The 57,671-nt window shown below is 73.8% G+C and carries 45 protein-coding genes and 4 pseudogenes (1 of these 49 running past the window's edge); 25 read left to right on the top strand and 24 right to left on the bottom strand.

Going from position 1 to position 57,671, the window contains the following annotated elements; all coding sequences use genetic code 11:
* Window positions 1-2,725 carry the 3' portion of a beta-L-arabinofuranosidase domain-containing protein gene (locus AB0M97_RS25770; RefSeq protein WP_365963349.1) on the top strand. 95 nt of this gene lie to the left of the window's left edge, so the window shows 2,725 of its 2,820 coding nt (coding positions 96-2,820); its start codon lies off the left edge, out of view; its stop codon occupies window positions 2,723-2,725.
* A gap of 210 nt (window positions 2,726-2,935) precedes the next feature.
* A complete protein-coding gene (locus AB0M97_RS25765) occupies window positions 2,936-3,988 on the top strand; it encodes a helix-turn-helix domain-containing protein (RefSeq protein ID WP_365963348.1) in 1,053 nt (350 codons plus the stop codon).
* Window positions 3,989-4,061: 73 nt separating this feature from the next.
* On the opposite strand, the gene AB0M97_RS25760 is transcribed toward AB0M97_RS25765, so the two are convergent.
* Window positions 4,062-4,832: a LysR substrate-binding domain-containing protein gene (locus tag AB0M97_RS25760; RefSeq protein ID WP_365963347.1), complete on the bottom strand. Its 771-nt coding sequence runs from the start codon at window positions 4,830-4,832 to the stop codon at window positions 4,062-4,064.
* A 58-nt stretch (window positions 4,833-4,890) separates the two neighbouring features.
* Between AB0M97_RS25760 and AB0M97_RS25755 the strand changes: the two genes are divergently transcribed.
* The 3 genes and pseudogenes from AB0M97_RS25755 to AB0M97_RS25745 all read left to right on the top strand — a co-directional run bounded on the left by AB0M97_RS25755 (window position 4,891) and on the right by AB0M97_RS25745 (window position 6,022).
* On the top strand, window positions 4,891-5,274 hold the full coding sequence (locus AB0M97_RS25755; RefSeq protein ID WP_365963346.1) for a DUF5997 family protein: 384 nt from the start codon (window positions 4,891-4,893) through the stop codon (window positions 5,272-5,274).
* 107 nt (window positions 5,275-5,381) lie between these two features.
* Window positions 5,382-5,564, top strand: a pseudogene (locus tag AB0M97_RS25750) (TetR/AcrR family transcriptional regulator); the annotation flags it as partial.
* 53 nt (window positions 5,565-5,617) lie between these two features.
* Complete coding sequence (locus tag AB0M97_RS25745; protein WP_365963345.1) at window positions 5,618-6,022, top strand: (2Fe-2S) ferredoxin domain-containing protein; 405 nt, start codon at window positions 5,618-5,620, stop codon at window positions 6,020-6,022.
* Window positions 6,023-6,097: 75 nt separating this feature from the next.
* On the opposite strand, the gene AB0M97_RS25740 is transcribed toward AB0M97_RS25745, so the two are convergent.
* The 11 genes and pseudogenes from AB0M97_RS25740 to AB0M97_RS25690 form a co-directional block, all read right to left on the bottom strand.
* A complete protein-coding gene (locus tag AB0M97_RS25740; RefSeq protein WP_365963344.1) occupies window positions 6,098-7,843 on the bottom strand; it encodes an ABC transporter ATP-binding protein in 1,746 nt (581 codons plus the stop codon).
* On the bottom strand, window positions 7,840-9,585 hold the full coding sequence (locus tag AB0M97_RS25735; RefSeq protein ID WP_365963343.1) for an ATP-binding cassette domain-containing protein: 1,746 nt from the start codon (window positions 9,583-9,585) through the stop codon (window positions 7,840-7,842). The genes AB0M97_RS25740 and AB0M97_RS25735 overlap by 4 nt, the downstream gene beginning before the upstream one ends.
* A complete protein-coding gene (locus AB0M97_RS25730) occupies window positions 9,582-10,781 on the bottom strand; it encodes a SagB/ThcOx family dehydrogenase (RefSeq protein ID WP_365963342.1) in 1,200 nt (399 codons plus the stop codon). The genes AB0M97_RS25735 and AB0M97_RS25730 overlap by 4 nt, the downstream gene beginning before the upstream one ends.
* A gap of 8 nt (window positions 10,782-10,789) precedes the next feature.
* Window positions 10,790-12,169 (bottom strand): YcaO-like family protein, encoded by a 1,380-nt coding sequence (locus AB0M97_RS25725; RefSeq protein WP_365963341.1) that lies wholly within the window; start codon window positions 12,167-12,169, stop codon window positions 10,790-10,792.
* Window positions 12,166-13,650, bottom strand: coding sequence for a CocE/NonD family hydrolase (locus tag AB0M97_RS25720; RefSeq protein WP_365963340.1), 1,485 nt, complete (start codon window positions 13,648-13,650; stop codon window positions 12,166-12,168). Before AB0M97_RS25720 ends, AB0M97_RS25725 begins: the two co-directional genes overlap by 4 nt.
* Complete coding sequence (locus AB0M97_RS25715) at window positions 13,647-14,468, bottom strand: hypothetical protein (RefSeq protein WP_365963339.1); 822 nt, start codon at window positions 14,466-14,468, stop codon at window positions 13,647-13,649. The genes AB0M97_RS25720 and AB0M97_RS25715 overlap by 4 nt, the downstream gene beginning before the upstream one ends.
* Window positions 14,469-14,565: 97 nt before the next feature.
* Complete coding sequence (gene amiA / locus AB0M97_RS25710) at window positions 14,566-14,679, bottom strand: streptamidine family RiPP (protein WP_279547552.1); 114 nt, start codon at window positions 14,677-14,679, stop codon at window positions 14,566-14,568.
* Window positions 14,680-14,740: 61 nt separating this feature from the next.
* A pseudogene (locus AB0M97_RS25705) lies at window positions 14,741-15,557 on the bottom strand (ABC transporter ATP-binding protein); the annotation flags it as partial.
* Window positions 15,558-15,576: 19 nt separating this feature from the next.
* Complete coding sequence (locus tag AB0M97_RS25700; protein WP_365963338.1) at window positions 15,577-16,584, bottom strand: iron ABC transporter permease; 1,008 nt, start codon at window positions 16,582-16,584, stop codon at window positions 15,577-15,579.
* A gap of 277 nt (window positions 16,585-16,861) precedes the next feature.
* The gene (locus AB0M97_RS25695) at window positions 16,862-17,848 is read right to left on the bottom strand and encodes an iron ABC transporter permease (RefSeq protein ID WP_365963365.1); all 987 of its coding nucleotides are present in this window, start codon (window positions 17,846-17,848) and stop codon (window positions 16,862-16,864) included.
* Between the two features lie 89 nt (window positions 17,849-17,937).
* Window positions 17,938-18,924: an ABC transporter substrate-binding protein gene (locus tag AB0M97_RS25690; protein WP_365963364.1), complete on the bottom strand. Its 987-nt coding sequence runs from the start codon at window positions 18,922-18,924 to the stop codon at window positions 17,938-17,940.
* Window positions 18,925-19,094: 170 nt separating this feature from the next.
* Here AB0M97_RS25690 and AB0M97_RS25685 point away from each other — a divergent pair, with 170 nt between their 5' ends.
* Window positions 19,095-20,372: a hypothetical protein gene (locus AB0M97_RS25685; protein WP_365963337.1), complete on the top strand. Its 1,278-nt coding sequence runs from the start codon at window positions 19,095-19,097 to the stop codon at window positions 20,370-20,372.
* Between the two features lie 211 nt (window positions 20,373-20,583).
* Here AB0M97_RS25685 and AB0M97_RS25680 read toward each other — a convergent pair whose 3' ends face one another.
* A complete protein-coding gene (locus tag AB0M97_RS25680; protein ID WP_365963336.1) occupies window positions 20,584-21,006 on the bottom strand; it encodes a secondary thiamine-phosphate synthase enzyme YjbQ in 423 nt (140 codons plus the stop codon).
* A gap of 333 nt (window positions 21,007-21,339) precedes the next feature.
* Here AB0M97_RS25680 and AB0M97_RS25675 point away from each other — a divergent pair, with 333 nt between their 5' ends.
* A complete protein-coding gene (locus tag AB0M97_RS25675; RefSeq protein WP_365963335.1) occupies window positions 21,340-22,422 on the top strand; it encodes an NAD(P)-binding domain-containing protein in 1,083 nt (360 codons plus the stop codon).
* 13 nt (window positions 22,423-22,435) lie between these two features.
* Here AB0M97_RS25675 and mltG read toward each other — a convergent pair whose 3' ends face one another.
* Both mltG and AB0M97_RS25665 read right to left on the bottom strand, forming a co-directional pair.
* On the bottom strand, window positions 22,436-23,275 hold the full coding sequence (gene mltG, locus AB0M97_RS25670) for an endolytic transglycosylase MltG (protein ID WP_365963334.1): 840 nt from the start codon (window positions 23,273-23,275) through the stop codon (window positions 22,436-22,438).
* Window positions 23,276-23,318: 43 nt separating this feature from the next.
* Complete coding sequence (locus AB0M97_RS25665; protein WP_365963333.1) at window positions 23,319-25,121, bottom strand: ABC transporter ATP-binding protein; 1,803 nt, start codon at window positions 25,119-25,121, stop codon at window positions 23,319-23,321.
* A gap of 290 nt (window positions 25,122-25,411) precedes the next feature.
* Between AB0M97_RS25665 and AB0M97_RS25660 the strand changes: the two genes are divergently transcribed.
* The 5 genes from AB0M97_RS25660 (at window position 25,412) to AB0M97_RS25640 (ending at window position 30,787) form a co-directional block, all read left to right on the top strand.
* A complete protein-coding gene (locus AB0M97_RS25660; RefSeq protein WP_365963332.1) occupies window positions 25,412-25,891 on the top strand; it encodes a MarR family transcriptional regulator in 480 nt (159 codons plus the stop codon).
* Window positions 25,892-26,122: 231 nt separating this feature from the next.
* On the top strand, window positions 26,123-27,943 hold the full coding sequence (locus tag AB0M97_RS25655) for an ABC transporter ATP-binding protein (protein WP_365963331.1): 1,821 nt from the start codon (window positions 26,123-26,125) through the stop codon (window positions 27,941-27,943).
* On the top strand, window positions 27,940-29,721 hold the full coding sequence (locus AB0M97_RS25650; RefSeq protein ID WP_365963330.1) for an ABC transporter ATP-binding protein: 1,782 nt from the start codon (window positions 27,940-27,942) through the stop codon (window positions 29,719-29,721). Before AB0M97_RS25655 ends, AB0M97_RS25650 begins: the two co-directional genes overlap by 4 nt.
* A 268-nt stretch (window positions 29,722-29,989) precedes the next feature.
* Window positions 29,990-30,460: a DUF5709 domain-containing protein gene (locus tag AB0M97_RS25645; RefSeq protein WP_365963329.1), complete on the top strand. Its 471-nt coding sequence runs from the start codon at window positions 29,990-29,992 to the stop codon at window positions 30,458-30,460.
* A 60-nt stretch (window positions 30,461-30,520) separates the two neighbouring features.
* Window positions 30,521-30,787, top strand: a complete 267-nt coding sequence (locus AB0M97_RS25640; RefSeq protein ID WP_365963328.1) for a type B 50S ribosomal protein L31 — start codon at window positions 30,521-30,523, stop codon at window positions 30,785-30,787.
* 242 nt (window positions 30,788-31,029) lie between these two features.
* Here AB0M97_RS25640 and AB0M97_RS25635 read toward each other — a convergent pair whose 3' ends face one another.
* Window positions 31,030-31,824, bottom strand: coding sequence for a metal-dependent hydrolase (locus AB0M97_RS25635; protein WP_365963327.1), 795 nt, complete (start codon window positions 31,822-31,824; stop codon window positions 31,030-31,032).
* 145 nt (window positions 31,825-31,969) lie between these two features.
* Between AB0M97_RS25635 and AB0M97_RS25630 the strand changes: the two genes are divergently transcribed.
* Both AB0M97_RS25630 and AB0M97_RS25625 read left to right on the top strand, forming a co-directional pair.
* Entirely contained in the window at window positions 31,970-34,483 is a 2,514-nt protein-coding gene (locus AB0M97_RS25630; RefSeq protein ID WP_365963326.1) for a DUF3516 domain-containing protein, read from the top strand.
* Between the two features lie 19 nt (window positions 34,484-34,502).
* Window positions 34,503-35,369, top strand: a complete 867-nt coding sequence (locus AB0M97_RS25625) for an acyl-CoA thioesterase II (RefSeq protein ID WP_365963325.1) — start codon at window positions 34,503-34,505, stop codon at window positions 35,367-35,369.
* On the opposite strand, the gene AB0M97_RS25620 is transcribed toward AB0M97_RS25625, so the two are convergent.
* Both AB0M97_RS25620 and AB0M97_RS25615 read right to left on the bottom strand, forming a co-directional pair.
* On the bottom strand, window positions 35,356-36,312 hold the full coding sequence (locus tag AB0M97_RS25620; RefSeq protein ID WP_365963324.1) for a DUF6397 family protein: 957 nt from the start codon (window positions 36,310-36,312) through the stop codon (window positions 35,356-35,358). The two genes, AB0M97_RS25625 and AB0M97_RS25620, sit on opposite strands and share 14 nt — an antisense overlap.
* 126 nt (window positions 36,313-36,438) lie before the next feature.
* A complete protein-coding gene (locus AB0M97_RS25615; RefSeq protein ID WP_365963363.1) occupies window positions 36,439-36,852 on the bottom strand; it encodes a roadblock/LC7 domain-containing protein in 414 nt (137 codons plus the stop codon).
* A gap of 106 nt (window positions 36,853-36,958) precedes the next feature.
* On the opposite strand from AB0M97_RS25615, the gene AB0M97_RS25610 reads away from it, so the two are divergent.
* Window positions 36,959-37,387: a PPOX class F420-dependent oxidoreductase gene (locus AB0M97_RS25610; protein ID WP_365963362.1), complete on the top strand. Its 429-nt coding sequence runs from the start codon at window positions 36,959-36,961 to the stop codon at window positions 37,385-37,387.
* 326 nt (window positions 37,388-37,713) lie between these two features.
* Here the strand turns inward: AB0M97_RS25610 and AB0M97_RS25605 are convergent.
* Window positions 37,714-38,002, bottom strand: a pseudogene (locus AB0M97_RS25605) (MHYT domain-containing protein); the annotation flags it as partial.
* Between the two features lie 88 nt (window positions 38,003-38,090).
* Here AB0M97_RS25605 and AB0M97_RS25600 point away from each other — a divergent pair.
* Complete coding sequence (locus tag AB0M97_RS25600) at window positions 38,091-38,690, top strand: class I SAM-dependent methyltransferase (protein ID WP_365963323.1); 600 nt, start codon at window positions 38,091-38,093, stop codon at window positions 38,688-38,690.
* Window positions 38,691-38,741: 51 nt separating this feature from the next.
* Here the strand turns inward: AB0M97_RS25600 and AB0M97_RS25595 are convergent, their stop codons facing one another.
* On the bottom strand, window positions 38,742-39,638 hold the full coding sequence (locus AB0M97_RS25595) for an oxygenase MpaB family protein (protein ID WP_365963322.1): 897 nt from the start codon (window positions 39,636-39,638) through the stop codon (window positions 38,742-38,744).
* A 101-nt stretch (window positions 39,639-39,739) separates the two neighbouring features.
* Here AB0M97_RS25595 and AB0M97_RS25590 point away from each other — a divergent pair, with 101 nt between their 5' ends.
* A complete protein-coding gene (locus AB0M97_RS25590) occupies window positions 39,740-40,036 on the top strand; it encodes a hypothetical protein (RefSeq protein ID WP_365963321.1) in 297 nt (98 codons plus the stop codon).
* A gap of 137 nt (window positions 40,037-40,173) precedes the next feature.
* A complete protein-coding gene (locus tag AB0M97_RS25585) occupies window positions 40,174-41,151 on the top strand; it encodes a hypothetical protein (RefSeq protein ID WP_365963320.1) in 978 nt (325 codons plus the stop codon).
* Window positions 41,152-41,281: 130 nt separating this feature from the next.
* Here the strand turns inward: AB0M97_RS25585 and AB0M97_RS25580 are convergent, their stop codons facing one another.
* Window positions 41,282-44,677, bottom strand: coding sequence for a hypothetical protein (locus AB0M97_RS25580; RefSeq protein WP_365963319.1), 3,396 nt, complete (start codon window positions 44,675-44,677; stop codon window positions 41,282-41,284).
* A 341-nt stretch (window positions 44,678-45,018) separates the two neighbouring features.
* Here AB0M97_RS25580 and AB0M97_RS25575 point away from each other — a divergent pair, with 341 nt between their 5' ends.
* Window positions 45,019-46,404 (top strand): tannase/feruloyl esterase family alpha/beta hydrolase, encoded by a 1,386-nt coding sequence (locus tag AB0M97_RS25575; protein ID WP_365963318.1) that lies wholly within the window; start codon window positions 45,019-45,021, stop codon window positions 46,402-46,404.
* Window positions 46,405-46,408: 4 nt separating this feature from the next.
* Here the strand turns inward: AB0M97_RS25575 and AB0M97_RS25570 are convergent, their stop codons facing one another.
* Window positions 46,409-46,591 (bottom strand): hypothetical protein, encoded by a 183-nt coding sequence (locus AB0M97_RS25570; RefSeq protein WP_365963317.1) that lies wholly within the window; start codon window positions 46,589-46,591, stop codon window positions 46,409-46,411.
* A 233-nt stretch (window positions 46,592-46,824) separates the two neighbouring features.
* Here AB0M97_RS25570 and AB0M97_RS25565 point away from each other — a divergent pair, with 233 nt between their 5' ends.
* Complete coding sequence (locus AB0M97_RS25565) at window positions 46,825-49,683, top strand: DEAD/DEAH box helicase (protein ID WP_365963316.1); 2,859 nt, start codon at window positions 46,825-46,827, stop codon at window positions 49,681-49,683.
* A complete protein-coding gene (locus AB0M97_RS25560) occupies window positions 49,680-50,933 on the top strand; it encodes an SWF or SNF family helicase (protein WP_365963315.1) in 1,254 nt (417 codons plus the stop codon). Before AB0M97_RS25565 ends, AB0M97_RS25560 begins: the two co-directional genes overlap by 4 nt.
* Before the next feature lie 248 nt (window positions 50,934-51,181).
* Here the strand turns inward: AB0M97_RS25560 and xylA are convergent, their stop codons facing one another.
* Window positions 51,182-52,345 carry a xylose isomerase gene (xylA, locus tag AB0M97_RS25555; RefSeq protein ID WP_365963314.1) on the bottom strand — a complete coding sequence of 388 codons (1,164 nt, stop codon included), beginning with the start codon at window positions 52,343-52,345 and terminating at the stop codon, window positions 51,182-51,184.
* A 181-nt stretch (window positions 52,346-52,526) separates the two neighbouring features.
* On the opposite strand from xylA, the gene xylB reads away from it, so the two are divergent.
* The 4 genes and pseudogenes from xylB to AB0M97_RS25535 all read left to right on the top strand — a co-directional run.
* On the top strand, window positions 52,527-53,966 hold the full coding sequence (xylB, locus tag AB0M97_RS25550; protein WP_365963313.1) for a xylulokinase: 1,440 nt from the start codon (window positions 52,527-52,529) through the stop codon (window positions 53,964-53,966).
* 14 nt (window positions 53,967-53,980) lie between these two features.
* The gene (locus AB0M97_RS25545) at window positions 53,981-55,189 is read left to right on the top strand and encodes an ROK family transcriptional regulator (RefSeq protein ID WP_365963312.1); all 1,209 of its coding nucleotides are present in this window, start codon (window positions 53,981-53,983) and stop codon (window positions 55,187-55,189) included.
* A gap of 215 nt (window positions 55,190-55,404) precedes the next feature.
* Window positions 55,405-56,418 (top strand): acetamidase/formamidase family protein, encoded by a 1,014-nt coding sequence (locus AB0M97_RS25540; RefSeq protein WP_365963311.1) that lies wholly within the window; start codon window positions 55,405-55,407, stop codon window positions 56,416-56,418.
* 319 nt (window positions 56,419-56,737) lie between these two features.
* A pseudogene (locus AB0M97_RS25535) lies at window positions 56,738-57,012 on the top strand (transcriptional regulator); the annotation flags it as partial.
* A 126-nt stretch (window positions 57,013-57,138) separates the two neighbouring features.
* Here the strand turns inward: AB0M97_RS25535 and AB0M97_RS25530 are convergent.
* Window positions 57,139-57,671, bottom strand: a 533-nt coding sequence (locus AB0M97_RS25530) for a ricin-type beta-trefoil lectin domain protein (protein ID WP_365963310.1), incomplete at its 5' end; no start/stop codon positions are given.

Raw genomic sequence — 57,671 nt, 5'->3', positions numbered from 1 at the left:
CGCCGCGTCCGGAGGCGGCGCGGCGTCCGGGGCGCCCGCCGCCTGGACCGTGCGGCCGTTCGCCCTGGAGGACGTCACGCTCCGGCCCGGCCTGTTCGCCGCCAAACGCGAGCTGATGCTGGAGCACGCCCGCGGCTACGACGTGAACCGGCTGGTCCAGGTGTTCCGCGCCAACGCGGGCCTGCCCACCGGGGACGCGGTGGCCCCCGGCGGCTGGGAGGGCCTGGACGGCGAGGCCAACGGCAACCTGCGCGGGCACTACACCGGCCACTTCCTCACCATGCTCGCCCAGGCCCACCGGAGCACCGGGGAGCGGGTGTTCGCCGACAAGACGGACACCGTCGTCACGGCGCTGACCGAGGTGCGCGAGGCGCTGCGCCGCGACCCGGCCGTGCTGAGCACCCGCGGCCGGTTCGGCACCGCCGTGGAGAACGTCCGCGGCTCCTGCCAGTACGTCGACCTGCCCGCCGGAGTCCTCGGCAATGCTTCCGCGATCACCCTGTCCGCGTGGGTGCGCCCCGCGCACGCCGGGAACTGGGCCCGCGTCCTCGACTGCGGCGACGGCACGACCCGCTACCTGTACCTCGCCGCCCGCAACGGCAACGGCGTGCCCCGCTTCGCCATCACCGCCTCCGGGCCCGGCGGCGAGCAGGGCCTGAACGGCACGGCACCCCTGCCGCTCGACGCGTGGAGCCACCTGGCCGTGACCCTCGCGGACGGCACCGGCACGCTCTACGTCAACGGCACCGCCGTCGCCCGCGACACGGCGATGACGCTGACCCCGGCGGCCCTCGGCACGCTCACGCACCACTGGCTCGGCCGCTCCGCCTTCCCCGCCGACCCGGTGTTCGCGGGCGCCTTCGAGGAGTTCCACGTCTGGTCACGGGCCCTGACCGCCACCGAGATCGGCCAGTTGCAGAGGGCCCCGGCGGCCGACACCCCGGCCGGACGCGGCGACCTCGCCTCCTACGGCTTCGGCGAGACGGCCGGGAGCACCTTCGCGGACGCCTCCGGCCGGGACCTGACCGCCACCCTGCGCCGCACCTGGGGCGGGCCGAGCCATCCCGGCTTCCTCGCGGCGTACCCCGAGACGCAGTTCATCGACCTGGAGTCGATGACCGGCAGCGACTACACGAAGGTGTGGGCGCCGTACTACACCGCGCACAAGATCCTGCGCGGGCTGCTCGACGCCCGTCTCGCCACCGGCGACGAGCGGGCGCTGGACCTGGCGTCCGGCATGGCCGACTGGATGCACTCCCGGCTGTCGAAACTGCCCGCGGCCACCCTGCAGCGCATGTGGGGGATCTTCTCCAGCGGCGAGTTCGGCGGCATCGTGGAGGCCCTGTGCGACCTGCACACGATCACAGGGAAGGCCGAACACCTCGCGCTTGCCCGCCTGTTCGACCTGGACCGGCTCATCGACGCGTGCGCCGGCGACCGCGACGTCCTCGACGGCCTGCACGCCAACCAGCACATACCGATCTTCACCGGGTACGTGCGGCTGTACGACGAGACGGGTGAGGAGCGCTACCTCACGGCCGCGAGGAACTTCTGGGACATGGTCGTACCGGGCCGCATGTACGGCATCGGCGGCACCAGCACCGGCGAGTTCTGGAAGGCCCCCGGAATCGTCGCGGGCACGATCGGCGCGACGACCGCCGAGACGTGCTGCGCGTACAACATGCTCAAGCTGAGCCGGACGCTGTTCTTCCACGAGCAGGACCCGAAGTACATGGAGTACTACGAGCGGGCCCTCTACAACCAGGTGCTCGGCTCCAAGCAGGACCGGCCCGACGCGGAGAAGCCGCTCGTCACCTACTTCATCGGCCTCACGCCCGGCCATGTCCGGGACTACACGCCCAAGCAGGGCACCACCTGCTGCGAGGGCACCGGCATGGAGAGCGCCACCAAGTACCAGGACTCGGTGTACTTCGCGCGGGCCGACGGCAGCGCCCTGTACGTCAACCTCTACAGCCCCTCCACGCTGACATGGGCCGAGAAGGGCGTCACCGTCACGCAGACCACCGACTACCCCAGGGAGCAGGGCAGCACGCTCGCCATCGGGGGCGGCGGCGCCTCCTTCGAACTGCGGCTGCGCGTGCCGGCCTGGGCGGACGCCGGATTCCGGGTGACGGTCAACGGCCGCGCCGTGCCCGGGAACCCGGTGCCCGGCAGCTACTTCGGCGTGTCCCGGAACTGGCGCGGCGGCGACACCGTACGGGTGTCCGTGCCGTTCCGGCTGCGGGTGGAGAAAGCCCTCGACGACCCGACGCTGCAGACCCTCTTCCTCGGGCCGGTCAACCTCGTCGCCCGCGACCCGGCGACCGCGCACCTGAAGGTCGGCCTCTACCGCAACGCGGGCCTCTCCGGCGATCTGCTGCCGAGCCTCACCCCCGTGCCCGGCACGCCGCTGCACTTCACGCTGGACGGCGTCGAGTGGGCGCCGTTCCATGAGGGCACCGAGGACCCGACACACGCGTACGTCCGCCGGTCCGAGCCGCGCGTGGTGTTCGGCGGCATCGACGCCGGCGTCGCCAACCCGGCGAAGGCCGACGGCACCACACTGCTGGACGAGATCTGGGCCGGGGCACCGTTCGCCGGCAAGGGGGCGCTCATGGCGCGGGTGCGGTCCACCGTGGCGGCCTGGGTCTCCGCCGGGCTGCTCGCGGAGGCCGACGGCGCACAGGTGGTGAGCACGGCACGGCGGGCCACGTACGCGCCCTGAGGACGGTGCGGGACGGGGACGTGCAGGGCACCCGGCGCGGACCGCCGTCCCGGGCCGTCCGCGCCGGGGGCCCTGCGGCTCCCCACCGGCATCCTGCACTCGCCGGGCCCCGCCGCGCATTGCCGTGTTCCGGCAATGTTGACTAGCCTCCCCGTGCCGGACGCCGTCAACCAGGCGTCCACGGCGTCAAGGACACAGCAAGGGGGACACGTGGGCGGGCCCGCGCGGGACCATCTGGAGGGCTACGCCGAGATCCTGGCCGAGGTGTCGGCGACCGGGCGCCGGCTCACCCGGGACGAACTCCAGGCCCGCCGCGCCCTCGGGGAGCGCGCGGCGGACGAGGGGCTGAGCCTGCGCGCGCTCGTCCGGCAGCACCTGGAGGCCACCCGGGAGTGCTGGCCCGGCGGCGCCGGTTCGGCGGACCACGTGCTCGCCGCCGTCTCCCAGGCCGTCGACGCGTTCGCCGAGGGCTACGAGCGGGCCCAGCGGCTCGCCGTACGGCAGGAGGAGGCCGCGCGCCGGGAGTTCATCGACGACCTGCTGTACGGCCGCAGCGACCTGGGGCGGCTCGCCGAACGCGCCGAGCGGTTCGGGCTCGTGCTGTCCCGGGCGCACGCGGTCGCGGTCGCCCGGGGCCCGGAGACCTACGACGACACCGCCCCCGTCACCCGTCGGGTCGAGGCCGCGCTCAACGCCCGCTTCGGCGACCGGCGCACCCTGCTCACCACCAAGAACGGGCTGCTGATCTGCGTCGCGCCCGGCGAACAGGACGAGGTGCTGACGTACTTCGCGAAGCAGGCGCACGCGGCCACCGGCTTCAGCCGGGTGGCCATCGGGCGCCCACAGCCCGGCGCGGGCGGCGTGGTGCACTCGTACGAGGAGGCGCTGAGCACCCTCGACCTCGCCGAGCGCCTGGAGTTGGACGAGCCGGTGCTGCGCGCCGCGGACCTGCTGGTCTACCCGGTGCTCACCCGGGACCGGCAGGCGATGGCCGACCTGGTGCTGAGCGCGCTGGGGCCGCTGCGGGAGGCCCGGGGCGGCGCCGAGCCGCTGCTGCGCACGCTGGAGGTGTACTTCGAGTCGGGCTGCACCGCCGCCGAGGCCGCCCGCCGCCTCAGCCTGAGCGTGCGCGCCCTGACCTACCGGCTGGAACGCATCCGCGGCCTCACGGGCGCCGACCCGTCCGACCCGGTGCACCGCTACACGCTCCAGACGGCCGTGATCGGCGCCCGCCTGCTGGGCTGGCCCGCGAACGACCTCTGAGGCCGCCGCGGGGACGGGACGGCGCGGCGACCGCCGGGAGGCGCCGCGTGCCCTGGCCGGTGCGGTGCCGTGGCTACGAGCGCCCGCGGGGCTTGCCTCGGCGGGCGCCCTTCGGCGCGCCGGACGCGCGGCGGGCACCGGCACCCTTGGCTCCTGCCTTGCCCGTTCCTGCCTTGCCGGTGCCGGTCTTGCGTCCGGTCGGTTTTTCGCGGGTGCCCGCCTGGGATTGCGCCCGGCCGCGGGTGCTGTTGACCGTGCGGCCCCGGACGATGCCGATGAAGTCCTCCACGTGGTCGGTGGTCGCCGCCTCCGGCCACGACAGCGCGACCCGCGACTCGGGGGCATCCTTCAGCGGCCGGTGGGTGAGGTCCTTGCGGTGGTGCAGCCGGGCCAGTGACAGCGGCACGACGAGCACGCCGATACCGGCCGCGACCAGCTCGATCGCGTCCGCGGTGGTCGCGGGCCGCTCCAGCGCGGGCCGGCCGGGCAGCCCCCGCTCCCAGTCCAGGACGTCGTCGAGGGGGTGCAGCACGATGTCGTCGGCCAGGTCCTGCGGGCACACCTCGTCCACCGCCGTCACGAGGTGGTCCTTGGGCACCACGACGACCGTCTGCTCCGTGTAGAGCGGGATCGCGCTGAGGACCGCGCGGTCCACCGGCAGCCGGACCAGACCCGCGTCCGCGCCGCCGCCGGCCAGCAGGTCCCGCGCCTCGGCGGCGGGTGCCTGGAGCAGCGTCAGCGGGGTGTCACGGTGCCGCTCGTTCCACACGCGCAACCACTTGTCGGGCGTCACACCGGGGACGTACACGAGCCGGAACGAGGGGGTTTCTGCCGGGCCTGTCACCGGGCCAGGCTACCGGGCGCGGTCGGGAACCGGTCACGCGCTCGATACCCTGGTCGGCATGAAGTCGCACCAGAGCACCCAGACGATGAAGCCCGCGACCGCGGCGAAGAAACTGGGTGTGTACCTCGAGGCCACCCCCGCCGAGTTCCGTGAGGGTGTCGTCTCACGCGCCGAGCTGAACGCCCTGCAGGCCGATCCGCCCGAGTGGCTGCGGGAGCTGCGGCGCACCGGCCCGCATCCCCGGCCGGTGGTGGCGGCGAAGCTGGGCGTGTCGATCTCCGGGCTCGCGCGCGGCGGCGTCACCGAGCCGCTGACCACCGAGCAGATCGAGGCCCTGAAGGAGGAGCGTCCCAAGTGGCTGGAGCGGGAGCGCGCCACGCAGGCCGAGGTCCGCAAGGAGGCGGCGCGCCTGAAGGAGCAGCAGTCCGAGCGGGCCGAATAATCCGGTCGGCCGGACCCGCGTCACTCGCCGTGCCCCTCGCCGGTGCCGTGCCGGAGAGGGGCACGCGTGTGGTCACGTGCGCCGGGCGGGCACCTTCAGCCGGTCCGCTCCGCGCCAACGAGAAGGCCGGCACCGTCCGGCCCGCAGTGACCGCGGACGACCTCGTACTCGCCATCGCCGGCCTCTGGCAGATCGACCCGCGCAGCGACTGCCGGCCCCGCGCCGCCCGCCTGCTGGACCTCGTGATGGACGGCCCGCGGGCCGGGGCACGCGGGCCGGCGGCCGGGTGAGACACGGCCCCGCCTCCCGCGCCCCCGTCCGGCCCGCCCCCTTCGGAGACCCCGTGAGCCACGCCGCCGTCCGCGCCGCGCACCGGCCCTGCACGATCGTCGTGTGCCGGGGCTGCTGCTGCGGCAATCCCCGCAAGCACCCCGGCACCGACCACGCCTGGCAGCTGGACCGGCTCCGGGCCGGCGCGGCCGGTTCCGGCGGCCGGTTCGCGGTACGCACGACGGACTGCCTCGGCCCCTGCGACCGGGCCAACGTCGTCGTCGTGCAACCCTCCACCGCGGGGCGGCTGGCCGGGGGCCGTGCCGTCTGGGTCGGTTTCGCCATGGACGACGACTGCACGGACGACCTGCTGAACTGGGCCACGGCAGGCGGCCCGGGCATCACCGAGCCACCGGCCACACTGCGCCTGCAGTTCATTCCTGCGCCGCGGGAGGCGCGGGTGCGCGTGCGGCGGTGAGGCCTTCCGCCGGTGGTTTCGCCGTACGCCGGTGAGGGCTGCCGCCGACGGGTGAGGTACGGGACGTTCCCCGGATCAGACCGGTGCGACGGCCAGCACCCGGTTGAGCGCGCTGCCGGGACGGGCCGTCAGCTCGTTCCACGTGCCCTCCTCCGCGACGCGGCCGTGCTCCAGGACCGCGATGCGGTCGGCGCGGCGGACGGTGGCCGGGCGGTGGGCGATGACGATCGTCGTGCGCTCGCCCGTGTCGAGGGCGGCGGCGAGCCGGGCGTCACCCGCGTTGTCCAGGTGGGCGGTCGTCTCGTCCAGGACGAGGACCCGGGGGCGCGCCAGCAGGGCCCGGGCGAGGGCGATGCGGGCGCGCTGGCCGCCGGACAGCGTGCCGCCGCGCTCCCCGACGAGGGAGTCCAGCGGGGCGATCCGGTCGACGCCGCACAGCCGGGCCGTCTCGGCGAGCAGTGCGTCGTCGGCGTCCGGCGCGGACAGACGCAGGTTCTCCGCGAGGGTGCCGTGGAAGAGGGGCGTGTCCTGACCCACCAGGGCGACGGCGCGGCGCAGTTCGGCGTCGGCCAGGTCGCGCAGGTCGACGGGGGCGCCGTCCGCGGGCAGCAGCAGGACGGCGCCCGTGGCGGGGTCCCAGAACCGGGCCAGCAGGTGGGCACAGGTCGACTTGCCGGCACCCGAGGCGCCGACCAGGGCGAGGGTCTGCCCGGCGGGAACCGTCAGCTCCACCCCGTCCAGCACCGGCCGCCCGCCGTAGTCGAAGCTCACGCCGCGCAGTGCGACGCCCAGCGGCCCGGGGGGCAGCGGGCGGGGCGTGGCGGGCGGCGGGGCGAGGGCGGGCGCGTCGAGGGCCGCGCGGACCCGTGCCGCGGCGGCGCGCAGCGCCACGGCCTGGCTCAGCGCCCTCGCCGACTCGGCGACCGGGCCCAGTACCGACAGGGCGAGCGCCATCGCGGCGGGGGCCCACGCGCCGTGCAGCCGCCCGGCCGTCACGGACTGCGCGGCGGCGGCCACCACGCCGAGGACCGCGAGGACGATGAGCAGGTCCCGCGCCGCCGCGGCCGTCGCCTCCCGGCCGGCCTCCGCCCGCTGGGCGTCGCCGACCCGGCGGCCCTGTTCGGCGAGTCGCTGCCGCCGTTCGGCGAGCCGTCCGAACGTGAGCAGTTCGCGCAGCCCGTCGACGGTCTCCACGGTGTCGGCGGAGAGCTTCGTCGCGGCCTCCCGGGTGCGCGCGCCGCGCGCCGCCCGCCCGCGCGCGTCGGCGAAGGGCGCCACGGCGAGCAGCACGGCGACCGGCAGCACGGCCGCCAGCAGCCACGGCTCGACCACCGCCAGCAGCACCGCCCCACCCGTGAACACCACGCCGGAGGCGAGGAGTTGGGCAGTGGTGTGGGCGTAGAAGAACTCCAGCGCCTCCACGTCGGCCATCGCGGTGGCGGCGAGGTCCCCGCTGCGCCGGCCGGCGACCCGGGCGGGCGCGCTGCGCGCGAGCCCGTCGAAGACGCGTACGCGCAGCCCGGCCAGCACCCGGTAGGCCAGGTCGTGCGAGAGGTCCATCTCGTGCCAGGTGGTCAGGGCGCGCACGAGGGCGAGGACGACGAGCGCGGTGACCATGCCGCCCGAGAGGGCGCGGTCCTCGATGACGGCGGTGCCGACGGTGTGCGCGGCCAGCGTCAGCAGGGCGACCAGGCTGGCCTGTTCGACGAGCGCGGCGAGGCACGTGCGGGCCATCATGGCGCGGTGCCCGGCGAGGGCGGGCAGCAGGGCACGCAGGGATCCGCGGTCGGTCGGGGCGGCGGCCGTGGTGGGGCTGCTCATGCGGCGAGCTCTCCTTCATGGGTGCGGCCCGCCGTGACGAGCTCGGTGTAGACGCCTCCGGCCCGTACGAGGTCGTCGTGGGTGCCGACGGCGTCCACCCGGCCGCCGTCGAGCACCACGATGCGGTCGGCGTGCCGGACGGCGGCGAGCCGGTGCGCGACGACCAGGACGGTGCGCCCGCCGGCCGCGTTCAGCAGTTCGCGGACGATGTCCGCCTCACGGCGTTCGTCCACGGCGCTGGTGGCCTCGTCGAGGACGAGCACGGGCGCGTCGGCCAGCAGGGCGCGGGCGAGGGCGAGGCGCTGGCGCTGTCCGCCGGACAGGGTGGCGCCGCGTTCGCCGAGGACGGTCGCGTAGCCGTCGGGGAGCGCGTCGATCTCGTCGTGGATGCCGGCGGTCCGTGCGGCGCGGACCAGTTCGTCGTCGGTGGCGTCCGGCCGGGCCAGGCGCAGGTTGTCGGATATGGAGGCGTGGAACAGGTACGTCTCCTGGGAGACGACGGCGATGCCGCGGCGCAGGGAGTCGAGCGTGTAGTCGGCCACGTCCCGGCCGGCGACGGTGATCCGGCCGTGCCGCGGGGCGCGGTGGCGCAGCAGCAGGGCGAGCAGGGTGGACTTGCCCGCGCCCGAGGGGCCGACGAGTGCGGTGGTGCGCCCGGCCTCGGCGGTGAAGGTGACGCCGTGCACGGCCGGGGCGGCATCCGCGCCGTCTCCGTAGGTGAACTCCACGTCCTCAAAGCGCACTTCGGGCGGCTGCGGCCACCGTGCCCGCACGGTCCCGGTGTCGGGGACGGCCGGCTCGGCGGTGCGCAGGGCGGCGAGCCCGTCCGCCGCGGAGACCCCCAGGTACCCGGCGTGCCACTCACGGGACAGGTCGCGCACCGGACGGAAGCACTCGGAGGACAGCAGCAGCACCAGATAGGTGCCCGTCGCCGTGGTGGACCCGGTGACGGCCGACCAGCAGGCGAGCAGCGCCGCGGCCGCGGTGCCGCCCTGGATGGCCAGATCGGTGATGCCGGTGTCGACGAGGGAGACGCGGAGCTTGGCGACGGTGGCCCGGTGCAGTGCCGCCGAGCGTTCCTCCAGCCGCTGCCGGGTACGGCCTACGGCACCGGCGGCGCGCAGCGCGGGCATGCCCTGGAGGGCCTCCAGATAGTCGGCGCCGAGACCTTCGTAGGTGTCCCAGTGTTCCTTGCCGCGCTCGGCGAGCAGCCGGTCCCAGGCGCGCGGCCCGGCGAGGGCGAGCAGCAGCGCGGGCACGAGGCCGAGCAGCGCGGCCGGTTCGACGACGGCCAGCCCGGCGAGCAGCAGCGGCGGCACGGCGAGGGTGACGATGAGCTGGGGCAGGTAGCGGGAGACGTAGGCGTCGACGCCCTCCACCCCGTCGACCAGGGTGGTGCGGACGGCGCCCGCGCGGGCGGTCGTCAGATGGGCGGCGCCGAGCCGTCCGAGGTGGGCGACGAGTTCGTCGCGCAGCCGCACCCGGACCCGGGCCCCGGCGCGGGTGGCGGTGCGCCGCTGCCAGGACGCGAGTACGGCGCGGGCGAGGACGACGCCGAGGACCGCGCCGAGCAGCGGCGGCAGCCGGTCGGTCTCACCGCGGGCCAGTGCGGCCAGGGCGACGGCGAGCAGTACGGCCTGGGCGAGGTGGGTGAGGGTGACGGCGCCCTGCAACAGGGTGGCCGTGAGCAGGGGACGGCGGGCGTGCCGTGCGGCGCGGCGCAGCTCGGGGTGGACGATCAAGGGGTTCTCTCCTCGGGGTGAACGGTGCCCAGGACCAGGCCGTGCACGACCCAGTCCCGTCCCGGCGCGGCGCCCAGCGCGGCGCCGAGGTCCGCCTGCTGCCAGGAGCCGACGGGCCGGGCCGCCAGGCCCCGTCGTACGGCGGTCAGATGAGCGATGTGGACGGCGAACCCGGCGTGCAGGTGGGCGCGCAGGATGTGCCGGGTGTCGGCGTCGGCGGGGCACCCGCGGGCGAGCAGCACGGCGCCCGCGTCCGCGATCCAGGCCTGCCCGGCGGCCCAGGCGGCCAGCGTGGGCCGGGCGTCCCCGGCGGCGAACCGCCGCAGGCCGCCGTCCTCGGCCAGCTCGACCAGCCCCGGCCGGGGTCCGCCGACGGCGACGCACCACCCGACCTCACCGGCGGCCGCGGCGGTGGCGGCGGCCAGGACGTCGCGCAGGGTGTCGGCAGGCGGGGTGCCGGGCAGGGGCGGCGGGGCGCTGCGGCGTGCCGGGAGGTCGCCGGGGAGCGGTGCCCACTCGGGTGCCGGGGACACCTCCACCGGCCGCCGCCCTTGCGGCACGGGCACGTGCACGGCGGCCAGAGGCGCCCCCTCCCCGGGTCCGCACCCCTCTCCGAGCCCACTGCCCTCCCCCGGCCCGTTCCCGCTCGTGAACCCGCTCCCCTCCCCGAGTCCTCTCCCGCTCCCGTCCCGGTCTCCGCTCCCGTCCAGGCGAAGCCCCGCCTCCGCCGTCCCCACGGCCCACGCCCCCGCCCACACCGCCGCCGCGGCGTGGCCGGTGTCCAGCAGGAGCAGCGGCCAGGCGCGGTGCCCGTAGTGGGAGACGGTGCGTTGCGGGGTGACCCGCAGCTCCACGGTCGCCCCGGGCGGCGCGTCGGCGGGCCCGAGGTGGTGGACGCGGTGCGCCACGGGGTCGTAGCCGTAACGCCCGGGCGGCAGGGGGCAGCGCGGGCCGACGACGAGTTCGGCGTCCACGGGGTGCAGGGCGCCGGCCGATGCGGCCGGGCGGAGCCGTCCGGCGCGGTCGGAGGCCGCGAGGGACAGGCGCAGCAGCCGCTCCAGCGGGAGTTCCCCGGGGCGGCTGTCCGGGACGGGGCGCGGCGGGCCGGGCCAGGCGCGGACGGGGGCCCCGGCGGGCGTGTCGGGGCCGGGCACCTCGGGGGAACGGGCGCGGGCGAGGGCGGTGACGAGATCCACGGGCGGCCTCACATGTGCGGCGGAGGGGCCAGCGTGAAGTCCTCCGGCGCGGTCGGCGCGGTCGTCCGCCAGCCCCGGCCGGCGGCGGCTTCGGCGAACCGCGGGCTGCCGAAGTAGCCGAACGCGGCGGGGGCGTTGGGTATCAGCCCGGACACCAGGACGCGGGCGACCCGCAGTGGTGTCTCGGCGACGTCCTCGGTGGTCAGGTCGAACGTCATGACGCGGTGGCCGGCGTCGTGCAGCGCCCGCTCCAGCCGGTCGCGGCTGCCGGGCTCGACCGCGTCGATTGGTACGACTCCCCCGGCGGGTTCGGTGAACCGGCGGGCCTCGGGCGCCATCCGCTCGTCCAGCCACACCTGGACGTGCGCGCCGAGGTCCCGCACGTGCTCGAAGTGCGGGCCGCACGCGTCGAGGTAGCGGCCGTCGGCGCGGTGGTCCAGGTAGAGGCCGCGGGCGAGCAGTCCGGCCTCGACGGCCTGGAACACCCACCCGTCGGGGCCGGTGAGCCCCTGGGTGAAGACCCAGGTGTGGACGGCTTCGAGGACGGCCTTGCGGGCGGCCTCGGCCGGGTCGTACTTGCAGGCGAACCCGGCGGCGTACAGCCCGAGGCGGGGGTCGTGGACGAGCGCCGCCATGCAGGGCGCGAACTCCGACGGCATCTCCACGAGCCGCACGTCGAGCGCGGATCCGGCGAGGTCGTCGGTGAGGCCGGGGACGCTGGCCGGGTCGATGCCGCGGGCCGGGCCGTCGAGGTGCCACCACAGTTCGAGGGCGTCCCGTTCGACGATCTCCAGCAGGCCGCGTTCGACCGCGTCGTCCAGGCCCTGTCCGGTGGCTATGCCCGCGTAGTTGAGGTGGTGGGTGCGGGGCAGTGAACGCAGTTCGCCCTGGCGCCAGTTGAGGTGGGTGAGCGCGACGGGCGCCCAGACCTCGGCGCGTTCCCCGCCGGGCAGCCGTTCGGTGCCGCGGGTCCACAGGGCGGGCGTGTCCGGGGTGAGCGGGCGGTACGGGAACGCCTCCCGGCCGTACTGCCAGTCGGCGTAGGCGGGCAGTTCGTCCGGCCCGTACAGCCGCAGGCCCCGGCCGGTGAGTTCGGCGGCGGTGGCGCGCAGCGGCGCGTCGGGGTGGCCGGGCGGCGGGACGCGGTTGCCGCAGTAGCGTTCGACGCCTTCCGCGAGCGCGGCGATCCGGGCGCCCTCGGGGTCGCCGAACGTGGTGCCGAGCGACACGCGGTCGGCGGGCCACAGGCCCAGCCGGCGCGCGTCGGAGATCTCGGCGGTGAGCGCGGTGTAGCGGGGCGGCGCGCCCGCGGGGTGCTCGACGGGCTTGATCTTGCGGACGACTCCGCAGAGCGGGTCGACCAGGGCTTCCAGCGGCAGCGCCGTCATCGCAGGATCTCCTGTACGGGGTCGGTGGGGGTGGGACGGGACCGGAGCACGCGCAGCCGCAGCGCCACCCGCCCGGTGTCGACCTCGCGGTGGGAGGCGAGCAGCCGGGTGGCCGTGACCGGGTCGTCGCCGGTGTGCGGGTTGCGGGCGTGGGCCGGGAAGTGGTGCCCGGTGATCTCCAGGCGCAGCCGGGTTCCGGCCGTCAGCCGCCGGGCGGGTGTGCCGAGCGGCACCGTGAACTCGGCGGCCCGTCCCGGCCGGTCGGCGCGCCGTGCGGCGCCGACGGCGAGCCGCTCGGCCATGCCGCCGGGGCCGACGGCGACGAGCCGCGCGAACCAGTCGGCGCCGGCGGTGTCGGCGGTGGCGCGCAGCCGCACCTCGGCGGGCCCGAGGAGGTCCAGCGGGCGCGGCAGCGGCGGCGTGACCAGGAGGCAGCGGTCGGGTGTGCCGTGGGCGGGGACGGTGAGGTCGTCGGACGGTACGGGCCGGTCCGGGTCGGCGGTGAAGGAGGCGCCGCGCAGCACCCTGAGGACCGGGGCGTACGGCTCGCCCTCCGTGCCGGCGGGCACCCACAGCGTGCTGCCGCCGAGCGCGAGGGCGCCGTGGTGCCCGTCCGTGAGCCGGCCGGCGAGGGCGAGGCGGGCCCAGCCGGCGTAGAGCTCGCCGAGGCGGACCCGGTGTTCGGGCCGGGCGTCGGAGCCGGGTTCGGCGACGAGTCCGTGTCCCCAGGGGCCCATGAGCAGGCGGGCGGAGGGGCCGCCCCAGCGGCGCCACAGGTGGAGGGTGTCCTCGGCGAAGTGGTCGTGGTGGCCGCCCACCGCGAGCAGCGGCATCCGGGCACCGGCCGCGAGTGCGGCGAGCCGGCCGCGGTCGCGGTGCCGCCACAGTCCCGGCCAGGACGGCAGGTCGCGGCCGAGCCGTGCCGGGAGGCCGGTGAGCGGCAGGTGCGTGAGCAGGTCGGGGTCGGACGCGAGGGCCTTGCCCAGGGCGTGTTCGTCGGAGTCGTGCCGGTCGCCGTGTGCGGCCCACCATCCGGCGCGGGTGGCGAGCCGTTCCACGCCGGAGGGTTCGCGGGCGGTGTCGGCGGCGCCCGGTGCGGGCACGGCGGCGATGACGGCGTCGGGCCGGGCGTCCCCGGGCGCGTCGAGTGCGAGGGTCAGGGCGCAGTATCCGGCGTAGGAGGCGCCCGCGGTGATGATCCGCCCGTCGCTCCAGGGCTGCCGGCGGATCCAGCGGGCGGTGGCGGTCCCGTCGGTGGTCTCGGCGGCGTAGGGCTGCCACTGCCCCGGCGAGGCGTGCCGGCCGCGTACGTCCTGGGCGAGTGCGGCGAAACCGCGCCGGGCCCAGCCGCCCAGCTCGGCGCGGTGGCGCCGCCGGTCGTAGGGGGTGCGGACGAGGACGGCGGGGAAGGGGCCGTCGCCGTCGGGGAGGTGCAGGTCGGTGGCGAGCCCGTCGACGTCCACGGTTCGGGGTGTGGTCATCCGGCCCTCTTCGGCATCGGGGCCACGGCGGGGACGGGCAGCACGGGGTGTTCGGTGACGGTCAGCGTGCGCAGGTCGACGCGCCGAAGGCGGCGCCTGGCGGGCAGTTGACCGGTGCCGGGCGTGCCGGTGGCCCAGCGGGTGAGGTCGTCGGCGAGGAGCGCGGCGATCAGTCCGGCAGCGGGCGGGGTGAGCCGGAAGGGCGCGCCGGAGGTGCGGGGTCCGCTCCAGTAGGCGTCCAGTTCGCGGTGTGCGGGGGTGGCGGCGAGGCGGCGGGCGCGGACATGGGCCGAGGTGACGTCCCCGGGGGCGGCGGCGAGGGGTTCGACGTAGGCCTGCCAGCCCTCGCGGTGGCAGCGCAGCCAGGCCGTGCCGCGTTCGGGCAGCCGGTCGGCGGCGTCCCACAGTCCGTCCGGGACGGGCCCGTTGAGGCACCACACGAGCGCGGCGGGCGTGCCGTCGAGGGCGTGGCCGGGTGACACGGACCGTGGCTCGGCACCTGCCGTGCGCAGGTGGGCGGCGAGCGGTTCGGTCAGTTCGGGGTCGCCCACCAGCCGGACGTCGCGGCGCTCGGCGGGCCAGTCGTCCGTCTGCGGCTCCTCCGTGAGGTACCCGGAGTCCGCGAAGGCCCGGACCAGCCGGTCGACTTCGGCGTCGGCGGCGCCGGTCGCGGTTCCGGAGAGCCGGGCGAGGAGCGCGGCCTGGTCGGTGTCGCCGGTGCGCACGCCGAGGAACTCCCCGTCCGCGGTGCGGACGGCAAGGCCCCGTCCGGGTACGGCGACGACCTCTACGCCGGGTGCGAGCTGACTGGGCGACACGTCGTTTCTCCTGTCGGGAAGGGCCTGGAAGGAGGGCGTGGGCCCGCCCGGAAGGCATCGGGCGGGCCCACAGTCGGTGAGGGTGGTGTCCCTCAGGTCACTCCTCGGTGTCGTCGAAGGGGTTCTCGACGAGGGCGTTGGAGTGGGAGGCCGAGTCGTGGGCCAGCTGGCCGGGGTCCGCGATCGGCGTGAAGATCTGCTCGTTGTCCATGAACTCTCCTTGGAATTAAGGGAGATGCGGCGTTCGGTCGAGCACCGCGCAGCTCACAGTAATGAATATGATTATCATTTACTAGTGGGGAGAGGGTGATCCGGGTAACACACCGGCCAGCCGCCCTCGGGGTCCGCGCCCACCCGGCCCGCCACCTGCAGGACGTCCGCCAGCAGCGCGGGCGTGACGACCTCCTTGGGCGCCCCGTCGGCCACCACGCGCCCGTCCCGCAGCGCGACGATCCGCTCGGCGAACCGGGCCGCGTGCCCCAGGTCGTGCAGCACCATCACGACGGTGAGAGCGCGCTCCTCACGCAGCCGCACCACGGTGCGCAGCACGTCGAGCTGGTGGTGCAGGTCCAGGTAGGTGGTCGGCTCGTCGAGCAGCAGGACGCGGGTGTCCTGGGCGAGCGCCATGGCGAGTCTGACCCGCTGCCGCTCACCGCCGGACAGCGCGTCCACGGGCCGCTCGGCCCACTGCTCCACACCCACGTCGCGCAGCGCCCGCCGTACGACCGGGTCGTCGCCCTCGCGCAGCATTCCGAGCGGGCCGCGTGCCGCGTACCGCCCCTGCCGCACCAGTTGACGCACCGTCATGCCGGGCACGGCCGGCGCCGACTGGTGCAGCAGCGCGACACGCCGGGCCGTGGCCCGCCGGGAGAGCCGGGCGAGGTCGTCGCCGCCGAGCAGGACGCGCCCCTCGTCGGGGCGCAGCAGTCCGGCGGCGAGCCTGAGGAGCGTCGACTTGCCGCAGCCGTTGAGACCGATGAGGGCGGTCAACTCGCCCGGTTCGACGGTCATGTCGACGCCGCGCAGCACGGGTCTGCCGGGGTAGCCGAAGCGGGCTCCCTCGACACGGATTCCCACGGATTCGGTCATGGTCTGTCCTCCGTCGACGTCAGAAGGTCCGGCCGGGCGCGCGGCGCACGACGATCAGCAGCAGCGCGGCACCGATGCAGGTGGTGAGCGCCCCGACGGGCACCGTGAACCGTCCGGTGTCCAGCGCCACCACCAGCAGCCGTGACACGAGCTGCGCCGCCGCGTCCGCCCCGCACACCACGGCCGCCCCGGTGAGGGCGGCGCCGGGCAGCGCCACGCGCAGGTCGGCGCCGAAGACGCTCACGGCGACGTGCGGCACGAGGAGCCCGACGAAGCCGAGCGCGCCGACCGCGGCCACCGCTCCGGCCGTCAGCGCCACCGCGCACAGCAGGGCGGCGGTCCGGGCGCGAGCCGCGGACAGCCCGGCCGCACGGGCGAGTTCGTCCCCGCAGCGCAGCAGGGTCAGCGGGCCGGACAGCAGCCAGGCCACGGCGCCCCAGAGCAACGCCCAGGGCCACAGCAGGTGCCAGTGCTGCCACACCCGGCCCTCCGTGGTGCCGACGAGCCACTGGACGACGCTGCCCAGTTCGCCCGGCGCGACCAGCAGCACCATGGCGGTGAGTCCGCCGAGCACCGCCGACACGAGCACCCCGTGCACGGCGGTCTGTGCCGGGTCGCCCGTGCCGCGCCCGGCGAGCAGCCACAGCAGCGCGGCCCCGGTGCAGCCGCCCACGCACGCGGCGACGACCACGGCGAGGGGCGACTCCCAGCCCGCGAGTCCGAGGCCGGTCGCGGTGACGGCCCCGAGCACCGCGCCCGGCGTCACGCCCGTGACCTCCGGTCCGGCGAGCGGATTGCGCAGCGCGGACTGCAGAACGAGCCCGGCGATCCCCAGGCAGGCTCCGGCTCCGAGGGCCACCAGCAGCCTGGGCAGCCGGAGCTGGAAGAAGATGTGCCGCTCGGTCGGGTCACCGCCTCCGCCGAGTACGTCCCAGGCCACGGCCGGGGACATGCCCCGCCCGGCGAGCAACTCGACGCAGGCACACACGAGGACGAGAGCCGCGAGCGCGGTGAAACGCCGGATCACCGCAGCGCCCCCTTCCGGACCGCCGCACAGGGCCTCGATGCGCGCTTCGGCGGACGCGCCCGCAACGCCGGGGACATCCCCCGCCCGACAATCGATTCGCCGTAGACGCACACGACAACGAGCACAGGGAAACGCCGGATCACCGCAGCGCCCCCCTTCCGGACCGCCGCACGGGCATGGGATGCGCGCTTCGGACCACCCGAACGCAGCGCCGGGGACCGCCCGACGAGCACCTCGCCGCAGTCACACTCGGGGGCGCGCACAGAGGAACACGGGATCACCGCAGCGCCCCCTTCCGGACCGCCACACGCGCCTTGGCAACACGCTTCGGACCGCCCGACCGCAGCAACGCGACCCCGGCCGGCACCCCGAGCAGTGCCGTCCAGGCGCCGGCGGGTGTCTCGACGGGGGCGAGTGCGAGGCGGGCCGGGACATCGGCGACGGCCACCACGACCGCGCCCCACGCCGCCGACCACGGCAGCCAGCGCACCGCGTCGGCGGCGGGCGCGAGCCGGCGCGCCAGATGCGGGGCGAGGAACCCGACCCAGGCCACCGGCCCGCACACGGCCGTCACGGGGGCGATCAGCACGATCGCGATGGCCAGCGCGGCGAACCGGGCGCGCTGCGCCCGCACACCCAGCGCCTCGGCGTCCTCGTCGCCGAGCCGCAGCACCGACAGCACCGGCGCGCACAGCACCAGCGCCGGAACGGCCACCAGCAGCCACGGCCACAGCCCCGTGACGTCCTCCCAGGTGCGACCGGAGAGCGAACCGAGCAGATAGCGGTAGATGAGCTGGAGGTCGAGCTGGTCGGCCATCACCATGAGGACCAGCAGCGCGGCCTGCAACGCGGCGGCGACGGCGGCCCCGGTCAGCAGGACCGCCGACGGGCTGCGCCCCAGACCGGCCGCGAGCAGCGTGAGTCCGCCGCCCAGCACGGCCCCGCCGATGGCGAGCAGCGGCTGGACGGCGGCGGGCAGGGACACGGCCAGCACGAGCGGCGCGGCGACGCCCAGCGCGGCACCCGAGGAGACGCCCAGCATCTCGGGCACGGCCAGCGGATTGCGCAGCGCCTCCTGGAGCACGAGGCCCGCCGCGCCCAGGCAGGCACCGGCCACGAGCGCCAGTACCAGCCGGGGCAGGCGCAGTTCGCCGACGACGATCCCGGCGAGTGAGGCGTCCCCCTCCAGCAGCGCACCGGGCAGCCGGTGCGGCGCGACCCAGGGCGTGCCCAGAGTCAGCGCGCAGCCGGACGCGACGAGCAGCAGCCCGAGCACGGCGGCCAGTTGCCACCGCCCTCGGGTGCGCGCGGCCGGTCCGGCGACGACTTGGTCCGGGTGGGCGGCGGGCGCACTCACCGCAGCGCGGCCGTGGCCTCGTCCAACACGATCCCCAGCGAACGGGTGCCGCGCCCCTTGGCCCACACCTCGGAGTCGACCTCGTGCACGTCCCCGTTCCGCACGGCGGGGATCTTCCCCCACAGGGGGTTCTTGGCCAGCTTCTCCGACAGCTTGCCGTCCGGCTCGCCGAAGGAGATCGTCTCGACGAACATCACGTCGACGTCCCGCGCGAGGATCTCCTCAAGGCTGTAACTGCCCTCCACGCCCCGCGACTTCCACGGGTAGTGGGCGATCTTCGGGAAGAGACTGGCGGCCACGTCCCCTTCCGGGGTGGCGACACCGAAATTCTCGTCGCTGCCGTAGATGATGAGCGCGGTCTTGTCGCTCTTGGCCGCCTCGGCCTTGGCGAGCTTGGCACGGAAGGCCTTCTCGGCCTTCTCGCCCTCGGCGGTACGGCCGGTCAGCGCGGCGGCGTCGCGCAGGTAACCCACGCTGTCCTGCCAGGTCTCGGGCTGCATCGGCCAGAACGTGGTGGCGTCCTTGAGCGCCGGGGCCAGCTTGCCGTGGGTGTCCTTGAGGCCGATCACGAGGTCGGGCTTGTGGGAGAGGATCGCCTCCACCTCGGGCGCGATGAAACCGCCCGGCACGATGTCGACCTGCTTCGCCTTCTCCTTGCCGAGGAAGTCGGGGTGGGCGAGCAGCGCGTTGTTCGTGGCCGTCGGGACGATGCCCAGCTCGGTCAGGATGTCGTCGCAGAGCGCGAACAGGCAGACGATGCGCCGTGGTTCCTTCTTCAGGGAGATCTTCACGCCGCCGGTGTCGGTGAGCGTGCGCGTGGCCTTGATGGGTTCCACGGTGACGTCCGTCGTCGCGCCGGCCGCAGCGCGGTCGCCCGCGGCGGGCTTGGCGGATTCGGAGCCGGAGCTGCCGCATCCGGCCAGGACGGAGCCAACTATCGCGGCGGTGAGCCAGTTTCGGACGAATCTCGACGGTGCGCGCAGCACGATGCCCTCGCTTCTTCTCTTCTCGGGGTCTGCTTCGGGTCTTCTTCGGGGACCGGAACGCGACGACAATACATGATAATCGTTTTCATTCTCAGGTTCGTTTCCTGGTTGGTGCCCGGCCGGCTCATGGCTGGCTCCTGGCCGGTTCCTGCCTCCGCCCGCTACCGATGGAGATCCCCGTGTCCGCCGATCCCTTGCTGCTCGTCTCCGACCATCTGGCCGGATGCGTCTACGTGTTGACCGTGCCGGACGGCACGGAGGCAGGCCGTCTCGACGGCCGCCATCTGTCCGAGCACGCGGGGTTCCTGGCCCTGCCGGGCGGGCGGGTGGCGTGCGTGGACGACCGCAGGGGCGAATTGCTGGTGCTCGATCCGTACGGCCCCGAACTGGTGGCGGCCGCGATACCGGTGGCGGTGCCGGCCGAGCATTTCTCCGTCGACCCCTCGGGGCGGTGGGCGGCCGTCACGACGGGACTCGGCAAGAACGCCGAGCCGTGGTCGGACCTGCTGACGGTCGCCGACCTGGAGACGGGGCGCGCGACGCGGGTCCGCACGCGCGTGGGCGAACCCGGCGTGACGGTGCTGGGCGGTGGGGACGGCGGGTTCCTGGGGAGCGACGCCGGGAGCGGCGAGTCCCCGGGGAGCGACATCGGGGAGGGCGGCGGCCCGCTCGTCGTCCTGCGGCACCGCGAGCCCGGCGCCCTGGCCGTCCACCGGTTCGCCGACCTGCTGGCCGCCCCGCCCGGCTGCCCGCGCGTCACCCCCGCGGCACTGCTCCCACTGCCCGACGACGGCCATGGCGACGCCCAACTCCCCGCGCAAGGACTGGTGTTCGCGGCCACGGGAGAGGGCGTCCACCGGGCGCGCCGCACGGGCGAGGACCTGGTTCCGCAGCCGGTGATTCCGTGGGGCGCGCACGCCCGGGGCTGGTATCTGCGCCTCGACACGCGCCGGCCGGCCTTGTGGTCGACGCTGCGAGGCGGTCCCGCGGACCCGCTCCGGTGGCCGGAGTGGACCAATCAGGCCTGGCGCCACGACCTGATGACGGACGTGACGACCCTGACCGACCTCGGCCCCGGCCTGGTCTTCCGGCTGACCCTGGCCAGGGACCACACCGCGTTCACCCGCGTCCACCCGGACGGCGACGAACTGGTCCTGCTCGCCGCCGACAACACCGACCGCCGCGTCACCCTCCCGGCCATGGACGGTGCCCCGCGACGCGGCGGCACACCCTGGGAGGGCGTCCAGCGCCGGGCGGTGGCCGCGTCACCCGGCTCGCACTGGGTCGCCGTCACCCGCGGCGGCCACGGCGAGGTCCACCTGGTCGACGCGCGGACGGGCGACGAGGCGGCCCGCCTGAAGCTGCCGACGCCCCTGGACCACGGAGGCCACGCGACGCTCCGCACGCGGTCGGACGGCGCCGAAGGGGACCCCGTGGGGCGGTGAGGTCTCCGGGCCACCCCTCGTCGCGCGCCGAGAGGCCGGGGGACGCGACGCGGGGTGCCTCGGCAGGCGTACGGGAGACGGCACGCGGCCGGAGGCCGGGCACCTCGGGGAACGGGCGGCAGACGGCACGCGACCGGACGCCAGGCACCTCGGGGAACGGGCGGCAGACGGCCGGAGGCGGACCGCCGCGCGGCGCCGGAACCGCCCGGCGTCAGCCGAGGAACGACAGCCGCACCTTGCGTTCATGGTTGTCGATGTTCGTGTCCACCAGGCACACCGACTGCCACGTGCCCAGCTCCAGGCGCCCGCCGATCACCGGCAGCGTCGCGTGCGGCGGGACGATGGCCGGCAGGACGTGGTCGCGGCCGTGGCCCCGGCTGCCGTGGCTGTGCTGCCAGCGGTCGTCCGCCGGGAGCAGGGTGTGCAGGGCGGCGAGGAGGTCGTCGTCGCTGCCGGCTCCCGTCTCGATGACGGCGATCCCGGCCGTGGCGTGCGGGACGAAGACGTTGAGGAGGCCGTCACGGCCGCCCGCCGCCTCCCGCAGGAAGGCCTCGCAGTCACGGGTCAGATCGACGACCCGCTCCCGGGACCCGGTGGAAACGGTCAGAACTCGGGTGGTGAACGCATCGGACATGCCCCCATCCTGACGCAAACGGGTCGGTGGGCGCCCCCGGTCGACCGGACGCTGATACCGGAGATCCACTTCCGAGACACCGTTGACCGTGCGCACGACTCCAAGACCGTCGCGCCGGTGACACCACCAAGCCGCCGAAACCCCGGCCCCCGGTCCCGGTCCCGGCCCCGTTCCCCTCGTCCCCGCCTCCTCCCGCCGCGCCTGCGTCCCCCGCTGAGGACGGCGGGAGGAGGCGGGGCCGGTGCGGGTGCGCCGCCGCTGCTGGTGGCGGGCGGACGTTGAGGCCCGGGACCGGCCGGGAAGACCGGCGCCCCCTCCCCTGTTGGTAGAAGCGTGAACAACATGCGTGAGGTGGACGTGGTCGTGGTGGGCGCCGGGCAGGCGGGTCTGGCCGGCGCCCACCACCTGCGGCGCACCGGTTTCCGGCCGGACCGGGACTTCGTGGTGCTCGACCACTCCCCCGGTCCGGGCGGCGCCTGGCAGTTCCGGTGGCCGTCGCTGACGTACGGCAAGGTGCACGGCATGCACTCCCTGCCCGGCATGGAACTCACCGACGCGGACCCCGCACGGCCGTCGTCGCAGGTCGTCACCGAGTACTTCGCCACGTACGAGCGGACCTTCGACCTGCGGGTACGGCGTCCCGTCGACGTCCGCGCGGTACGGGAGGCCGACGAGGGGCGGCTGCTGGTCGAGACCTCGGACGGGAACTGGGTGACACGGGCGCTGATCAACGCGACCGGCACCTGGGATCGGCCGTTCTGGCCGCGTTACCCCGGCCAGGAGACCTTCCGGGGGCGGCAGCTGCACACCGCGCAGTACCCGGGGCCCGAGGCGTTCGCCGGGCAGCGGGTCGTCGTGGTGGGCGGCGGCGCGTCCGGCACGCAGCACCTGCTGGAGATCGCCCCGCTCGCGGCCTCCACCACGTGGGTGACCCGGCGCCCGCCCGTTTTCCTGGAGGGCCCCTTCGACGAGGAGGCGGGCCGGGCCGCGGTCGCGCTGGTCGAGGAGCGGGTACGGCAGGGGCTGCCGCCCAGAAGCGTCGTCTCGGTGACCGGCCTGCCGCTCACCGACGCGATCCGGCAGGGGCTGCGGGAGGGTGTGCTGGACCGGCAGCCCGTGTTCGACCGGATCACGCCGGACGGCGTGGCGTGGGACGACGGCCGGCGGGTGGCTGCCGACGTCATCCTGTGGGCGACCGGTTTCCGCCCCGCCGTCGACCATCTCGCGCCCCTGCGGCTGCGCGAACCCGGCGGCGGGATCCGCGTCGAGGGCACCCGCGCAGTCGCCGACCCGCGCGTCCACCTCGTCGGCTACGGCCCGTCGGCCAGCACCATCGGCGCCAACCGCGCGGGACGCGCGGCCGTGCGGGACATCAGGCGGCTGCTGGCCGGTGAGCCCGTGCCGGTGGCAGCGTGACCTCCCGCACGGCTCATCCGGGGGCGGGTGACTTCTTCTGGTTGCGGTTGAACTCGGCGACGTTGCGCCGGTGTTCGGCGTAGTCGGCGGTGAAGCGGGTGTCGCCGGGCTTGACGGTGACGAAGTACAGCCAGTTCCCCGGCGTCGGGTTGATCGCCGCACGCATCGCCTCCTCGCCCGGATTGTCGATCGGCGTGGGCGGCAGGCCCATGCGCTGGTACGAGTTGTAGGGGCTGTCGAGCCGGGTGTCCTTCGCGGTCGTCCTCAGCGTGGACCGGCCCAGCGCGTAGTTGATGGTGGAGTCCATCTGGAGCGGCATGCCGCGCTCCAGCCGGTTGAAGATGACCCGGGCCACCTTGCCCATGTCCTGCTTGGTGGCCGCCTCCGCCTGCACGATGCTCGCGATGGTGACCGCCTGGTAGACGTTCATCGCGTTGCGCTCCGCACCGGCCGCGATCGGGGCGCCGTCGAACTTCTTGTGGGCCGTGTCCGCCATCGCCCTCAGGAGCTGTTCCGGTGTCGACTTCTCGTCCAGCGGGTACGTCGCCGGGAAGAGGTAGCCCTCGGGGTTGCCCTCGGCGTCGTTCGGCAGCCTCAGGTCGGTCTTGGCCAACGACTTCTTGGTCGTGCCCGCGGGCAGGGCGAGGGCCTTGTCGACGGCCTCGTAGACCTGGTTCGCGCGCCAGCCCTCGGGGATCACCAGGGAGGTGGGCCGGGTGTCCTCGTCGCCGCCCATGGTCAGCAGCGGCACCGCCACGGCGGTGCCGGCCACGACGGCTCCGGTCGCGATGAGGGCGAGACGGCCCCGGCGCGTCAGTCGAATCGTGCTCCGTGGCGGAGTGTTCATCTGCATGCGGGCACGGTAACCCGCTAAACGTCATAAAACCGGCATATCGTCATTTTGTCAGCTCCAGTCGGGCGTCCCTGCGGACCAGTGCCGCGTATGTGCCGTTGCGCTCCAGCAGCTCCTCGTGCGTGCCGTGTTCGGCGACCCGGCCCGCGTCGAGGACCACGATCTGGTCGGCACCCCGAATGGTGGACAGGCGGTGCGCGATGGTGAGCGTGGTGCGGTTGGCCGACAGCGCGTCGACGGCCGCCTGCACGGCATGCTCGGTGCGGGTGTCCAGCGCGCTGGTCGCCTCGTCGAGGATGAGGACCGGCGGGTCGCGCAGGATGGTGCGGGCGATGGCCAGGCGCTGCTTCTCACCGCCGGAGAAGCGGTGCCCGCGCTCGCCCACGACAGTGTCGTAGCCGTCGGGCAGGCCGGCGATGTGGTCGTGGATCTGCGCGGCCTTCGCCGCCGCGTGCAGTTCCTCGTCAGTGGCGTCCGGCTTGGCGAAGCGCAGGTTGTCGGCGACGGAGGCGTGGAAGAGGTACGTCTCCTGGGAGACGACGCCGATCGCGCGCGCGAGGGTGTCGAAGTCGAGGTCGCGCACGTCGACCCCGTCGAGGGTGACCCGGCCGCCCGTGACGTCGTACAGCCGCGGGACCAGGTGGCCCAGCGTGGACTTGCCGGCCCCGGTAGGGCCGACGACGGCGAGGCTGCTGCCCGCGGGGACGGCGATGTCGATGTCACGGAGGACCGGGTCGCCCTTGTCGTCGTAGCGGAACTCGACGTTCTCGAAGCGGATCTCCCCCCTGATCCGGTCGAGGTGGATCGGGTTCTCGCGCTCGGTGATGTCGATGGGCAGGTCCAGGTACTCGAAGATGCGCTGGAACAGCGCGAGCGAGGTCTGGATCTGCACACCGGTCGACAGCAGGCTGACGGCCGGACGGAACAGGCCCTGCTGGAGCGAGACGAAGGCCACGATCGTGCCGATGGAGACCTGCGGGCCGCCCAACTGGAGCGCCATGCCGGCGGTCCAGTAGATGACGGCGGGCATGGCGGCCATGACGATCGTGATCACGGCCATGCGCCAGCGCCCGGCCATGTTCGACCGCACCTCCAGGTCGACCAGGCGCTCGGACTCGTCGGCGAAGGCGCTGGTGAGCGAGTCGGAGCGGCCCATCGTGCGGCCCAGCAGAATGCCGCTCACGGACAGCGACTCGGTGACCGTGGCGGCCATCGCGGCCATCTGCTTCTGCTTGCGGGTGGTGATCTTCTTGCGTTCGTTGCCGACTCTCCGGCTGATCCAGACGAACACCGGCAGCAACAGCAGCGAGACGACGGTCAGCCGCCAGTCGAGGGCGAGCATCGCGACGATCGTGGCCACGACGGTGGTGAGGTTGGAGACCAGCGACGTCGCCGTGGAGGTGACGGTGGCCTGCATGCCGCCGATGTCATTGGCGATCCGGGACTGCACCTCGCCGGTGCGGGTGCGGGTGAAGAAGGCGAGCGACATGCGCTGGAGCCGGTCGTAGACGGCGGTGCGCAGATCGTGCATGACGCGCTGGCCGACAGTCGTGGAGATCAGGGTCTGCAGCACGCCGAAGACGCTGGTGAGGACGGCGCTGAGGATCATGCCGAGGGCGAGCAGGCTGAGCAGCCCCGTGCGCCCCTCGGGGATCGCGACGTCGAGCGTCTCCTTCAGCAGGAAGGGTGTGGCGACCGAGACCAGCGACGCGGCCCCGACCAGCAGACCGACGATCGCGAGACGGCCCCGGTAGGGGCGGAAGAGCTTCAGGATGCGGCGGACCTGCCGCGGCTGCTCCTCGGAGTCGGCCGACGGGGTCCAGGCGGGTTCGTGATCGGGGTGCATGGGCTCCTACGGAGATGACGGGGGCGGCGCCGCGACGTCCGGCGACGAGTGGGCGGTGAAGCGCGCCGAGTGGTTGACGGATGGGGGCGGGGTGTCGGCTCGGGCCGGGATGGGACGGGGTGGCGGAGGTGGGGCGGGCGGCCGGTCCGCCGACGTGGTCAGTGGTGCGGTCCGTGGCGGGTTCACGGCACGACCGTGAGGGGCCCGCGACGCGGTTCGCGCTACTCGAAGGAGCCTAACTCATTGTTACCTATACTCACAATGAACAATGTCCTGGTACTGTTCCCCGCATGACCACCGCCGACTCCGACGGCCCCCTCGCCGAACAACTGCTGCGCCTCACCCGCCGGATGCACCGCATCCAGAAGCGCCATTTCCAGCAGGGCGGCCTGGGTATCACGCCGGCGCAGGCCCGGCTGCTGCGCACGCTGGCGCACTACCCCTCGCCGCCCCGCATGGCCGACCTGGCCGAGCGCCTTGAGGTGGTCCCCCGCGCGGTGACGACGCTCGTCGACGGACTCGAGGCGAGCGGCACGGTGCGCCGGGTTCCGGACCCGACGAACCGCCGGGTGATCCGGATCGAGCTCACGGCCCACGGACACCGGGCCGTGGCCGAACTGCACGGCGCGCGCCGGGCCGCGGCGGAGGAAATCCTCGCGCCCCTGACGGCGGAGCAGCGGAAGGTGCTCGGAGGTCTCCTCGACACCTTGGTGGACGGCACGCCCGAGGAGCACCGGCACGGCCCTGACGAGGAACAGCGCACCTGCTGAACCCCACCGGGACTCACGTGACAGGCACAGCCGCGGCCTGGGCAACGGCCGGATCACCGTGCCCGCCGCCGCGGGCCGGCGGCATACGCGGGGCCGGGGCCGGGGCCGCCCGTCGGCACCGAAAAACCGTTTGCCTCCCACCACTGTGCGACGCGAACCTGTCACGGTTTGTTGTTCGCGCACAGCGCCTCCCCTCCTCTCCTCTGCCGACCTGCGAGCCACTGGGACGTCATGCAGATCCAAGACCTTCCGTATCCCGACCCGGGTGAGCCGGACGCCCGCTCGGGGCCCCGATTCCTGTGGTGGCTCTTCCGGAACCAACTGGGCGGCCAGTCCAAGTCGTTGGCCTGGGGTCTGCTGCACTTCGGTGCCGTCTCCGCCCTGCCGTTCTGCGTGGGCCTCGCCGTGCAGGCCGTCGTGGACCGCTCCGGCACCCGTCTCGCGCTGGCCGGTGCCCTGATGGCGCTGGTGTGCGTCGCCAACGCCGTGGGTGACACCTTCCTGCACCGGACCGCCGTCACCAACTGGATCACGGCCGCCGCCCGCGTCCAGCAGTTGCTGGCTCGCAAGGCCGCCCAGCTGGGCTCGGCCCTGACCCGCCGCGTCGCGGCCGGTGAGGTCGTCGCCGTGTCCACCGGGGACGTCGAGAAGATCGGCTGGTTCGTGGAAGCACTGTCGCGCTTCACCGCGGCGCTCCTCACCATCGTTTTCGTCTGCATCGGCCTCCTCGTCTACCAGCCCGCCCTCGGCGTGATCGTCGCCGTGGGCCTGCCCGTCCTCGCCGTCGCCGTCCTGCCGCTGCTGCCCCGCGCCACCCGGCGTGCCGACGCGCAGCGCGAGAAGGCCGGCCGCGCCACCGAACTTGCCTCGGACACCGTCGCCGGTCTGCGCGTACTGCGCGGCATCGGTGGCGAGGAACTGTTCCTCGACCGCTACCGCAGCGCCTCCCAGGAGGTCCGCCGCGCCGCCGTGCGCAGCGCCCGGATGTGGTCGCTGATCGCCGCCATCCAGGTCCTGCTGCCCGGCCTGCTGCTCATCGCGGTCGTCTGGCACGGCGTGCGCCTGACCCAAGAGGGCCGGATCGCCGTCGGCGAACTGGTCACGGTCTACAGCTCGGTCATGCTCCTGACGTATCCCTTGCGTCACTTCGAAGAGATCGCGATGGCCTACTCCTTCTCCCGCCCCTCGGCCAGGCGGGCCGCGGGGGTGCTGTCGCTGCAGAGGGCCACCGACACCGCGGGGTCGCGTGCCGCCGGCATCCCGTCCGGCGACCTGTACGACCCCGCCACCGGTCTGCTCGCTCCCGCCGGTCTGCTCACCGCCGTGGTGTGCGGCGACCCGGACGCGGCAGGGCGGCTGGCGGAACGCCTGGGCGGGCACGCCTCGGAGCGGAGCACCTCGGTGCTGCTGGGCGGGACACCGCTCGACGAACTGCCCCTGGACTCGGCCCGCACCGCCGTCCTCGTCCAGGACAAGGACCCGGTGCTGCTGTCGGGCACGCTGCGGGAACTGCTCGACGTACCCGCCTCGGGCGACGTCGCCCCCGCCGACGCGCTGGCGGCAGCCCACTGCGACGACGTGCTGGCGGCGCTCGCACAGGGCTCGCTGGACGCCGACGACCCGATGGACGCCCGTATCACCGAGCGCGGCCGGTCGCTGTCCGGCGGCCAGCGCCAGCGGCTCGCCCTCGCCCGGTCCCTGGTCACCGATCCGGAGGTGCTCGTCCTGGACGAGCCGACCTCCGCCGTCGACTCCCACACCGAGGCGCGGATCGCGCGAGGCGTCCGGGAGCTGCGGGCCGACCGCACGACCGTCGTGTTCACGTCGTCCCCGCTGCTGCTGGACCGCGCCGACCGCGTCGTCTTCCTGCACGACGAGCAGGTCGTCGCGGCGGGCACCCACCGCGAACTGGTGGCGACCGAACCCCGGTACCGGGCGGTCGTGACCCGCGAGACCGACGACGAGGCCGCCACGCGCCACGGCACGCTCCCAGGCGGGGCGTCCGGCCTGCACGTCCTGGAAGCACTCGAAGAGATCGAGGAGACCGCATGATCGGCGTGGCGCCACCGGCGTACGACCCGGCGGCACCGACCACGGCGAGCACCTTGCCGGTCGGCGCACCCGCGACCGTACGCGCCTACGTGAGCGAACTGCTGCGCCGGCACCGGCGCGCCTTCCTGCTCCTCGTCACCGTCAACACGGTCGCCGTGATCGCCTCCATGGCCGGTCCCTACCTGCTGGGTGGGCTCGTGGAGCGGGTGTCGGACGGGGCCGGGGAGCTGCGTCTCGAACTCACGGCCGGGCTGTTCGTGATCGCGCTGCTCGTCCAGGCCGCGTTCGTGCGTCAGGTGCGGCTGCGCGGCGCGATGCTCGGCGAGCGGATGCTGGCCGACCTGCGGGAGGACTTCCTCGTGCGGTCGGTCGGGCTGCCACCCGGTGTGCTGGAGCGCGCCGGGACGGGCGACCTGCTGTCCCGGATCACGACGGACGTCGACCGGCTCGCCAACGCGATGCGCGAGGCCGTACCGCAGTTGGCGATCGGTGTCGTCTGGGTGGGGCTGCTGCTCGGCGGGCTCGTCGTGACGGCTCCGCAGCTGGCGCCCGCCGTGCTGCTCGCCGTGCCGCTGCTGGTGATCGGCTGCCGCTGGTACTTCCGCCGGGCACCCTCCGCCTACCGCTCCGAGTCCGCCGGGTACGCCGCCGTGGCCGCCGCGCTCGCCGAGACCGTGGACGCCGGGCGGACCGTCGAGGCCCACCGTCTCGGTGACCGGCGCGTCGCCCTGTCGGAGCGCCGCATCAAGGAATGGACCGCCTGGGAGAACTACACGCTGTGGCTGCGGTCGGTGCTGTTCCCCGTCATCAACGTCACTCATGTCACCGTCCTCGGGTCCGTGCTGCTGATCGGCGGCGTGTTCGTCCTGGAGGGGTGGATCGGGGTCGGTCAGCTGACGACGGGCGCGCTGATCGCTCAGATGCTCGTCGACCCGGTGGGGCTGATCCTGCGCTGGTACGACGAGCTCCAGGTGGCGCAGGTGTCGCTGGCCCGGCTGGTCGGTGTCCGGGACATCGAGCCGGATGCGGGGGACGATTCGCTGACCCCCCAGGGGCGCGACGTGCGCGCCGACCGGGTGCACTTCGGCTACCGCGAGGGCGTCGACGTGCTGCGCAAGGTGTCCCTGGAGGTGCCACCGGGCACGCGGCTGGCGCTGGTCGGCCCCTCGGGCGCCGGCAAGTCCACCCTGGGCAGGCTGCTGGCCGGCATCTACGGGCCCCGGGACGGCACCATCACCCTGGGTGGCGCCGAACTCTCCCGGATGCCCGCCGAACGCACCCGCTCCCACGTCGCCCTCGTCAACCAGGAGCACCACGTCTTCGTCGGCTCCCTGCGCGACAACCTCAGGCTCGCCCGTGCGGGCGCCGAGGACGCCGAGCTGTGGGCGGCGCTGGGCGCCGTGGACGCGGACGGCTGGGCACGGGCGCTGGACGACGGCCTGGACACCGAGGTCGGCTCCGGCAGCCTCGCGCTGACCCCGGCGCAGGCCCAGCAGATCGCACTGGCCCGCCTGGTGCTGGCCGACCCGCACACCCTGGTCCTGGACGAGGCGACGTCCCTGCTCGACCCACGGGCGGCGCGTCATCTGGAGCGGTCCCTGGCCCGGGTTCTCGACGGCCGCACCGTGGTCGCCATCGCCCACCGACTGCACACCGCCCACGACGCCGACGTGATCGCCGTCGTGGAGAACGGCCGCATCAGCGAGCTCGGCAGCCACGACGAACTGGTCGCGGCCGACGGGGCGTACGCGGCGCTGTGGCGGTCGTGGCACGGATGACCCGGCCGGGCGCCGTCCGCGCCCCCGGGGCGGACCGGCGACCGGGAGCCGCGAGGTTCGAGGCGGGCCGTGGCCGGCCGGTCACCAGGTGCTGCCCGCTGCCGTTGCGCGGTCCCGAACCGGGGTGGAAGGCTGGAGGAAGGCACCGGCTCGGGGAGCGCCCGGGAACGATGTGGTCCGGCGACGGGTGGCGCCTGTGCTCCCGGCAGACGTGACCCACCGCGGTCCGCGACGGGAAGGGGCCCGTCCTCACCCCCTGGAGGTACCCGTGAACAGCGCCGACGGATGGGGAGACGACGTCTACCAGCCCGACGGATCCGAGCAGCGGGAGGACACGGGCCTGCTCGACGCGGAGGACACCCTCGAGTACGACGGTGTCGACGACCCGCTCGACCGCGGCTGGTCCCCGCCGGAACGGCCCCTCGCGGTGGAACACGTCGGCGTGACGGCTGCTGAGCGTCTCCTCGGCGAAACGCTGGATCAGCGCCTCGCCGAGGAGACGCCCGACCTCGCACCCCCAGACGGCGACGGTCTCGGCGACTCCCAGGGCACCGACGGCGAACTCCTGGACAACGAGGTCGGCCACGCCCGCTCCGGCCGGCTCGTCGCGCCCGACGAAGGGGCGCACGAGGACGAGGAGGAGGCACTCGTCGCCATGGACGTGGGCATCGACGGCGCGGCCGCCTCCGCCGAGGAGGCCGCCGTGCACATCATCGACGAGGACAGCCTGCCCGGCTGAGGCCGCCCACCGCGCGGCCCGCCCCACCACCCCGCCGCCGACTCCGCACGAGGAGCAGCCATGCAGCAGGACAAGCACCCCGCCTACCACTCCGTCGTCTTCCGTGACCGCTCCGCCGGGTACGCCTTCCTGACCCGGTCGACCGCGACCAGTGACCAGACCATCGAGTGGGACGACGGCGAGACCTACCCGGTCGTGGACGTGGAGATCTCCTCGGAGAGCCACCCGTTCTACACCGGCAAGGCCCGCACGGTGGACTCCGAGGGCCGGCTCGCCCGCTTCGAGCGGCGGTACGGCGGCGGCCGGGGTGGGCAGGGCACCGGCTGAGGAGCCGGCCCCGAGGCGGACGCCTGCTCCCCCGGGCCGGGTGGCTGCTGCCGCCGGCCGGGCTGCGACGGGTCGGGCTGCTCCCGTTCCCGTGCATCGGGGTGCTGTCACCGGCCGGGCTGCTCCCGTGGGTCGGGCGGCTACTGGGGGCCGGGCTCCGGCCAACGGAGCGGCACCGGGCGAGGGTCGGCCCCCGTGCGCAGGAGGAGCAAAGGCACCGGCCGCCAGAACGGCACCCGCCGTCAGATGAAGTTGAGCGCCGCCGCGCAGCCGAACCCGCCGAGCAGCATGAACGCCGGCATCAGCACCTTGAGCTCGATCCAGCTGCCCGCCCGGAACCGCATGACCCTCGGCGGCCCGATCGGGTACCACCGCTTGCGGCCGACCGGGATCGGCCACAGGATCGGGCAGCCGGACACCGTCAGCGCGTCGCCGAGGTCGTGCACCAGCGCGCCCAGCACGATCGGCAGCCCCAGCCACAGGTACTCCTGGCCCGGCGCCGTGAACAGCCAGTCCGCGCCGTTGCCCGGCTTGTCCAGGACACCCGCGAGGATCCAGGCGCTGGTCGCCGCCAGCAGCCAGACCAGGACGTCGCTGCTGGAGCCGCGGGTCGCCCGCCACAGCAGCCCTTCTATCGCCAGCACGATGTGCACGAAGAGGATCGCCAGCACGGCCCGGCGTCCCCCGGTCACCGCCAGCACCGAGGTGCCCGCGCCGATCAGCACGGCCCACAGCCAGGTGTGCGTGAGCGTGCGGTGCCCGCCCGAGCGGCGCGGGTCGCCCTGCTTCTTCGTCGCCTTGTAGACGGCGTAGGACAGCTTGTCGACAATCTCGCACAGCCCCCGCGACAGCGGTCCGAAGGCCCGCGAGATGGTGGCCGCCTTGTGGTCGAGGTCGGGGGCGAGCGCGGCCCCGGCGCAGAGCAGCGCGCCCACCAGCAGGACGGGCCAGGGCATCGTGTGTCCGGCTGCGGCGGCCGCCGCTCCGGCACCGAGCCAGGCGGCGGCGCCCGACAGTGAGTGCGCTGGTCCCATCATCGCCGTAGCCCGCCCCATCCCTCGCATAGCGCTGTCCAGTTGACCGGGGGCGCTGACGCGCCGTCGGCGACACAGCGTAGCGTTCGCGATCTTCGGCCGGGCATCCGATTCCCGCATCGGGCGGGGGGCCAGGCAAGATGGGGGCGTGACCCTCATCGATCAGCTGCCGCCGACCGCCGACCCCGACGCCCTGTACGAAGCCTTCGAGTCCTGGGCGCAGGAGCGCGGTCTCACGCTCTACCCCCATCAGGAGGAGGCGCTGATCGAGGTGGTCTCCGGTGCGAACGTGATCGTGTCGACGCCCACCGGTTCCGGCAAGAGCATGATCGCGGCGGGTGCCCATTTCGCCGCCCTGGCCCGCGACGAGGTCACCTTCTACACGGCACCGATCAAGGCGCTGGTGTCGGAGAAGTTCTTCGAGCTGTGCAAGCTGTTCGGCACCGAGAACGTCGGCATGCTCACTGGCGACGCCTCCGTCAACGCCGACGCCCCGGTGATCTGCTGCACGGCCGAGGTGCTCGCCTCGATCGCCCTGCGCGACGGGAAGAACGCGGACGTCGGCCAGGTCGTCATGGACGAGTTCCACTTCTACGCGGAGCCGGACCGTGGCTGGGCCTGGCAGATCCCCCTGCTGGAACTGCCGCAGGCGCAGTTCGTCCTCATGTCGGCCACGCTCGGCGACGTCTCCTTCTTCGAGAAGGACCTCACGCGCCGCACCGGCCGCCCCACCTCCGTGGTCCGCTCGGCGACCCGTCCGGTACCGCTGTCCTACGAGTACCGGTACACCCCGCTCACCGAGACGCTCACCGATCTGCTGGAGGCGCGGCAGGCCCCCGTGTACATCGTGCACTTCACGCAGGCGCAGGCCGTGGAGCGGGCGCAGGCGCTGATGAGCATCAACATGTGCTCGCGCGAGGAGAAGGACCGGATCGCCGAGCTGATCGGCAACTTCCGTTTCACCACCAAGTTCGGCCGCAACCTCTCGCGGTACGTCCGGCACGGCATCGGTGTCCACCACGCCGGCATGCTGCCGAAGTACCGGCGCCTGGTGGAGAAACTCGCGCAGGCGGGCCTGCTGAAGGTCATCTGCGGCACGGACACGCTCGGCGTGGGTGTCAACGTCCCCATCCGCACGGTGCTGTTCACGGCGCTGACCAAGTACGACGGCAGCCGGGTGCGCACGCTGCGCGCGCGTGAGTTCCACCAGATCGCGGGCCGGGCCGGCCGGGCGGGCTTCGACACGGAGGGCTTCGTCGTCGCCCAGGCCCCCGAGCATGTCATCGAGAACGAGAAGGCCCTCGCCAAGGCCGGTGACGACCCGAAAAAGCGCCGCAAGGTCGTCCGCAAGAAGGCGCCCGAGGGTTTCGTTGGGTGGACGGAACAGACCTTCGAGAAGCTCATCTCGTCCGAGCCGGAGCCGCTGACCTCCCGTTTCCGGGTGACGCACACGATGCTGCTGTCGGTGATCGCCCGGCCCGGCAACGCCTTCAGGGCGATGCGGCATCTGCTGGAGGACAACCACGAGCCGCGCAAGCAGCAGCTGCGGCACATCCGGCGGGCCATCGCCATCTACCGGTCGCTGCTGCACGGCGGCGTCGTCGAGACGCTGGACCAGCCGGACGCCGAGGGCCGCATCGTCCGCCTCACGGTGGACCTTCAGCAGGACTTCGCGCTGAACCAGCCGCTGTCCACGTTCGCCCTCGCCGCGTTCGAGCTGCTGGACCCCGAGTCGCCGTCGTACGCCCTGGACATGGTGTCCGTCGTGGAGTCCACGCTGGACGACCCGCGGCAGATCCTGGCCGCCCAGCAGAACAAGGCGCGCGGCGAGGCCGTGGCCGCGATGAAGGCGGACGGGGTCGAGTACGAGGAGCGCATGGAGCGTCTCCAGGACATCTCGTACCCGAAGCCGTTGGAGGAGCTGCTCTTCCACGCGTACAACACGTACCGCAAGAGCCACCCCTGGGTCGGTGACCATCCGCTGTCGCCGAAGTCGGTCGTCCGCGACATGTACGAGCGGGCGCTGTCCTTCACGGAGCTGGTGTCGTTCTACGAACTGGCCCGCACCGAGGGCATCGTGCTGCGCTACCTGGCCGGCGCCTACAAGGCCCTCGACCACACCATTCCCGACGACCTCAAGTCCGAGGACCTGCAGGATCTGATCGAGTGGCTGGGCGAGATGGTGCGCCAGGTCGACTCGAGCCTGCTGGACGAGTGGGAGCAGCTGGCCAACCCGGAGGAGATGACGGCCGAGGAGGCCCAGGAGAAGGCCGACGAGGTCAAGCCCGTCACCACAAACGCGCGTGCCTTCCGCGTGCTGGTCCGCAACGCGATGTTCCGCCGGGTCGAGCTCGCGGCGCTCGACCAGATCGAGGAGCTGGGCGAGATGGACGCCGAGACCGGCTGGGACGCCGAGGCGTGGGGCGAGGCGATGGACAAGTACTGGGACGAGTACGAGGAGCTGGGCACCGGTCCCGACGCCCGCGGGCCCAAGCTGCTGGTGATCCAGGAGGAGCCGCAGAACGGTCTGTGGCGCGTCCGCCAGATCTTCGACGACCCGAACGGCGACCACGACTGGGGCATCAGCGCGGAGGTCGACCTCGCCGCCTCCGACGCGGAGGGCCGTGCGATCGTGCGCGTCACCGACGTCGGCCAGTTGTGAGCACAGGAGATCGCCACCCATGACGAACCCGGCCGAGAGCCTTGTCGACCTGCTCGACCTGGAGCAGATCGAGGTCAACATCTTCCGTGGGCGCAGCCCGCAGGAGTCCTTGCAGCGGGTCTTCGGCGGCCAGGTCGCCGGGCAGGCGCTGGTCGCCGCCGGGCGTACCACGGAGGGCGATCGTCCTGTGCATTCGCTGCACGCGTACTTCCTGCGGCCCGGCCGGCCGGGCGTGCCGATCGTGTACCAGGTCGAGCGGGTACGGGACGGGCGGTCGTTCACCACCCGCCGGGTCAGCGCGGTGCAGCAGGGCCGCACGATCTTCAATCTCACCGCCTCCTTTCACAAGCCTGAACCGGGAAGTTTCGAGCACCAGCTGCCACCGGCCCGCGAGGTTCCGTCCCCCGAGTCGCTGCCGACGGTCGTGGACGAAATCCGGGAGCACTTGGGCGAGTTGCCGGAGCAGTTGCAGCGGATGGCCCGCCGTCAGCCCTTCGACATCCGCTATGTCGACCGGCTGCGCTGGACCGCCGAGGAGATCAAGGACGCCGATCCGCGCAGCGCCGTGTGGATGCGCGCGGTGGGCCCGCTGGGCGACGACCCACTGGTGCACACCTGCGCGCTGACCTACGCCAGCGACATGACGCTGCTGGACGCCGTGCGTATCCCCGTCGAGCCCCTGTGGGGTCCGCGAGGGTTCGACATGGCGTCGCTGGATCACGCGATGTGGTTTCACCGGCCATTCCGCGCGGACGAGTGGTTCCTGTACGACCAGGAGTCGCCGATCGCGACGGGCGGGCGGGGCCTGGCCCGGGGCCGGATCTACGACATCGAGGGGCGCCTGCTCGTGTCCGTCGTCCAGGAAGGGCTGTTCAGGGCGCTGTAGGCCGCGTTCCCCTGCGGCGCAGCCAGCCGCGCAGGCCGCGTGGCCTGTCCGCGCCAGCCGTGTCCTGTCGCGGCTCGGTGGTGCCCTGCCCCCGCGCGGCGAGGACCTGCACGGGCCCGGCGGTGTTCCGCTTCGTGTGCGGGCCTGCCGCAGCGGGCTTCTGTGCCGGACGGGGAGCGGGGTGGTGGGCCCGTGCTTCGTCCAGTGCCCGTACCAGGTCGGCGCGGAGCCAGCCGATCTCGTCCGGGTCGCGCGCGGTCATGATGTCCCGGGCGAGGCGTGCGGCCGGCGATCCGGGCGCGCCGTGAGTGGGGAGCACGGGCCGCAACCGGCTGACGTAGGCACGTTCGTAGGGATCCCTGACCGTCTCCGCCACCTGGACGGGATCGAGCAGACAGGTCACGGCGGCGGCACGGGCCCAGGGGTCGCCGTCGGCCTGGCGCAGCAGGAACCCGAGGTGGCGTCCCCGCCAGTTCCGCGGGCGCAGGTCGACTCCGGCCTCCGACTGGCTCCGCAGGCCTTCGGGTGTGCGGCCTTTCAGCAGCGGCGCGTTGTTCTCGTCGGCCGCGAACTGCTCGAGTTCTTCCGCAAGGTAGAGCCAGACGACGGCCCGGTACCGGTTCAGGTAGAACTTCACGGGCACGACGAGGCCCAGGCGGGCGAGGCGGGTGAACCTGCTTGGGGGCACGTCGAGGAGGGCCGCCCCGTCCTTGGTGCCGACGGCTGCGACGCGCTTGCGCAGCCCGGCCGGAAAGTCCTCCTCCGCACGCAGGCGCTCGATCTCCTCGCGGGCGACACGTCCGCCGCGCTCGTCGCGGACGGTCCTGATGCGGCCGAGGTGCACGGCGAGGTCGAACTCGCCCCGTTTCAGTTCCAGCTCTCGCGCGGCTCGGCTCGGCGAGAGCATGGTGGTCGTCGGTGCGGTGGCGGTTTTGCCGGTCATGGTCGGTCTCCCCCGTGGAGTGGACGGCCCGCCTGGTCGGGCGGCCTCGGGAAAAAACCGTAGCCGCTTGCGCGCATCTCGTGGCGAGCCTGTGGATAACTCCACGAGGCAGAGCAAAGGCGCAGGTCAGAGGTCCATGGGCGGCTTTCGTTCCGGATGCCGCGCGTCCACGTCGAGGTGCTCGCCGACCCGGTTCACGAGCAGGGTCATCTCGTAGGCGATCCGGCCGATGTCGACCTCCGCACCGCTCAGGACGCACAGGCAGCTGCCGGTGCCTGCCGCGGTGACGAACAGCACCGCGTCGTCGAACTCGATCATCGTCTGGCGCACGTCACCCGCGCCGAAGTGCCGCCCCGAGCCCTTGGCGAGGCTGTGCAGCCCGGACGACACGGCGGCGAGGTGTTCCGCGTCCTCGCGCCGCAGTCCCGTACTCGCCCCCGTCACCAGTCCGTCGTTGGACAGCACCAGTGCGTGCCGCACATGCGGGACGCGCTCGGTCAGGTCGTCCAGCAGCCAGCCGAGTCCCTTGGTCCGCGCCATGGTCCGGTCTCCCCGTGTTCTCCCCGTGCGATGTCTCCCCCTGACCGGAGGATCTCCCCAAGCCAGCCTTCCCCACCGTCTGGCTGCGGGCAAGGAGGATGGAGGCATGGCACAGAAGATGACCGACGACGAGTGGCGGGTGTTCGTCTCCCACGGCACCCGCACCGGAAAGCTCTCGACCGTTCGGGCTGACGGCAGCCCGCATGTGACGCCGATCTGGTTCCTGCTGGACGGGAACGAGGTGGTTTTCACCACCGGCAGGTCGACCGTCAAGGGGCGCAATCTCGCCCGTGACGGCCGGGTCGCCCTCTGCGTGGACGACGACCGGCCGCCGTTCGACTTCGTCGTGCTGCAGGGACGTGCCCGGCTCTCGGAGGAGCTTGCGGAGGTTCGGCACTGGGCGGCGCGGATCGGGGCGCGGTACATGGGCGAGGAGCGCGCCGAGGAGTTCGGCGCGCGCAACGGCGTTCCTGGCGAGCTTCTCGTCCGCGTCACGATCGACAAGGTCGTGGCTGAAAAGAACATCGCGGACTGACCCCCGTCGAGGCCGCGCCTCAGCCGACGGCACACGCGGGTGCGTGCGCTCCTGGGGTTGCCGGTCTTCGCCGCGTCGCCGCTGGAACGTTCCGTCGCACCGGTGTGCAGCAGGGCGGTGGGCAGCAGGACGACCGCGGTGGTGCAGCAGTGTGGCGAGGGCCGCAGGTGCACCGTGACGTCGTGCCGGGGCGCGAACCTGCTGACCACGGACAGGCCGAGCCGGTCGCTGTCGAACAGGTGCAACGCCTCGGACTGCGCGATGCGGCGGTTGGCCTGCGTGAGGAAGTCCCTGCCCATGCCGCGGTCTCTGTCCTCGACGCGGACGTAGTGCACGTGCCCGTGCAGCCGTACGGCGGCCATGCAGGTAGTGCGTGCTCACGACGCCGAGCCCGGTGCTGAGGCCGCCGATCAGCAGTGCCCGGCCGCGGTCACGGCTGTGGGCGGCGGCGAAGACGCCGCCGCTGACGACGGCCACGGCCACGAGCAGGCTCACGATGGTGAGCGGTACGTCGTGCCGGATGTCCGTGCCGCCGACACCGAAGCCGAGCAGGGCCACGAAGTGCATGGGCCAGATGCCGGTGCCGATGGCGGAGGCGGCGGTGAGGAGCCAGTTCCCCGGTCCGCCGCACCCCACGTTCCGGTACACGGGACCGCACGCTCCGTCCGCCGCGTCACACACCCGGGTGCGGCATCATGCGGGCATGAGCGACGACCACACGCACGTGCAGGAGTTCTTCACCGCCCGCGCCGCCGACTGGGACACCAAGTTCCCCGACGACGGCCCGGCCTTCGCGGCGGCCGTCGCCGATCTCGGGCTGCGCAAGGGCGACCGCGTGCTCGACGCGGGCTGCGGCACCGGCCGCGCCCTGCCGCCGCTGCGCTCCGCGGTGGGGCCCTCAGGGGTGGTCGTCGGCGCGGATCTGACACCGGCCATGCTCCAGGCCGCCGTACGGGCCGGACGGGATCGTGAGGGGCACCTGCTGCTCGCGGACGTGGCGGCCCTGCCGCTGCGTTCGGGGTCACTGGACGCCGTGTTCGCGGCGGGGCTGGTCGCGCATCTGCCGCACCCGCGCGAGAACCTGCGCGAGTTGGCGCGCGTGGTGCGCCCCGGGGGCAGACTGGCGCTGTTCCACCCGATCGGCAGGGCCGCGCTCGCCGCACGCCAGGGCCGCCGGGTCACCCCTGCCGACCTGCGGGCCGAACCGAATCTCCGTCCGCTGCTGGCGGCTTCGGGGTGGCGGATGACGTCGTACGTCGACGAGGACGCCCGGTTCCTCGCGCTGGCGGTCCGATCCGGCTGACGGCTTGCGGTCAGGCGCCTGCCGGCCCCGGACGGCATCAGACGACGACGGTCACTCGACGGCCGGCCCGTCGACGTGCCGGACGGGACAGCCGCGCACGCCGGGGACCGGGTGAGTGCCCAGGTCGTCGAGCCGGTAGCCGTCCGGGTAACTCTTGATCTCCCAGTTCTGGCGCGCGTGGTGCGGTTCGCGCCGCGGGGGCAGCAGACGGACGACGCGCCCCCGCAGCCGCACCGCACGGCGCACCAACGCGCGCGTGCCGGGCGCGGGCGGGGTGTAGCGGAAGGCCCGCAGCAGCGGCTCGTCGAGAAGGGCGAGCGTCGCCGTGCGCAGCAGCGGGCGCACCGGGCGCGGATACCAGGAACCCATCAGGTCGAGCGTGGCGTCCGACACCCTGCGGGCGCCCTCGTCCCAGTCGAAGTAAGCGGCTTCGTAGCTGTCGAGGCAGTCGGCGAACTCCTCGTAGGTGCCGGGGATGCCCTTGATGCCCAAGTGGCGGCCCAGGGTGCGGTAGTACACCGTGGAGGCGACGGTCTCGTGGCGCGAGAACCTGCGCCATCCGTAGGCGTCGATCCACCGCTTGGGCACCACGACGAACGTGCAGAGCACGTACCGCATGTCGTCGTTGCTGATGTCGTAGCTGCGGTGCATCCGGTTGATGCGGCGGATCGCGGTCGTGCCCTGCGGGCTGCCGAAGCCGTGTTCCACGATCGCGTCGAGTAGCAGCGACGTGTCGTCGTACCGCTTCTGGGTGCGGTCGGTCAGTTCCGCCGTTTCGGCCAGCAGGCGGCCGATGGAGGGCACCGCGTACGTGCGGTAGAGGGCCAGTTCGAGAGCGCGGGTGAAGTCCCACGGGAACTCGTATGCCGAGGAGAGCCGGTAGATCTCCGAGGCGTCCTCGTACGGATCCATCCGCCGGATCTGCTCCAGCCGAGCGTAGCGCTGCACCGCGTCGTCCCCCTTCTGCCGCCGGGTCTCCAACTCTACGTTGAGCAGTGAGGGAGGTACGGTCGGCAACAACGGCGGTGACATGAGGGACGGTGGTCGGCATGTTCGGCAGGCTCCGCAGGTCCTGGGCGGAACGGGTCAGTGCCCGGCGCACGGAGAGGGACACCGGCCGGGAAAAAGGCGCGCACAATCTCTTCGAAGCCGCCGCTGTCTACGTCTCGGCGTCCGCGGAGGACGACCGGGAGCGGATGGACGAGGCCGCGGAATGGGTGTCTCCGGAGGCCCTGTCGTTCGGGGTCAGTGAGCTCGCGTGCCGGGCCGTCATCGCGCTCGCCCGGGAGCGCGGGCAGTCTCCGCAGGCCGTGGCGCGCGCCCTCCTGGGGCTGCCGGCGGCCTGATGCGGGGACCCGCCGCACGGCCGACGCGGCCTGTCCAGCCGGAAAGCCGCAGCTCCGGATGGGCCTGGGAGTCGTGACAAGGGCGTTCCCGGCGCATTAGGGTGCGCGCCGTTGGACGAACCGATGGGGAGGCTGGGATGGCCGGGACGGATGAGAACGCCGTCGCCGCCGAGGACGATGCGCTCTATGTGCTCACGGCGGTGCTGCTGACGCCGGCGAAGTTCCCGAGTGTGCTGGGCGACGACTACCCGGAGGCGTGCGCCGCGCTCGGTCTCCCCCCGCTTGCCGACGGCTACGGCCTGGTGCTGGGCCAGGACGGCGACGGCGCCAGGTGGACCGTGGTGGTGGACGACGTGTCGCTGGTCGCCGTGGCCATCGCCTCCTGGGACTGCGGCATGGAGTACGACCTGTCGCCGGACGAGCGCAGCGTCGTCGCCGCCCTGCCCGGCTGGCCCCTCGCGGTCGCCGTCGCGGCGCCGAACGTGCCTCCGCCGCACGATCCCGCCCCCGAGCTCACGGACCGTGCCCCGCTGTCACCGCCGGACACCTCGATCTGGGGTCCGGCGCAGCGCCGCCTGGGGGCCGACGAGATAGCGCTGCAGTGGGCGGCGTGGCGGGAGCAGATCGACGACGCGGAGTTCGTGGGTGCGGAGGGTGTCCTTTCGGAGGCTGCTGCGACAGCCCCGGAGGGTGCCGCTTCGGAGGCTGCTGTGACAGCCCCGGAGGGTGCCGCTTCGGAGGCTGCTACGACAGCCCCGGAGGATGCCTCCCAGGGCCGGGCAGCTGCCGCGGGGGCGTCCGAGGCGTCGGTCGAGGCCGGGCAGGGCGCTCCCGAGGGGCCCAGGGGACACGGCGGAATTCGGCGGGTCCTCGCCGAGGCCAGGGCCTACGTCGACTCGCCGCCGCCCCTCGGCCGGGTCCGGTCGTCGTTCGCACCGGGTGACGCGCGGACGCTGCGTGCCGACGGCCCCGGCTGGTCGCTGGTGGCCAGGACCGACGACATCGCGTTCGTCCTGCTGGACGAGGAACCCGGCGAGGTCCTGCCCGTGGGCCGCGGCCCGGAACTGCCCGGTCTGCTGGAAGCGCTCGACAAGATGGCGGTACGGCCCAGCTGAGCGAGGTGGCGGTAGGGCCCGGTTGGACAAGCCGGCCTGTACGGCCCGACTGAGCCCGATGGCGGTACGGCCCGGCTGCGCCTCCCGTTCATCGGCCGCCGCACCACGACCGTCGTTCAGCGGCCGTCATTCAGCGGCCGTCGTCGGGGTCGATCAGCAGCGCCTCCGTCGCGGTGTCCGGGTCCCGGTGGGCCCGCAGCGCGTCGAGTTCGGCCCGCCACGGCTCGTCCCAGTCGGCCGCCCGGCCGGCGCCGTGCACGAGGTGCAGCGCGAGCCGGCCCGCCACCCCGGTGCCGCGGGCCCGCAGGAACCGCGCCGCCATGAGTGCGGCATCTCGCACGCGTGCGTGCCGGAAGTCCACGGACGGGTGCTCCACTGCCGGCAGCCGGCCCGGCGCCGCCTCGCACAACCGCAGCAGCCGGTCCCACCGTCGCTCGTCGTGCCTGCCGTGCCGTACGGCGTCCAGGGCCGTGTCCCGGCCGAGCCACGCGGCGTCGGCGTGCAGTCCGGCCTCCTCCAGGGCGTCGGCCAGTTCCTCCAGCACTTCCGGTGTCGTGCGAACCGTCTGGTGCGGGCGCAGGGCGTCCACACACGCGTGCAGCCGCCGCAGCGCGTCGGCGCGGGCCCGTGGGTCCTGGGAGCGGGCACGTTCGGCGAGCGTCCGGAAGGCGTGGGCGGCGACCGACCCGGCCGCCGGGCCGGACAGCCCGCCGAGCAGCCAGCGTGCGGCGGCCTGCCACACCCTGCGGGAACGCCCCGCATCGGTGACGAGTCCGGCGAGCACGCCTGTCGGATCGGCCGACCACGACGGCAAGACCGCACACACGGCGACGACGGTCTCCTCGTCGCCCTCTGCGACGAGGAGCATCAGGAACATCGTGTAGGCCTCCGCCACGGCGTCCGAACCCATCTGCACACGCGCGTGCACCACCGCGTCGCGGACGGCTGGTTCGTGGACCGCGCCGAGGAGCCGGTCGGCCGCGGCGGCGCGGTCGATCCGGGGCAGCAGCGCACCGGCCAGCGAGGCCCGTACGTCGGGATGCTGCCCGAGGGTGTCCCAGGCGGTGAGGAGCGCCTCGAAGGCGTCTTCGCCGGGCAGCGCGCCCAGCGTCCGGGCGGCCTCCTTGCGGGCGCCGACCGGGGCGTCCACGGTGGCCGCCACGGATCCCAGCAGTGTCACGGCGTCGGTGACCGGGAGCTGTTCGAGCAGGCGCCGGAGGGCGGTCATCGCGGCCCGGCCGCGCACGCCGCCGGTCGCCGCGTGCCGCAGCAGCAGGTCGCGCAGGTCCGCCGCGTCCCCGTCCGGCTGCCCGGTGGTCTCACCGAGCACCGCGAGTGCCGTCGCCGCGACCGGCTGGGGCCCGTCGTCGGCGAGCGACGCCAGCCGTGCCGGGTGTCTGACGTGCCTCACGGCACGGGTGCGCATGTGCAGAGGCGCGGTGTCGTCCTCGGCCACGCGCGCGTGGTGCTCGTGCCACGCGTCGGCCTGGGCCGGAAGCCAGCGGCCGGTGACGCCGGGTGGCAGGCACGACGTCCACGGGACGGCTGCGCGAGTACGGAGCCTGCCCGTCATCCCGTCCCCCGCGGCGGCGATGACGAGGTCCAGCAGATCCGTCCGGCGGGCCGCGACGGTCTCCTGAACGAGAGGCACGGCCACCAGGGACGGGTCCACGGCGAGCAGCTCACCGCAGCGCTGTTCACGCAGGTGCGAGGGTCGTACCCAGGCCGCCGCGGCGCGGGCCACGAGCCGTGGGTGTTCGCCCTGGACCGCGATGTTCCCGACCTCGGCGTCGAGGCCGGGCAGCGCGGCCAAGTGCGGTCCGAGCAGCTCGGCGAGGGTGATCACCGTCGCCGGGCGGCGTACTGCCTCTGTGCGCGATGCCGCCGCCCAGACGGCCCGGGCGCCCTCCTCGTCCACCCGCAGCGGGGCCGGCGACGTGGTGGGGCGAGGCACGGCGGCGAACTCGCCGAGCAGGCCGGCGGCGTATGCCGCGCGCTCCGCCCTGCCCTGCGCGGCGGCCCGTTGAATCACGCGGTACAGCAACCGTTCCGCCGCGCTCAGGGTGGCGGCCGTCGAGTCCCGGGACTGGACGGCGGTGAGGACGGCGTCGCGCAGCACACGGTCGGGCAGCGCGGAGAGCAGCCGGGGGGCCACGCCCGCGAGCTGCCGCAGGGCGGTGCCCCGCACCTCGTCCCGGTCGTGCCAGGCCCGTTCGCAGTCGAGGGCGACCCGCGCGAACTGCTCGGGATCGCCTGCCAGTTCTGCGCAGGCCAGCAGAGCGGGCCAGGCGGCGGCGCGGAGGTGCGCGCGGTGGTTGTCCGCCAGGTCGCGCAGCAGGGGCTCACCGTCGGCCAAGGGCAGGGCCACGGCTAGCCGGGCCCGGCCCCCCGGACTGCGAGCGGCCTTTTTCATGCGCGGCAGCAACAGCGCCGCGCGGTCGGCGGGGTCGAGCGCCGCCAAGGTGGCGAGCGGTGCTCCGCGCAGCCCTCGGCCTGCTTGCACGCGGGCTTCGGCGACGCGGCGCCGCTCGGCGGGAGGCAGCAGCATGAGGAACCCGTCGGGCGCCACGTCGTAGTGGTGGAGCGCCCGTCCCCGGCTTCCGGTGGCCGGGCAGTACCCGGCGAGCGCCGCGAGGTCCGCCGTGGGCAGGTCACGCAGGGTGCGGCGCAGGGCGGGCGGCAACGCACCGGCCTGGACGGGGCGCTGCGGGCGCTGCCCCTCGGCGTCCGGCCGGGCCGCGCGCAGGAGCGTCAGGGCCTCGGCGGGCCGGTACAGCGCGGCGCGGACCGCGAGGGGCGTGAGGAGGTCGGGGGCGCGGGCCAGCAGCACGAGGGCGGCGTCGGGATCACGGCGGGCCGCGAGCGACGCCACGGCGCGATACCGGTTGGCGAAGCCGTACGCCTGCCGGGGCCTCTGTCGCTGGCGTTGCGCCGCCAGATGGGCGGCGACGGCGCGGGGTGCGGTGCGGGCCAGGGAGTTGAGGATGCCGGGGCCCGGTTCGACGCGAGGCAGCCAGGCGCTCACGGTCTCCGCGGGGCAGGCGGGCAGGAGAGCAGCCGCTTCCCGCGACCCGTGCCGTTCGTGGACGGTGGGCAGCAGCCGGGCGGCGAGTTCCCGGCGGCGGCTGCGTGCGAGGAGCTGGTAGGTGTCGTGACGGATCGCCCTGACCTCGCTCAAGGCGAGGCGCACCAGGGCTGGTTCGGGAACGGGCAGGCGGACGGCGGCAGCGCGGGCGCGGCGGCCGAGGAGGGGGTCGTCGAGGGCCTGGCTCACCCGGTCCAGGTCACGCCGTACGACGGCCAGGAACAGCGCGGTGTGCCGTTCGTCGGCGTCACCGGCGTCGAGGGTGCGGCGCAGCGTCTCGTAGGCGTGCGGGGTGAGAGTGCGGGCGTAGCGTGCCAGGGCAGCCGTCCGTGCCGGGAACGGCAGCGGGTCGAAGTGGGCCCTCAGCCAGGCCGGCGTCAGGGGCGCGGGCTGGGTGTCGGGCTGTCGGGACGGCGTCCGGGACGCCTCGTGTCGGGCCATCAGCGCTCACCGTGGAGCCGCTGGGCCTCCTTTCCGTGCTTCATGCCCGGCATGATCGCGGTGTGCCGGTCCTCGGCGCAAACGATTTCGGCCTCCGGCCGCTCCCCCGGTCGGCGCATGGCCGTTTTCGCCGTCATCCAGGACGCGCGGATCTGTCGATGACCTCCTCAGCAGCCGACTTCGTCTCGCTCGCTGTGATGAACCCCTATGTGCTGACGCAATTCCATGTGGCCCCGGCCCATGGATGAGGCGGTGGGGTGCCCGCACCATGGGGCAGCCCTCGATCCCAGTTTTCATTTTTCCGCCCTCTCCCCTTGTCGCGTTCCGCTCCGGAGGCCCAGATGCGTCTGTCCCCAGGTGTTCCGTTCGTCGTCGCCGTACTCACGGCGGCGGCTCTCACCGGTCCGGCGCCCGCCGCTGCCGCACCCGTGGGTGAGGCCTCCTGCGCGCAGCACGAACGTCTGCGCGTGCCGGGCGCCGCCCATCTGCGCAGTGCGTGTCTGGCCGATCTGACCACCACGGGTCTGGCCGGCACGCCCTACACCGACCCGGCCGACCAGGCGGGTCTCACGGCCACCGGCACACGGCTTCCGTCCGGGGTGCCGGGGATCCAGCTCGACGGCTACTTTCCCGACACCTCGCGCTTCAACGCCACGCACGGCTGGCAGCACGACGCGCAGTTCGTGATCCGGCTGCCCGAGCGCTGGAACGGCGGTCTCGTCGTCACCGGCGCACCGGGCACGCGCAAGCAGTACGCGACGGACAAGGCGATCTCCGACCAGGTGCTCGCGCGGGGCTACGCCTACGCCGCGACCGACAAGGGAAACAGCGGGACCGACTTCTACCGCGACGGCGACCGGCCGGGTGACGCCGTCGCGGAGTGGAACACACGCACCACGGAGCTCACGCGGGCGGCCCGGCGGGTGGTGGCCCAGCGCTACGGGCACGCCCCGCGCCGGACGTACATCACCGGCATCTCCAACGGCGGCTACCTCACCCGCTGGCAGCTGGAGAACCACCCGGAGCTGTACGACGGCGGTGTGGACTGGGAGGGCGCCCTGTGGACCAAGCACGGCCCCAACCTGCTCACGTCCCTGCCGGCGACGGTGGCGCGGATGCAGGGCACCGCACGGGACGAGGACCTGTACAGGGCGGGCTTCGCGCGGGGTTCGGAGTTCCTGTGGCCGTACCACGAGAAGGTGTACTGGGGCCTCACGCAGAAGATCTACCGCGCCGAGTTCGACCCGGCGTACGACCCGACGTGTCCTGGCGCCTCAGCCGGGACCACGCTGGAGCAGATCCTCGCGCCGTGCGCCTCCGACGCGTCGTACGACTACGCGTCACGCCCCGACGCCGTGCACCGTGCCGTGTCCCGCGTGGCGCTGACCGGGCGCATCGGCAGGCCGCTGATCACGTTGCACGGTGACATGGACGCGCTGCTGCCCAAAGCCGCCGATTCCGACGTGTACGCGCGCATGGTCGACGCGAGCGGGCGGGGCCGACTGCACCGCTACTACGGCATCGAGGGCGGTACGCATGTCGACGGGCTGTACGACACGTATCCCGACCGGCTGCGGCCGATCCTGCCCTGCCACCGGTCGGCGTTCGACGCGCTGACCGCCTGGGTGGAGCGGGGCACCCCGCCGCCCGCGGACCACACGGTGGGCAGGCCCGCGAGCGGCGATGCAGTGAACTCCTGTGCCCTGGACGGCGCCGCGCAGCGTTAGGGCGTCAGCGGCCTATCTCCCTGCGGTTGACCCGGCGCAGCCTGCGACGCTGCGAGGGGTCGAGGGCGAGGTATGCGGCGGCCGGGACTCCCAGGACGATCAAAAGCGCGGCCCACCAGGGCAGCCAGATCAGCAGGATGAGCCCGGCCGCCACACCCCCCGCGGCGATCTTGGCGTTCTTCGACATGAGCGTCGCCTCCTTCGCGGCCTTTGCCGCTCTCAGTCTGAAAAACGGCCGCGCGCTCCGCGCGGTTCCAGTCTGCGACCCTGAGCCGTCCCTGAGGCCGGACCCTGACGGGCATCGGGGGCACACCTATTCAGTGACCCACGTCACTCCTAAATCATGCGGGACGACCGCGATCGGTGCTGTACTGTCGGCGACTCCGCCCAGTAGTCAAATTTGAGGAATGCGCCATCGCCGTGCAGCAGTCTTCTGTGGCAACCCGCTCCGAGATCTCCGCACTGGCCCGTTGCTGTGCCGTCTTCGTTCCCGGTGATCCCGCCCGCACGGGCCGGGTCGCCTTCTGGCGTCCCGACGGCGAATCGCCCCCGGCCGTCCCTGCCGGATCGGCCGAGGACCTGGACGTCGTCGTACCCGACGGCGACGGCGTGGAGGTCGTGACCGTACCCGCCGTCGTGTTGCCGGTGCGTGCGGCCCTGCCCGTCCTCACGCGCGTGCGTGCCGGCGGGGAGGGCCACCCGGCAGCCGCGTTCTGGGCCACGGTCGCCGTGCACGCCCTGCATGTCGTGGCGCGCGGGCTGCTGCTGCCCGGCCTGTCCCCCGCCGACCACGACGCCTGGCGCGCCGGCCCGCTGCACGCCGAGGACCTGGAGCGGGTGCGGAGTCTCGCCGCCTCGATGCCGCCCGAGGCCCACGCCGTGCCCGTGCCCGGCAGCGGGCCCCTTCTGCTGCCCGGTCCCGAACGGCTGCTGCGCGCCTTCCTGGACGCCGTGGCGGACGCGCTGCCCCGCTCCCCCGCCGCGCCGCTCGTCACGGGCGGCCCCGCCTACGCGGCGCCCGAGCCACAGCCCATGCCGGACCAACGCGCATGGGCCGCCGACGTGGCCGCGGGTCACGACACGGGCGTACGGCTCTCCCTGCGGGTCGAGGTGCCCGGCCTGGGGACGACGGCGACGGACGACACGGCCGTGGCGTTCCGGGCCGTGCTGCAGGTGCACAGTGTGAGCGATCCCGCGCTGGTCGCGGACGCCGCCGAGGTGTGGGGCGGCACCGCGGGCGAGACGTTCGGGCCGCGTGCCCGGCTCGGCGCCCTGCTGGCGCTGCGCCGTGCCGCCCGGGCCTGGCCCCCGCTCGCGCCCCTGCTGTCGGCCGCCGTGCCCGACGCCGTCGAACTCGCCGATGACGAGATCACCGAACTCCTCTCGGCGGGCACGCGCGTGCTGGCCGCCGCCGGAGTCGACGTGCACTGGCCGAAGGACCTCGTCCGGGAGCTCACCGCGGACGTCGAGGTCGGTCCGCCCGGCGGCGGACCGCGGCCGGGCAAGGCCGCCTCCGAGCTGCCGTCGTTTCTGTCCGCCGACGCGCTGCTCGCCTTCACCTGGCGCTACGCACTGGGCGGCCGGCAGCTCACGCACGCGGAGCTGGACCGGCTCGCCGAGGCCACCCGCCCCTTGGTACGGCTGCGCGACCAGTGGGTCCTGGTCGACCCGCAGGAGGTGCGACGGGCCCGCGACCGGCAGGACGGCACGATCACGCCCGTCGACGCGCTCGGCGCCGCCCTGACCGGCTCGACGGAGGTCGACGGCCACCGCGTCGAGGTACGCCCTACCGGATGGCTGGCCACCCTGCGGGAACGGCTCGCGCAACCCGAGCGACAGGAGCCCGTCCCGCAGCCCGACGCCCTCACGGCCACGCTGCGGGACTACCAGCGACGGGGCCTGAACTGGCTCGCCCGTATGACGTCGCTGGGGCTGGGCTGCTGCCTCGCCGACGACATGGGACTCGGCAAGACCATCACGCTGATCGCCCTGCACCTGCACCGGCAGACCGACCCGTCGGCCGCCGGGCCCACGCTCGTGGTGTGCCCGACGTCCCTGATGGGCAACTGGCAGCGGGAGATCGAGAGGTTCGCGCCCGGCACGCGCGTGCGCCGCTTCCACGGCGCGCACCGCACCCTGGAGGACCTCGCGGACGGCGAGTTCGTGCTCACCACGTACGGCACGATGCGGCTGGACGCCGAACGGCTGGCCGCGCTGACGTGGGGCATGGTCGTCGCGGACGAGGCGCAGCATGTGAAGAACCCCTACTCGGCCACCGCACGGCAGTTGCGCACCATCGGCGCACGCGCACGCGTGGCGCTCACCGGCACCCCGGTGGAGAACAACCTCTCGGAGCTGTGGGCGATCCTCGACTGGACGACGCCGGGGCTGCTCGGCCGGCTCGGCACGTTCCGCGCCCGGTACGCGCAGGCCGTCGAGGGCGGCCAGGATCCCGCCGCCGCGGAGCGGCTCGCCCGGCTCGTCCGGCCCTTCCTGCTCAGGCGCCGCAAGTCGGATCCCGGCATCGCGCCGGAACTGCCGCCGAAGACCGAGACGGACCACCCGGTGTCCCTCACCCAGGAGCAGGCGGGCCTGTACGAGGCCGTGGTGCGCGAGGCGCTCGCCGAGATCTCCGGGGCCGGCAGCATGGCCCGGCGCGGGCTGATCGTGAAGCTGCTGACCGGGCTGAAACAGATCTGCAACCACCCGGCGCAGTTCCTCAAGGAGGAGCGGCCCAGGATCGTGGGGCGCTCCGGGAAGCTGGAGCTTCTGGACGAGCTGCTCGACACCATCCTCGCCGAGGACGCGGCCGTGCTCGTCTTCACGCAGTACGTGCGGATGGCGCGTCTGCTCGAACAGCACCTGGCGGCGCGCGGGGTGGACTCGCAGTTCCTGCACGGCGGGACGCCCGTCGCCGACCGCGAGACGATGGTGCGCCGCTTCCAGGAGGGCGAGGTCCCCGTTTTCCTGCTGTCGTTGAAGGCGGCGGGCACCGGCCTGAACCTGACGCGCGCCGAACACGTCGTGCACTACGACCGCTGGTGGAACCCGGCCGTCGAAGCGCAGGCCACCGACCGCGCGTACCGCATCGGGCAGACCCGGCCGGTGCAGGTGCACCGGCTGATCGCCGAGGGAACCATCGAGGACCGCATCGCGGACATGCTGAGCCGCAAGAAGGAACTGGCCGACGCGGTGCTCGGTGCGGGCGAGTCGGCGCTGACCGAGCTGTCCGACGCGGAACTGGCCGATCTGGTGGAGCTGCGAGGGGGCACGCGTTGAGCGAGTACGACGGTCACCCGGAACGCACCTTCGCGGCGCTGCCTCCCGCGCGCGGGAAGGGATTCGCGCAGACGTGGTGGGGCCACGCCTGGCTGAAAGCCCTGGAGGACACGGCACTGGACTCGGCGCAGCTGAAGGCGGGCCGCCGCCTCGCACGCGCGGGTGCCGTCGGCGCGGTGTCGGTGCGGCCCGGCCGGATCACCGCCGTCGTCCAGGACCGCGACCGCACGGCGCACCGGGCCGACGTCTTGCTGGAGCAGCTGTCCGGCGAGCAGTGGGAGCGCCTGCTGGACATGGCCGTCGAGCGGGCCGGGCACGTCGCGGCGCTGCTGGAGCGGGAGATGCCGCCCCATCTGGTCGAGGACGTGGCGCACGCCGGTGCCGAGCTGCTGCCGGGCCTGGGCGACCTGGAGCCGCAGTGCGAGTGCGGCGCCTGGGACCACTGCGCGCACACCGCCGCGCTCTGCTACCAGATGGCGCGGCTGATGGACCAGGACCCGTTCGTGCTGCTGCTGATGCGCGGACGCGGCGAACAGGCGGTCCTGGACGGCCTCCAGACCCGCAGCGGCACACCCTCCGCCGACTCCCACCGGCCGGAAGGAGTCGACGCGGCGGAGGCCTACGCGACGGGCGGTGCCCTGCCGCCGCTGCCCGCCCTGCCGGAGCTTCCCGAGGTGCCCGGTGTGCCGCCGCCCCTGGACACCGAGGCGGCGCCGGCGCCCGGTGTCGATCCGGCCGCGCTGGAGTACCTGGCCGCCCGGACCGCCGCGGAGGCCCACCGTCTGCTCGGGGAGGCGTTGCGCCCGGGGCACGACCTGCGGGCACCGGAGGCCGAGCTGACTGTGGCGCAGGACGCGGCGCGCCTGGCCGCGGGTGACCCGGACGAATCCGTGGCGGATCGCCTCGCCGACGGGCGCGACCGGGACGGCCTGACGCTGGCGGCACGCGCGTGGCGGCAAGGAGGCGTGACCGAGCTGTCCGTGCTGGAGGACGAGTGGGCGGTGGAGGGCGAGGCCCTCGCACGCGCGCGTGCCGCGCTGGACGCGGCCTGGGAGGAGGACGAGCGGCCACCGCTGCACCCCCGGGCCAACCGGTGGACCGTCGTCGGCTCCGCCCTTCAGCTGCGGCTCGGCAGGGACGGTCGCTGGTGGCCCTACCGTGAGGTGGGCGGCCGATGGGTACCGGCGGGCGCCGCGTCCCAGGACCCGGCGACAGCGCTGGCGGAGGCGGAGCGGCCGACGCCGGGTTGAGTCTCCGTGGTCGTACACCACGACGGCGAGGGGCCGCCCCCAAACTGATCTCGCTGCGCAGCCCCGCGCCATGACAGCGGCCTGGAAGCGACGACCACGCACGTGCGCGTGCCGCGCAGGCCATGGCGTCTCGCCACGGAGGGCCGGGACACGTCGAGCGACGCGTCCCGGCCCTTCCCGTCCCCAGTGACCTGCTCCGGAGACCTGACGAGGCCTGGATCCGCCCCGGAGACCTACCGCCCGACGGCTCAGCGAGCGCCGAGGAGGTGGTCCATGGCCAGCTGGTCCAGACGCTCGAAGGCCATGCCGCGGGCCGCGGCGGCGTCGACGTCGAACTCCTCGAACGCCGACCGGTCCGCGAGCAGGGCCTCCAGACCGTCGGCGGCGGTGGGCTGGGCCAGCTGGTCCAGGCGGGCCGCGCGCAGCGCCTCCTGCACCTCGGGGTTGGCGCGGAACGCGGCGGCGCGCTCCTTGAGCATCAGGTAGTTCCGCATGCAGCCGGCGGCCGACGCCCACACGCCGTCGAAGTCCTCGGTCCGCGGCGGCTTGAAGTCGAAGTGCTTCGGCCCGGCGTATCCGGCGGACTCCAGCAGGTCGACCAGCCAGAACGCGGCCCGCAGGTCACCGGCGCCGAAGCGCAGGTCCTGGTCGTACTTGATGCCGGACTGGCCGTTGAGGTCGATGTGGAACAGCTTGCCCGCCCACAGCGCCTGCGCGATGCCGTGCGGGAAGTTCAGGCCGGCCATCTGCTCGTGCCCGACCTCGGGGTTGACGCCGAACAGTTCCGGGCGCTCCAGCTTCTCGATGAACGCCAGCGCGTGTCCGACGGTCGGCAGCAGGATGTCGCCGCGCGGCTCGTTCGGCTTGGGCTCGATCGCGAACTTCAGGTCGTAGCCCTGGCTCGTGACGTAGTCCGCGAGCAGGTCGAAGGCCTCCTTCATGCGGTCCAGGGCGTCGCGCACGTCCTTGGCGGCACCGGACTCGGCGCCCTCGCGGCCGCCCCACGCCACATAGGTCTCGGCGCCCAGCTCGACCGCGAGGTCGATGTTGCGGATGGTCTTGCGCAGCGCGTAGCGGCGCACGTCGCGGTCGTTGGCGGTGAACGCGCCGTCCTTGAACACCGGGTGGGTGAACAGGTTGGTGGTGGCCATCGGCACGCGCATGCCGGTCGCGTCGAGCGCCTGGCGGAACCGCTTGACGATGCCCTCGCGCTCGGCGTCCGAGGAGCCGAAGGGGATCAGGTCGTCGTCGTGGAAGGTCACGCCGTAGGCGCCCAGCTCGGACAGGCGCTGCACCGACTCGACCGGGTCGAGGGCGGCGCGGGTGGCGTCGCCGAAGGGGTCCCGTCCCTGCCAGCCGACGGTCCACAGACCGAAGGTGAACCTGTCGTCGGGGGTGGGCTGGTAGCTCATGCCGCGGCTCCTTGCTCGCTGAGACTATTTCGTCATGGCGCTTTACAAATTAGTATGCGGACGCACCTCTGGGAAGGGACACGATGTCCCCGAGGGGCGCCGCCGGGGCTCGCAGAAGCCCAGGCGTCCGCAAAACCCCAGGTCACAAGCCCGCTGAGCCGCGGAAAAAGGGAGAAACCCGATGTCAGCAGCCGAGGGTCCGCTCGTCGTCGGGGTGGACACGTCCACCCAGTCCACCAAGGCGCTGGTCGTCGATGTGGCCACCGGCCGGGTCGTCGCGAGCGGCCAGGCGCCGCACACCGTGTCCTCGGGCACGGGCCGTGAGAGCGATCCGCGCCAGTGGTGGGACGCCCTGCGCGAGGCGCTGCGCCAGTGCGGTGACGCGGCGCACGAGGCCGCCGCGGTGTCGATCGGCGGTCAGCAGCACGGTCTCGTCACCCTGGACGAGCGGGGCGAGCCGGTGCGCCCCGCCCTGCTGTGGAACGACGTGCGCTCCGCGCCCCAGGCGCGCCGCCTGACGGAGGAGCTGGGCGGCGCCGAGTTCTGGGCCGAGCGCACCGGATTGGTTCCGGCGGCGTCGTTCACGGTCACGAAGTGGGCCTGGCTCGCCGAGCACGAGCCGGACGCGGTCCACGCGACCCGAGCGGTGCGTCTGCCCCACGACTACCTGACCGAGCGGCTCACGGGGCAGGGCACGACCGACCGCGGTGACGTCTCCGGCACCGGCTGGTGGGCGTCCGGCACGGAGGCGTACGACGAGGAGATCCTCGCGCACGTCGGCCTCGATCCCGCCCTGCTGCCGCGTGTGGTGCGGCCCGGGGAGGTGGCGGGCACCGTGCGCGACGGCCACGACCTGCCGTTCTCCAAGGGCACCCTGGTCGCCTGCGGCACCGGTGACAACGCGGCTGCCGCCCTGGGTCTCGGGGTGGGCCCCGGCACGCCGGTGATGAGCCTCGGCACGTCGGGAACGGTGTACGCGGTGTCGCGGCGGCGGCCCGTCGACCCGACCGGCACGGTGGCGGGCTTCGCCGACGCGCGCGGGGACTGGCTGCCGCTGGCCTGCACGCTCAACTGCACTCTGGCCGTCGACCGGGTGGCGAGCCTGCTGGGCCTGGACCGCGAGGCCGTGGAGCCCGGCACCTCGGTCACGCTGCTGCCCTACCTGGACGGCGAGCGCACCCCGAACCTGCCGAACGCCTCCGGTCTGCTGCACGGCCTGCGCCACGACACGACCGCCGGCCAGCTCCTGCAGGCGGCGTACGACGGCGCGGTGCACTCGCTGCTGGGCGCTCTCGACCTGGTCCTCGACGAGGACGCGGACCGGTCGGCCCCGCTGCTGCTGATCGGCGGCGGCGCCCGCGGCACCGCCTGGCAGCAGACCGTACGGCGGCTGTCGGGCCGCCCCGTGCAGATCCCCGAGGCCAAGGAGCTGGTCGCGCTCGGCGCCGCCGCGCAGGCGGCCGGACTGCTGACCGGCGAGGACCCGGCCGCCGTCGCCCGCCGCTGGAACACCGCCGCCGGGCCGGTGCTCGACGCCGTGGAGCGGGACGAGGCGGCGCTGGCCAGGATCGCCGGGGTACTCTCCGACGCGGCCCCGCTGCTGGAGCGGCGCACGGACTGAGGACTGACGCAGGCATGACCGCACCGCTGCACGAGGCGCACCCCGCCGGTCCCGGACGCCGCACCCCGGACACCCAGCAGGGCATGCGTCGCCGCAACCTCGCCCGGGTGCTGCACACCGTCAGCGCCGAAGGGCCGCTGTCGCGCGCCGCCGTCGCCTCGCGCATCGGGCTGACCCGTGCCGCGGTGTCGACCCTCGTGGACGAGCTGATCCGCTCCGGGCTGCTCGAGGAACTGGGGCCCGAGCGGCCGGGCCGGGTCGGCCGTCCCGGGTCCGCACTGGCGGTCAGCGGACGCGGCCCGGCCGGGATAGGCGCCGAAGTGGGGGTCGATCACCTCGCGGTGTGCGCGGTCGACCTGCGCGGGCACATACGCGCGCGTGCCGTGCACCACGGCACGAACCGCGACCGGGCGCCCGGACCGGTCCTCGCGGAACTCACCGAGCTGGTGGACCGGGTCGTCGCCGAGGCGCAGGGCGAGGGCCTGTGGCCGGCCGGGCTCGCCGTCGCCGTACCGGGCCTGGTGGCACGCGACGCCCGGACCGTGGTCCGCGCCCCGAACCTCGACTGGCACGACACGGACCTCGGCGCCCTGCTGCCCGTCAGGTTCCCGCTGACCGTGGGCAACGAGGCCAACTTCGGCGCGCTCGCCGAGCTGTGGCTCGGGGACGGCACCCCGCGGGACTTCCTGCACGTGTCGGCCGAGATCGGCATTGGTGGCGCGGTGGTCGTGGACGGACGGCCACTGAGCGGAACCCGCGGTTTCGCGGGCGAGCTGGGCCATGTGCCCGTGCGGCCCGACGGGCCCGCGTGCCCGTGCGGCGGGCGGGGCTGCCTGGAGCAGTACGCCGGTGAGGAGGCGGTGCTGCGCGCGGCCGGCCTGGAGCCCGGTGAGGACCGGGTCGGGCTGCTCGCGGACCGCGCCGCGGCGGGCGACGAGGACGTACGCCGTGCCCTGCGCGAGGCCGGTACGGTGCTCGGCATCGCCCTCACGGGAGCGGTCAACCTGCTCGACCCGCAGGGTGTGGTGCTGGGTGGCGCGCTGGCCGGGCTCGCGCCCTGGCTGCTTCCGTCACTGCGGGAGGAACTCGCCCGGCGCACGGCGGGACCGGCCTGCCCGGTCGCCGTGTCCCGGCTCGGCCCGGAAGGGCCGCTGCTGGGCGCGGCGCACTCCGTGGTGCGGGCGGTGCTGGACGATCCGGCGTCGGTGGCGGAACGGGCCTGACCAGCCGTCCGTTCCCGCTCGATCCGCAGCTCAACCACCCGATCGGGTGAGGCAGTTATCCACAATCGGGCCGTCGTCCACGGCTGGGAGCGACCCACTTCTGCCCGACCGGCGGGCGCCGTAACGTGATTCCCGCGAGCCGCAGCCCGCCGGGACCCGGGGGCTGTCTCGACGCCCTTTCCCACCGGTCCTCGGCAGAACGGAACCGCGCAGCGATGAGCGACCCCCGCATCCTGACCGTGCGGCCCGAACCCGGCGAGTTCGCCTGGACGTTCGGCGGCGCACCACCCGTGGCACGCATCGCGCCCGGCACCGTCCTCGACCTGTACACGGAGGACTGCTTCGGCGGCCGGGTGCGCTCCGAGAAGGACCTGGTGTCCGAGGTCTGCGAGTTCCCCTTCCTCAACCCGCAGACCGGCCCCTTCCACGTCGAGGGCGCCGAGCCCGGGGACACCGTGGCCGTCCACTTCGTGTCGATCGAGCCGGCCCGCGACTGGGCGGCGTCCACCACGGTCCCCCTGTTCGGCGCGCTCACTTCCACGCCCACCACGGCCACGCTGCAACCCCCTCTGCCGGAGACCGTGTGGATCTGGCAGCTGGACCGGACCCGGCGCACGGCGCTGTTCCGGGCCCGCGACAGCGACATCGAGGCCGAGCTGCCCATGGACCCCATGCACGGCACCGTGGGGGTGGCCCCCGCCAACCTGGAGGTCCGCTCGGCCCTGGTGCCCGACGCCCACGGCGGGAACATGGACACCCCGGAGATGCGGGTCGGCGTCACCTGCTACCTGGGGGTGAACGTCGAGGGCGCGCTGCTGAGCCTCGGCGACGGGCACGCCCGGCAGGGCGAGGGAGAGACCTGCGGGGTCGCCGTCGAGTGCGCGATGAACACGGTGGTGATCGTCGAGCTCCTCAAGGGAATCGCCACACCCTGGCCGCGCATCGAGTCGGACACGCACATCATCTCGACGGGATCGGCGCGCCCCCTGGAGGACGCCTTCCGCATATCCCAGCTCGACCTGGTGCGGTGGCTGGTGCGCGACTACGGGTTCGGGGAGCTGGACGCCTACCAGTTCGCCACCCAGGCCGTGGAGTCCCCGCTGGCCAACGTGTGCGACACGAACTACACGTGCGTGGCCAAGCTCCGCAAGGAGTGGCTGCCCGCGCGCGAGACGCACCGGGGCCTGCACGCCCAGTTGCGCGCGACGGCGTCGGGGTTGCGCGGCTGAACCGCCCTTCGTCTCCTTCGTCGTACGCAAGCCCACGCCTCGGGTACGGGCCGCCGGACGGAACACCCGAGACTCGGGTACGGCCCGCCGCGCAACACCGGCGCCTCGGGGACGCCCCGCCGTCACAACACCCGGGAGCGCTGATGCCATGCCGTACGCAGCACCGGGGACTCCGGTACGCCCCGCCGGACACGACACCCGCCCCTCGGGACCGCCATGCCGTGAAGCCAGGCTCGGGCGAAACGACTGAAGCGGCGTCATACGGGATGACGCCCGCCCGAAGCATTGTCCGCACAGACACCCGGAGCAACCATGCCATCGACCGCACAACCGGCTCACGGTGCCCGTCGAACCCGACGTCGCGGTCGTGGAGCGGCGGCTGGAGACGGGGGCGGTCACGGGGGCCGCGGCGGCGTACGCCGGCCGCTGCTGCCCGGGTCCCAGGCACCGGCGGTACGGCTGCGGCGCCGTCTTGCCGACGGACTGCGCACGGCGCTGATCGCCCGCGGCGACCCGGATTTGCTGGCGGACTGGGCGCACGCGCCGTGGGGCGAGGACGATCTGGAGGTGTGGCGCGCGCTCGCGGCGGTACGCCGATCGCGAGGGTCGCCGCCACCACGGCGGCGACCCCGGATCACCGGCGATGTCTTCGTGGAGGGGAGGGGGAAGTCGCACCGCAGGTCTTCATCGATTCACCCTGTCAATGCGTGGCAGGTCCCCTCAGGTGCGGGTCCAGCGTTGGTTGCTGCCGTTCGAGCAGGAGTAGAGCTGGATCAGGGTGCCGTTGGCGGTGCCGCCTGCGACGGCGTCGAGGCAGAGGCCGGACTGGACGCCGACGATGGTTCCGTCGGAGTTGAGGCGCCATTTCTGGTTGTTGCCGGCCCAGCAGCTGTAGATCTGGACTTTGGCACCGTTGCCGGTGCCGGCGGCGTCCAGGCACTTGTTGCCGTAGACCCTGAGCTCGCCGGCGGCGGTGTGCGTCCACTGCTGGTTGGTGCCGTTGTGGCAGTCCCACAGCTGGAGCTGGATGCCGTCGGTGGTGCTGGTGCCGGGCACGTCCAGGCAGCGGCCCGAACCGACGCTCTTGATCGGCCCGGAGTCCGAAGGGGGCGTGGAGGAGCCGCCGTTGAGTGCGTTGAGGACGGCGGTGTAGGCGGGCTTCTTGCTGCCGTCGTTGTTGAACAGCAGCGGCGTGTGCTCCGGCCGCCAGGAGTCGGTGTCGCGCACGCCCCAGACGGTGATGCCGAGGCAGC

The organism is Streptomyces sp. NPDC051207, from assembly GCF_040682395.1.
Taxonomy (GTDB): Bacteria; Actinomycetota; Actinomycetes; order Streptomycetales; family Streptomycetaceae; genus Streptomyces.
The sequence above is the reverse complement of the archived record's forward strand: the minus strand, read 5'-3'. Positions and strand labels throughout refer to the sequence as shown.

Bases quoted from the DNA above. Each gene is read 5' to 3' on its own strand.
- AB0M97_RS25635 (WP_365963327.1), bottom strand. From the start codon at position 31,824: ATGATGGGACCAGCGCACTCACTGTCGGGCGCCGCCGCCTGGCTCGGT.
- AB0M97_RS25640 (WP_365963328.1), top strand. From the start codon at position 30,521: ATGCAGCAGGACAAGCACCCCGCCTACCACTCCGTCGTCTTCCGTGAC.
- AB0M97_RS25580 (WP_365963319.1), bottom strand. From the start codon at position 44,677: ATGGCCCGACACGAGGCGTCCCGGACGCCGTCCCGACAGCCCGACACC.
- AB0M97_RS25585 (WP_365963320.1), top strand. From the start codon at position 40,174: ATGGCCGGGACGGATGAGAACGCCGTCGCCGCCGAGGACGATGCGCTC.
- AB0M97_RS25720 (WP_365963340.1), bottom strand. From the start codon at position 13,650: ATGACCACACCCCGAACCGTGGACGTCGACGGGCTCGCCACCGACCTG.
- AB0M97_RS25570 (WP_365963317.1), bottom strand. From the start codon at position 46,591: ATGTCGAAGAACGCCAAGATCGCCGCGGGGGGTGTGGCGGCCGGGCTC.
- xylA (WP_365963314.1), bottom strand. From the start codon at position 52,345: ATGAGCTACCAGCCCACCCCCGACGACAGGTTCACCTTCGGTCTGTGG.
- AB0M97_RS25685 (WP_365963337.1), top strand. From the start codon at position 19,095: ATGGAGATCCCCGTGTCCGCCGATCCCTTGCTGCTCGTCTCCGACCAT.
- AB0M97_RS25590 (WP_365963321.1), top strand. From the start codon at position 39,740: ATGTTCGGCAGGCTCCGCAGGTCCTGGGCGGAACGGGTCAGTGCCCGG.
- AB0M97_RS25740 (WP_365963344.1), bottom strand. From the start codon at position 7,843: ATGAGCAGCCCCACCACGGCCGCCGCCCCGACCGACCGCGGATCCCTG.
- AB0M97_RS25655 (WP_365963331.1), top strand. From the start codon at position 26,123: ATGCAGATCCAAGACCTTCCGTATCCCGACCCGGGTGAGCCGGACGCC.
- AB0M97_RS25600 (WP_365963323.1), top strand. From the start codon at position 38,091: ATGAGCGACGACCACACGCACGTGCAGGAGTTCTTCACCGCCCGCGCC.
- mltG (WP_365963334.1), bottom strand. From the start codon at position 23,275: ATGCAGATGAACACTCCGCCACGGAGCACGATTCGACTGACGCGCCGG.
- AB0M97_RS25620 (WP_365963324.1), bottom strand. From the start codon at position 36,312: ATGACCGGCAAAACCGCCACCGCACCGACGACCACCATGCTCTCGCCG.
- AB0M97_RS25540 (WP_365963311.1), top strand. From the start codon at position 55,405: ATGAGCGACCCCCGCATCCTGACCGTGCGGCCCGAACCCGGCGAGTTC.
- AB0M97_RS25755 (WP_365963346.1), top strand. From the start codon at position 4,891: ATGAAGTCGCACCAGAGCACCCAGACGATGAAGCCCGCGACCGCGGCG.
- xylB (WP_365963313.1), top strand. From the start codon at position 52,527: ATGTCAGCAGCCGAGGGTCCGCTCGTCGTCGGGGTGGACACGTCCACC.
- AB0M97_RS25545 (WP_365963312.1), top strand. From the start codon at position 53,981: ATGACCGCACCGCTGCACGAGGCGCACCCCGCCGGTCCCGGACGCCGC.
- AB0M97_RS25575 (WP_365963318.1), top strand. From the start codon at position 45,019: ATGCGTCTGTCCCCAGGTGTTCCGTTCGTCGTCGCCGTACTCACGGCG.
- AB0M97_RS25725 (WP_365963341.1), bottom strand. From the start codon at position 12,169: ATGACGGCGCTGCCGCTGGAAGCCCTGGTCGACCCGCTCTGCGGAGTC.
- AB0M97_RS25660 (WP_365963332.1), top strand. From the start codon at position 25,412: ATGACCACCGCCGACTCCGACGGCCCCCTCGCCGAACAACTGCTGCGC.
- AB0M97_RS25610 (WP_365963362.1), top strand. From the start codon at position 36,959: ATGGCACAGAAGATGACCGACGACGAGTGGCGGGTGTTCGTCTCCCAC.
- AB0M97_RS25650 (WP_365963330.1), top strand. From the start codon at position 27,940: ATGATCGGCGTGGCGCCACCGGCGTACGACCCGGCGGCACCGACCACG.
- amiA (WP_279547552.1), bottom strand. From the start codon at position 14,679: ATGGACAACGAGCAGATCTTCACGCCGATCGCGGACCCCGGCCAGCTG.
- AB0M97_RS25680 (WP_365963336.1), bottom strand. From the start codon at position 21,006: ATGTCCGATGCGTTCACCACCCGAGTTCTGACCGTTTCCACCGGGTCC.
- AB0M97_RS25625 (WP_365963325.1), top strand. From the start codon at position 34,503: ATGACGAACCCGGCCGAGAGCCTTGTCGACCTGCTCGACCTGGAGCAG.
- AB0M97_RS25665 (WP_365963333.1), bottom strand. From the start codon at position 25,121: ATGCACCCCGATCACGAACCCGCCTGGACCCCGTCGGCCGACTCCGAG.
- AB0M97_RS25615 (WP_365963363.1), bottom strand. From the start codon at position 36,852: ATGGCGCGGACCAAGGGACTCGGCTGGCTGCTGGACGACCTGACCGAG.